58 protein-coding genes and 1 tRNA gene (2 of these 59 cut by a window edge) are annotated in these 56071 nt (G+C 64.3%); 21 read left to right on the top strand and 38 right to left on the bottom strand.

Features of this window, described 5'->3' with window-relative positions:
- The 5 genes from glmS to ABIC75_RS12545 all read right to left on the bottom strand — a co-directional run.
- On the bottom strand, positions 1-52 hold the 5' end (the start) of the coding sequence (gene glmS, locus ABIC75_RS12525) for a glutamine--fructose-6-phosphate transaminase (isomerizing) (RefSeq protein WP_354014185.1). It extends 1778 nt beyond the left edge of the window; the window shows 52 of its 1830 coding nt (coding positions 1-52); its start codon is at positions 50-52; its stop codon lies beyond the left edge, outside the window.
- A gap of 138 nt (positions 53-190) precedes the next feature.
- Entirely contained in the window at positions 191-1561 is a 1371-nt protein-coding gene (locus ABIC75_RS12530) for a pyridoxal-phosphate dependent enzyme (protein WP_354014186.1), read from the bottom strand.
- A 156-nt stretch (positions 1562-1717) separates the two neighbouring features.
- On the bottom strand, positions 1718-1945 hold the full coding sequence (locus ABIC75_RS12535; RefSeq protein ID WP_354014187.1) for a YdcH family protein: 228 nt from the start codon (positions 1943-1945) through the stop codon (positions 1718-1720).
- A 408-nt stretch (positions 1946-2353) separates the two neighbouring features.
- The gene (locus tag ABIC75_RS12540; protein WP_354014188.1) at positions 2354-2968 is read right to left on the bottom strand and encodes a hypothetical protein; all 615 of its coding nucleotides are present in this window, start codon (positions 2966-2968) and stop codon (positions 2354-2356) included.
- Positions 2965-3561: a DUF4398 domain-containing protein gene (locus ABIC75_RS12545; protein ID WP_354014189.1), complete on the bottom strand. Its 597-nt coding sequence runs from the start codon at positions 3559-3561 to the stop codon at positions 2965-2967. Before ABIC75_RS12545 ends, ABIC75_RS12540 begins: the two co-directional genes overlap by 4 nt.
- Positions 3562-3644: 83 nt before the next feature.
- Between ABIC75_RS12545 and ABIC75_RS12550 the strand changes: the two genes are divergently transcribed.
- Entirely contained in the window at positions 3645-4763 is a 1119-nt protein-coding gene (locus ABIC75_RS12550; protein ID WP_354014190.1) for a PilT/PilU family type 4a pilus ATPase, read from the top strand.
- 61 nt (positions 4764-4824) lie between these two features.
- On the opposite strand, the gene maiA is transcribed toward ABIC75_RS12550, so the two are convergent.
- Positions 4825-5490 carry a maleylacetoacetate isomerase gene (gene maiA / locus ABIC75_RS12555; RefSeq protein ID WP_354014191.1) on the bottom strand — a complete coding sequence of 222 codons (666 nt, stop codon included), beginning with the start codon at positions 5488-5490 and terminating at the stop codon, positions 4825-4827.
- Between the two features lie 139 nt (positions 5491-5629).
- Between maiA and ABIC75_RS12560 the strand changes: the two genes are divergently transcribed.
- Together ABIC75_RS12560 and ABIC75_RS12565 are read left to right on the top strand one after the other, a co-directional pair.
- Positions 5630-6808, top strand: a complete 1179-nt coding sequence (locus ABIC75_RS12560) for a phosphoglycerate kinase (protein ID WP_354014192.1) — start codon at positions 5630-5632, stop codon at positions 6806-6808.
- Positions 6808-7440, top strand: coding sequence for an HAD hydrolase-like protein (locus tag ABIC75_RS12565; protein ID WP_354014193.1), 633 nt, complete (start codon positions 6808-6810; stop codon positions 7438-7440). Before ABIC75_RS12560 ends, ABIC75_RS12565 begins: the two co-directional genes overlap by 1 nt.
- A 99-nt stretch (positions 7441-7539) precedes the next feature.
- On the opposite strand, the gene ABIC75_RS12570 is transcribed toward ABIC75_RS12565, so the two are convergent.
- A complete protein-coding gene (locus ABIC75_RS12570) occupies positions 7540-8178 on the bottom strand; it encodes a DinB family protein (RefSeq protein ID WP_354014194.1) in 639 nt (212 codons plus the stop codon).
- Positions 8179-8321: 143 nt separating this feature from the next.
- On the opposite strand from ABIC75_RS12570, the gene glpD reads away from it, so the two are divergent.
- The 3 genes from glpD to glpK all read left to right on the top strand — a co-directional run bounded on the left by glpD (position 8322) and on the right by glpK (position 12407).
- Entirely contained in the window at positions 8322-9851 is a 1530-nt protein-coding gene (glpD, locus tag ABIC75_RS12575) for a glycerol-3-phosphate dehydrogenase (RefSeq protein ID WP_354014195.1), read from the top strand.
- A gap of 164 nt (positions 9852-10015) precedes the next feature.
- Positions 10016-10819: an MIP/aquaporin family protein gene (locus ABIC75_RS12580; protein ID WP_354014196.1), complete on the top strand. Its 804-nt coding sequence runs from the start codon at positions 10016-10018 to the stop codon at positions 10817-10819.
- A gap of 91 nt (positions 10820-10910) precedes the next feature.
- Complete coding sequence (gene glpK, locus ABIC75_RS12585) at positions 10911-12407, top strand: glycerol kinase GlpK (RefSeq protein ID WP_354014197.1); 1497 nt, start codon at positions 10911-10913, stop codon at positions 12405-12407.
- A 124-nt stretch (positions 12408-12531) separates the two neighbouring features.
- Here the strand turns inward: glpK and tkt are convergent, their stop codons facing one another.
- A complete protein-coding gene (gene tkt, locus ABIC75_RS12590) occupies positions 12532-14535 on the bottom strand; it encodes a transketolase (protein ID WP_354014198.1) in 2004 nt (667 codons plus the stop codon).
- Positions 14536-14788: 253 nt separating this feature from the next.
- Here tkt and ABIC75_RS12595 point away from each other — a divergent pair, with 253 nt between their 5' ends.
- A complete protein-coding gene (locus ABIC75_RS12595) occupies positions 14789-15406 on the top strand; it encodes an outer membrane beta-barrel protein (RefSeq protein ID WP_354014199.1) in 618 nt (205 codons plus the stop codon).
- Positions 15407-15481: 75 nt separating this feature from the next.
- Here the strand turns inward: ABIC75_RS12595 and ABIC75_RS12600 are convergent, their stop codons facing one another.
- The 3 genes from ABIC75_RS12600 to pyk form a co-directional block, all read right to left on the bottom strand.
- Positions 15482-16489 (bottom strand): class I fructose-bisphosphate aldolase, encoded by a 1008-nt coding sequence (locus tag ABIC75_RS12600; RefSeq protein ID WP_354014200.1) that lies wholly within the window; start codon positions 16487-16489, stop codon positions 15482-15484.
- A gap of 147 nt (positions 16490-16636) precedes the next feature.
- Positions 16637-17086 carry an energy transducer TonB gene (locus tag ABIC75_RS12605; RefSeq protein WP_354014201.1) on the bottom strand — a complete coding sequence of 150 codons (450 nt, stop codon included), beginning with the start codon at positions 17084-17086 and terminating at the stop codon, positions 16637-16639.
- Between the two features lie 181 nt (positions 17087-17267).
- A complete protein-coding gene (gene pyk / locus ABIC75_RS12610) occupies positions 17268-18740 on the bottom strand; it encodes a pyruvate kinase (RefSeq protein ID WP_354014202.1) in 1473 nt (490 codons plus the stop codon).
- Between the two features lie 446 nt (positions 18741-19186).
- On the opposite strand from pyk, the gene ABIC75_RS12615 reads away from it, so the two are divergent.
- Positions 19187-21211, top strand: coding sequence for an alpha/beta hydrolase family protein (locus ABIC75_RS12615; RefSeq protein ID WP_354014203.1), 2025 nt, complete (start codon positions 19187-19189; stop codon positions 21209-21211).
- 48 nt (positions 21212-21259) lie between these two features.
- Here the strand turns inward: ABIC75_RS12615 and ABIC75_RS12620 are convergent, their stop codons facing one another.
- Positions 21260-22072, bottom strand: coding sequence for a S1/P1 nuclease (locus tag ABIC75_RS12620; RefSeq protein WP_354014204.1), 813 nt, complete (start codon positions 22070-22072; stop codon positions 21260-21262).
- A gap of 70 nt (positions 22073-22142) precedes the next feature.
- Complete coding sequence (locus ABIC75_RS12625; protein WP_354014205.1) at positions 22143-22613, bottom strand: OsmC family protein; 471 nt, start codon at positions 22611-22613, stop codon at positions 22143-22145.
- 188 nt (positions 22614-22801) lie between these two features.
- Here ABIC75_RS12625 and gap point away from each other — a divergent pair, with 188 nt between their 5' ends.
- Entirely contained in the window at positions 22802-23815 is a 1014-nt protein-coding gene (gene gap / locus ABIC75_RS12630) for a type I glyceraldehyde-3-phosphate dehydrogenase (RefSeq protein ID WP_354014206.1), read from the top strand.
- A gap of 129 nt (positions 23816-23944) precedes the next feature.
- Here the strand turns inward: gap and tpx are convergent, their stop codons facing one another.
- The 5 genes from tpx to hmgA all read right to left on the bottom strand — a co-directional run bounded on the left by tpx (position 23945) and on the right by hmgA (position 28927).
- Positions 23945-24445, bottom strand: coding sequence for a thiol peroxidase (tpx, locus tag ABIC75_RS12635; RefSeq protein ID WP_354014207.1), 501 nt, complete (start codon positions 24443-24445; stop codon positions 23945-23947).
- A gap of 81 nt (positions 24446-24526) precedes the next feature.
- Positions 24527-25921 carry an oxygen-independent coproporphyrinogen III oxidase gene (gene hemN, locus ABIC75_RS12640; RefSeq protein ID WP_354014208.1) on the bottom strand — a complete coding sequence of 465 codons (1395 nt, stop codon included), beginning with the start codon at positions 25919-25921 and terminating at the stop codon, positions 24527-24529.
- A gap of 103 nt (positions 25922-26024) precedes the next feature.
- Positions 26025-27011 (bottom strand): fumarylacetoacetate hydrolase family protein, encoded by a 987-nt coding sequence (locus ABIC75_RS12645; RefSeq protein WP_354014209.1) that lies wholly within the window; start codon positions 27009-27011, stop codon positions 26025-26027.
- Between the two features lie 22 nt (positions 27012-27033).
- Positions 27034-27621: a lectin gene (locus ABIC75_RS12650; RefSeq protein WP_354014210.1), complete on the bottom strand. Its 588-nt coding sequence runs from the start codon at positions 27619-27621 to the stop codon at positions 27034-27036.
- A gap of 4 nt (positions 27622-27625) precedes the next feature.
- On the bottom strand, positions 27626-28927 hold the full coding sequence (gene hmgA, locus ABIC75_RS12655) for a homogentisate 1,2-dioxygenase (RefSeq protein WP_354014211.1): 1302 nt from the start codon (positions 28925-28927) through the stop codon (positions 27626-27628).
- A gap of 139 nt (positions 28928-29066) precedes the next feature.
- Here hmgA and ABIC75_RS12660 point away from each other — a divergent pair, with 139 nt between their 5' ends.
- Entirely contained in the window at positions 29067-29462 is a 396-nt protein-coding gene (locus tag ABIC75_RS12660; RefSeq protein ID WP_354014212.1) for a DUF5362 domain-containing protein, read from the top strand.
- Positions 29463-29508: 46 nt separating this feature from the next.
- On the opposite strand, the gene hppD is transcribed toward ABIC75_RS12660, so the two are convergent.
- On the bottom strand, positions 29509-30582 hold the full coding sequence (hppD, locus tag ABIC75_RS12665) for a 4-hydroxyphenylpyruvate dioxygenase (protein WP_436407924.1): 1074 nt from the start codon (positions 30580-30582) through the stop codon (positions 29509-29511).
- 106 nt (positions 30583-30688) lie between these two features.
- Here hppD and ABIC75_RS12670 point away from each other — a divergent pair, with 106 nt between their 5' ends.
- Positions 30689-31177 (top strand): MarR family winged helix-turn-helix transcriptional regulator, encoded by a 489-nt coding sequence (locus tag ABIC75_RS12670; RefSeq protein WP_354014213.1) that lies wholly within the window; start codon positions 30689-30691, stop codon positions 31175-31177.
- A gap of 94 nt (positions 31178-31271) precedes the next feature.
- Here the strand turns inward: ABIC75_RS12670 and ABIC75_RS12675 are convergent, their stop codons facing one another.
- From ABIC75_RS12675 to ABIC75_RS12685, 3 genes are all read right to left on the bottom strand, one after another.
- Entirely contained in the window at positions 31272-32780 is a 1509-nt protein-coding gene (locus ABIC75_RS12675; RefSeq protein ID WP_354014214.1) for a peptide MFS transporter, read from the bottom strand.
- Between the two features lie 126 nt (positions 32781-32906).
- Positions 32907-34415 (bottom strand): peptide MFS transporter, encoded by a 1509-nt coding sequence (locus tag ABIC75_RS12680; RefSeq protein WP_354014215.1) that lies wholly within the window; start codon positions 34413-34415, stop codon positions 32907-32909.
- 187 nt (positions 34416-34602) lie between these two features.
- Complete coding sequence (locus ABIC75_RS12685; protein ID WP_354014216.1) at positions 34603-35451, bottom strand: tryptophan 2,3-dioxygenase; 849 nt, start codon at positions 35449-35451, stop codon at positions 34603-34605.
- Positions 35452-35687: 236 nt separating this feature from the next.
- On the opposite strand from ABIC75_RS12685, the gene pdhA reads away from it, so the two are divergent.
- From pdhA to ABIC75_RS12700, 3 genes are all read left to right on the top strand, one after another.
- Entirely contained in the window at positions 35688-36773 is a 1086-nt protein-coding gene (gene pdhA / locus ABIC75_RS12690; RefSeq protein WP_354014217.1) for a pyruvate dehydrogenase (acetyl-transferring) E1 component subunit alpha, read from the top strand.
- A 3-nt stretch (positions 36774-36776) separates the two neighbouring features.
- Positions 36777-37757 carry an alpha-ketoacid dehydrogenase subunit beta gene (locus ABIC75_RS12695; protein WP_354014218.1) on the top strand — a complete coding sequence of 327 codons (981 nt, stop codon included), beginning with the start codon at positions 36777-36779 and terminating at the stop codon, positions 37755-37757.
- 112 nt (positions 37758-37869) lie between these two features.
- A complete protein-coding gene (locus ABIC75_RS12700; protein ID WP_354014219.1) occupies positions 37870-39258 on the top strand; it encodes a dihydrolipoamide acetyltransferase family protein in 1389 nt (462 codons plus the stop codon).
- A gap of 62 nt (positions 39259-39320) precedes the next feature.
- Here the strand turns inward: ABIC75_RS12700 and ABIC75_RS12705 are convergent, their stop codons facing one another.
- Positions 39321-39725 carry a globin domain-containing protein gene (locus ABIC75_RS12705; RefSeq protein WP_354014220.1) on the bottom strand — a complete coding sequence of 135 codons (405 nt, stop codon included), beginning with the start codon at positions 39723-39725 and terminating at the stop codon, positions 39321-39323.
- Between the two features lie 179 nt (positions 39726-39904).
- On the opposite strand from ABIC75_RS12705, the gene ABIC75_RS12710 reads away from it, so the two are divergent.
- Entirely contained in the window at positions 39905-40288 is a 384-nt protein-coding gene (locus ABIC75_RS12710) for a VOC family protein (protein WP_354014221.1), read from the top strand.
- Positions 40289-40311: 23 nt separating this feature from the next.
- Here ABIC75_RS12710 and ABIC75_RS12715 read toward each other — a convergent pair whose 3' ends face one another.
- From ABIC75_RS12715 to ABIC75_RS12755, 9 genes are all read right to left on the bottom strand, one after another.
- Positions 40312-40953 (bottom strand): DUF6348 family protein, encoded by a 642-nt coding sequence (locus ABIC75_RS12715; protein ID WP_354014222.1) that lies wholly within the window; start codon positions 40951-40953, stop codon positions 40312-40314.
- A 15-nt stretch (positions 40954-40968) separates the two neighbouring features.
- Positions 40969-41295, bottom strand: coding sequence for a hypothetical protein (locus tag ABIC75_RS12720; protein ID WP_354014223.1), 327 nt, complete (start codon positions 41293-41295; stop codon positions 40969-40971).
- Positions 41296-41328: 33 nt separating this feature from the next.
- Complete coding sequence (locus tag ABIC75_RS12725) at positions 41329-42696, bottom strand: tryptophan--tRNA ligase (protein ID WP_354014224.1); 1368 nt, start codon at positions 42694-42696, stop codon at positions 41329-41331.
- A 49-nt stretch (positions 42697-42745) separates the two neighbouring features.
- The gene (gene rocF / locus ABIC75_RS12730; RefSeq protein WP_354014225.1) at positions 42746-43660 is read right to left on the bottom strand and encodes an arginase; all 915 of its coding nucleotides are present in this window, start codon (positions 43658-43660) and stop codon (positions 42746-42748) included.
- Between the two features lie 37 nt (positions 43661-43697).
- The gene (locus tag ABIC75_RS12735; protein WP_354014226.1) at positions 43698-44078 is read right to left on the bottom strand and encodes a rhodanese-like domain-containing protein; all 381 of its coding nucleotides are present in this window, start codon (positions 44076-44078) and stop codon (positions 43698-43700) included.
- Between the two features lie 17 nt (positions 44079-44095).
- Positions 44096-44171 (bottom strand) — tRNA-Thr (locus ABIC75_RS12740).
- Positions 44172-44218: 47 nt separating this feature from the next.
- On the bottom strand, positions 44219-44959 hold the full coding sequence (locus ABIC75_RS12745) for an SPOR domain-containing protein (protein ID WP_354014227.1): 741 nt from the start codon (positions 44957-44959) through the stop codon (positions 44219-44221).
- A gap of 41 nt (positions 44960-45000) precedes the next feature.
- Positions 45001-45759 (bottom strand): type III pantothenate kinase, encoded by a 759-nt coding sequence (locus ABIC75_RS12750; RefSeq protein ID WP_354014228.1) that lies wholly within the window; start codon positions 45757-45759, stop codon positions 45001-45003.
- Positions 45756-46724, bottom strand: a complete 969-nt coding sequence (locus ABIC75_RS12755) for a biotin--[acetyl-CoA-carboxylase] ligase (protein WP_354014229.1) — start codon at positions 46722-46724, stop codon at positions 45756-45758. The genes ABIC75_RS12750 and ABIC75_RS12755 overlap by 4 nt, the downstream gene beginning before the upstream one ends.
- Before the next feature lie 301 nt (positions 46725-47025).
- Between ABIC75_RS12755 and ABIC75_RS12760 the strand changes: the two genes are divergently transcribed.
- Both ABIC75_RS12760 and ABIC75_RS12765 read left to right on the top strand, forming a co-directional pair.
- On the top strand, positions 47026-47271 hold the full coding sequence (locus ABIC75_RS12760; protein WP_354014230.1) for a hypothetical protein: 246 nt from the start codon (positions 47026-47028) through the stop codon (positions 47269-47271).
- A gap of 12 nt (positions 47272-47283) precedes the next feature.
- Positions 47284-48051: a zinc-dependent peptidase gene (locus ABIC75_RS12765; protein ID WP_354014231.1), complete on the top strand. Its 768-nt coding sequence runs from the start codon at positions 47284-47286 to the stop codon at positions 48049-48051.
- 9 nt (positions 48052-48060) lie between these two features.
- On the opposite strand, the gene ABIC75_RS12770 is transcribed toward ABIC75_RS12765, so the two are convergent.
- From ABIC75_RS12770 to dusA, 4 genes are read right to left on the bottom strand one after another with little or no spacing between them, the layout of a single operon-like run.
- Positions 48061-49479 carry an ATP-binding protein gene (locus tag ABIC75_RS12770; protein ID WP_354014232.1) on the bottom strand — a complete coding sequence of 473 codons (1419 nt, stop codon included), beginning with the start codon at positions 49477-49479 and terminating at the stop codon, positions 48061-48063.
- Positions 49445-50137, bottom strand: a complete 693-nt coding sequence (locus ABIC75_RS12775) for a response regulator transcription factor (RefSeq protein WP_354014233.1) — start codon at positions 50135-50137, stop codon at positions 49445-49447. Before ABIC75_RS12775 ends, ABIC75_RS12770 begins: the two co-directional genes overlap by 35 nt.
- Positions 50137-50559 (bottom strand): hypothetical protein, encoded by a 423-nt coding sequence (locus ABIC75_RS12780; protein WP_354014234.1) that lies wholly within the window; start codon positions 50557-50559, stop codon positions 50137-50139. Before ABIC75_RS12780 ends, ABIC75_RS12775 begins: the two co-directional genes overlap by 1 nt.
- A complete protein-coding gene (dusA, locus tag ABIC75_RS12785; RefSeq protein WP_354014235.1) occupies positions 50556-51560 on the bottom strand; it encodes a tRNA dihydrouridine(20/20a) synthase DusA in 1005 nt (334 codons plus the stop codon). Before dusA ends, ABIC75_RS12780 begins: the two co-directional genes overlap by 4 nt.
- Positions 51561-51698: 138 nt before the next feature.
- Between dusA and ABIC75_RS12790 the strand changes: the two genes are divergently transcribed.
- Together ABIC75_RS12790 and ABIC75_RS12795 are read left to right on the top strand one after the other, a co-directional pair.
- A complete protein-coding gene (locus ABIC75_RS12790) occupies positions 51699-52118 on the top strand; it encodes a hypothetical protein (protein ID WP_354014236.1) in 420 nt (139 codons plus the stop codon).
- Positions 52119-52504: 386 nt separating this feature from the next.
- Positions 52505-53281, top strand: a complete 777-nt coding sequence (locus ABIC75_RS12795; protein WP_354014237.1) for a ferredoxin--NADP reductase — start codon at positions 52505-52507, stop codon at positions 53279-53281.
- Positions 53282-53339: 58 nt separating this feature from the next.
- On the opposite strand, the gene ABIC75_RS12800 is transcribed toward ABIC75_RS12795, so the two are convergent.
- Positions 53340-53942, bottom strand: coding sequence for a short chain dehydrogenase (locus ABIC75_RS12800; RefSeq protein WP_354014238.1), 603 nt, complete (start codon positions 53940-53942; stop codon positions 53340-53342).
- A 116-nt stretch (positions 53943-54058) separates the two neighbouring features.
- Between ABIC75_RS12800 and ABIC75_RS12805 the strand changes: the two genes are divergently transcribed.
- Positions 54059-54958: a LysR family transcriptional regulator gene (locus tag ABIC75_RS12805; RefSeq protein ID WP_354014239.1), complete on the top strand. Its 900-nt coding sequence runs from the start codon at positions 54059-54061 to the stop codon at positions 54956-54958.
- A 12-nt stretch (positions 54959-54970) separates the two neighbouring features.
- Here the strand turns inward: ABIC75_RS12805 and ABIC75_RS12810 are convergent, their stop codons facing one another.
- Complete coding sequence (locus ABIC75_RS12810; RefSeq protein ID WP_436407925.1) at positions 54971-55651, bottom strand: RIO1 family regulatory kinase/ATPase domain-containing protein; 681 nt, start codon at positions 55649-55651, stop codon at positions 54971-54973.
- A 79-nt stretch (positions 55652-55730) separates the two neighbouring features.
- On the opposite strand from ABIC75_RS12810, the gene ABIC75_RS12815 reads away from it, so the two are divergent.
- On the top strand, positions 55731-56071 hold the 5' portion of the coding sequence (locus ABIC75_RS12815) for a DUF456 domain-containing protein (protein WP_354014359.1). It continues 142 nt past the right edge of the window; 341 of the gene's 483 nt are visible here — the first part of the coding sequence; it begins with the start codon at positions 55731-55733; its stop codon lies beyond the right edge, outside the window.

Here is a 56071-nt window from a genome sequence, read left to right on the forward strand (position 1 = left end):
TGAGCAAGGGGGCCACATCACGCTGGGCGGCGGCGGCAACGATTCCACACATGAGCTGTTACTCCTTGAACACGGCGCGGCCAATGACAGCCGCGAAATCGCGACTCTGTACGCAACCGATTTCAGCAAACTTTCGTGGCGATGGGCGGGCGTTCCGATGGCCTATGCTGAACGCCTCGTTGCCCAGGCTTCAATGCACCTTGCGGCGTAGATAGTTCAGCAGATCGATACGGGTGATCAGGCCCAGGAACTGTTCGCCGTCCACCACGATGGCCACGTGTCCGCGATCGAACACGGGCAGCAGCGATTCGATCGGCGAGCGCACGTCCAGCATATGCAGGCTGGTGATCATGGCGGTGGATACCGGGTCGCGGAACCGGCTTTCGTCCGCGTGCACGTGCATCAGCACATCCGATTCATCGAGGATGCCGACCAGGCGGCTGCCGTCCATCACCGGCAATTGCGAGACGTCATACAGCTTCATGCGCGTGTAGGCCGTCATCAGCAACTCGTTCGGGCCGATGACAACGGTGTCGCGCTGAGCGAAGGGGCGCAGCAGCAGGTCGCGCAGGTCGCCGTGCTGCTCGCGTTCGATGAAGCCGTTATCGAGCATCCAGTAGTCGTTGTACATCTTCGACAGGTACTTGTTGCCCGTATCGCACACCAGGGTGACCACGCGCTTGGGCGCCGTCTGCTCGCGGCAGTAGCGCAGCGCGGCGGCAAGCAGGGTGCCGGTGGAGGAACCACCCAGAATGCCTTCCTTCGCCAGCAATTCGCGCGCGGCCAGGAAGCTTTCCTTGTCGGGAATGGCATAGGCCTTCTTCACGCGCGTGAAGTCACTGATGCTCGGCAGGAAATCCTCGCCGATGCCTTCGACCATCCAGCTGCCCGACTTGGTCGAGAGCACGCCGTCGTTGATGTATTGCGCCAGGATGGAGCCGACCGGATCGGCCAGCACAAAATCGGTGTTGGGCGAATGCTCGGCAAAGAACTTCGAGAGGCCGCTCAGCGTGCCGGACGAGCCGCAGCCGACCACGATGGCGTCGACCTTGCCGTCTAGTTGCTCCAGGATTTCAGGGCCCGTGGTGGCAATGTGCGCCGCCGGGTTGTCCGGGTTGCCGAACTGGTTGATGAAGTAGGCGCCTGGCGTTTCGCGCGCGATGCGCTCGGCCATGTCCTGGTAGTACTCCGGATGGCCCTTGGCCACGTCCGAACGGGTGAGTACCACCTCGGCGCCCATGGCCTTGAGGTTGAAGATCTTCTCGCGGCTCATCTTGTCCGGCACCACCAGGATCAGGCGGTAGCCCTTCTGCTGCGCCACCAGCGCCAGGCCCAGGCCGGTATTGCCGGCGGTGCCTTCCACCAGCGTGTCGCCGGGACGGATCTTGCCTGCCTTCTCGGCGCCTTCGATCATCGACATGCCGATGCGGTCCTTCACCGAGCCGCCCGGGTTGGCACTTTCCAGCTTGAGGAACAGCTCACACGGTCCAACGTCCAGGCGCTGCGCGCGTACCATCGGGGTACGTCCGATCAGTTCGAGGACACTCTGGTGGACCGACATAAAAACTCCTTGCTGTAGGCAGCGGCTGCTTCGTGATGGCCGCTCGAAAACCGGATGATAACCGAGCCCGGTTTGCCCTTACCCGAACGCCAGAAACGACACAGCCCCGGAAGCCGTGAGGCGCCGGGGCTGCGTTCATGCGAAAACGTCGCAGATTCAGTTGATGTGGTGCGCTCGGTTGTCCCACATGCGCTGGAGCCGCTCCTTCGCGTGGAGTTTCTCCTTCTTCATGCCCGACAACGTCATGTCATCGATGGGAAGCACGCCGATTTCGGCGTCGTGCACCTTGCTGTCGAGTTCTTGATGGTGCTGGTAAAGCCGACGGAATTCGGCGTCTGCCTTCATCAATGCTTCGACATCATCACGCTGCTGGTTTTCAAACATGATCGAACCTCCTCTGGAGAGAACGGCAGGCGGCTGAGAGGGACGCCTGCTGACGAGGAATCACGCACACGCACCCGCTATCCATGCCGGTCGACCGGTCCATGGAGAACGATGAAGGAGAAGGATGGGCGCATGACTCAGGTCGGTGACCCAGGGCGCGAAGGTGCCCCCTGGGAACTTGACCCTACTCCCCGTTCTGGGGTCATGCAAGCGTCATATCGGCAGATATAAATGCAGGAACTTTCTGAAAAAAGACTGCCAGAACAGCCTTTTGCGGAAGGCGAACGCGAGCGTTGCGGAATTTGAACGCCAGCCGCCACGGGCCGCGTCACCTCGGCTGTTCATCGGACAAAGAAAAGGCCGACGGGGACGCCGCCGGCCTTTTCCGAACATACGGCGGGGCGGGAGTTACTTGCCCTGATCCTTGTTCGTCGAGCTGTCGCCCTGCATCTGCTGGCGCATCGCTCGGGCCGCCTGGGCAGCCAGGTCAGCCTGCTTCTTGGCGGCATTGGCCACCTTGGCCTGCGCCGCGGCGAGCTTCTTGGCCTGGTCGGCCTGCGCCTGGGCCTGGGCGGCGGCTTCGGCGCCAGCGGCGAGCTGACGAGCCGATTCTTCCTGGGCTGCCTGGTACTGCAGGCGCTGGCGCTCAAGTTCGCGACGGGCCATTTCCGTCTCGCGGCGGCTGCCGTCGAGCTGGATCTGGTCGTGTTCACGGTCGAGCTTGGCAATCTGCTGCTGGGCGTCCTGCAGCTGAGCCGTGGCGCGGGCGAGATCCACGCGGCGCTCGGCGATGTAAAGCGCATGGGCGTGATCACGCGAGCGCGCCTGGGACAGCTGGTTCACGGCGTCGTGGGCACGCGCCTGCTCCGCCTGGGCATACATGCCCAGGGACGGATCGCTGGCGAGTTGGCTGAGGCTGTTGTTCAAGCGGGCCACGTCCATGTCGTCCTTGGAGGACGCATAGGCGACGCCCGTGGCAGCCACGGCCACCAGCAACATGGAAAGGCGGAAGGTCAGTTTCATGGATGGCCTCCTTGGTCAGTGCTCGACGCAGGAGCCGGCTGGTCAGTGGGCGGGTTTTGCGGGTAGGTCTGGAAGCCCTGCCCCTGCGGGACAGGCTCACCCAGCGCGGAACTGGGCGGGGCGGGCATGTCCGCCGGCTGCTGTTGTGGCGGCAGGCTGGTGGCCTGGCTCTGGTCCTGCTGTTGCTGCTCGGACAGGGCCTGGTCGATCTGCTCGCGCAGCTGCTGGTTCGCTGACGTCTTGCTCTGGATCTGCGCCCGGGCGGCCCCCAGGCGGGCCTTGGCGCGGGCCAGCTCGGCGCTGGCCCGGGCTTCGTCGGCCAGTTGGGCGGCGACGTCGTAGTCGCGCTTGGCCATGGCGTTCTGGGCTTGCTGGAACTTGTCCTGGGCGTTCCCCCAGTCAATCGGGTCGTAGGCTGCGGCATCGGCATCCCGTGCCGCCTGCAGCTGCATCTGAGCCTGGTTCATGATCCCGTCCGGCGGCGGCGCCGAAGCGCAACCGGCCAGCGCCAGCGTCATGGCCAGCGTCAGGGTCGAAACCGCCAATCGAGCATTATTCATTTGTCGTCTCGGCGGGAAAAAGATGTGCACCATCACTCAGTCCTCTCGGAGTGTCGCAGCGTATTGTGGGCGGGCATAATCCACTTTAGCAATGCGCACGGAACTAGGGGATTCGAGTGGACATTGGTTATTTCCTCAAGCTAATGGTTGACAAGGGCGCGTCGGATATGTTCCTGACGACGGGCGCCCCTGTGAACATTAAGGTCGAGGGCAAGCTCTACCCGCTGGGCAATACCGGTTTGCCCAGCGGCATGGTGAAGAAAATCGCTTACTCGTTGATGGACGAAGGCCAGGTACCGCAGTTCGAGCGCGACCTGGAGCTGAACATGGCGCTGGCGGTGAAGGAAGCCGGCCGTTTCCGTATCAACGTGTTCAAGCAGCGCGGCGAAGTGGGCATGGTCATCCGTGCCATCAAGAGTGAAATCCCGAGCATCGACCAGCTGCAGCTGCCCAGCATCTTCCGCGAGCTGATCATGGAGCCGCGCGGCCTGATCCTGGTGGTGGGTGCCACGGGCTCGGGCAAGTCGACCACGCTGGCGGCGATGATCGACCATCGCAACCAGAATTCCTCGGGCCACATCCTCACCATCGAGGATCCGATCGAATACCTGCACCGCCACAAGAAATCCATCGTCAACCAGCGCGAAGTCGGCCTGGATACGCACAGCTATCACGAGGCCTTGCGCAACGCCATGCGCGAGGCGCCGGACGTGATCATGATCGGCGAAATCCGCGACACCGACACGATGGAAGCGGCCATTTCGTTCTCCGAAACCGGTCACCTCTGTCTTGCCACACTGCACTCGAACAACGCCGACCAGACGCTGGAACGCATCCTCAACTTCTTCCCGGAATCGGCACACAAGAACGTGCTGATGAACCTCGCGCTCAACCTGCGCGCGGTGATCAGCCAGCGCCTGGTGATCGGCAAGGACGGCCGCCGTTTGCCGGCGACGGAAGTGCTGCTCAACACGCCGCTGATCCGCGACATGATTCGTCGCGGCCAGGTGCACGACGTGAAGGAAGCGATGGACCGCAGCCTGCAGGAAGGCATGCAGACCTTCGACCAGTCGCTGTACCGCCTCTACAAGGAAGGCCGCATCGAGCTGGAAGAAGCGCTCAACAAGGCCGACTCGCGCGACGGCCTGGCGCTCAAGATTCGCCTGTCCGACAGCGGTGGCAATGCGGAAAACACGGAACTGGTCGGCAACGATCCCTACGGCCTGGGCTTCTAAGGCCGATATCTCAAGCCGCGGGGTGCATGCCGCCCCGCGCACTTCGTCATTCTACGAACGCTCAGACCGGCGCCGGTGCGTCCGCCTGCGCTTCCGGCACGGCGCGCTGGAAGGCCACCAGCGACTGGCAGGCGTCGTGGATGCGCTGAATCGTTGGATAGCCGTCCATCGGCAGCTTCCAGCGCACGGCGTTGTAGACCTGCGGCACCAGGCACGCATCCGCCATGGTGGGGGTATCGCCATGACAGAACCGACCGGTCGCCACGTTGCCCGTCAGCATCGATTCCATGGCCTGCAGGCCCAGGCTGATCCAGTGGCGCGACCACACGCCCTTGGTCGCATCATCGACGCCGAGTTGCGACGTCAGGTACTGCAGTACGCGAAGATTGCCCAGCGGGTGCAGGTCGCAGGCGATGACCTGCGACAACGCGCGCACGCGTGCCCGACCTGCCGCGTCCGACGGCAGCAGTGGCGGCTCGGGGTGCGTCTCGTCCAGGTATTCCATGATGGCCATGGACTGAGTGAAGACCTGGCCATTGTCGATGAGGCAAGGCACCAGTTCCTGCGGGTTTAGAGCCTGGAAATCCGGCAGATGCTGCTCGCCGCCCTGGTTGACCAGGTGCACCGCCTCGGACTCGTAAGGCAGGCCTTTCAGGTTCAGCGCGATGCGCACCCGGTAGGCCGCGCTGGAGCGCCAATAGCCGTACAACACCAGTTCCTGCCCCATACCTTTGTCCTTTCGGCGACATGTCAGGCCCGTAGGATACCTGTCACGCGGTTTGCATCACCGCGAAACGGGCAGGACAATAGGCGGTTCGCGCCCCAGGGCGCCCGCATCCATGCATCCAAACCGAGGGAGTTCCGCCGTGTCCGTTACCCGCATGAGCGATCTTGATCTGCGCGGCAAGCGCGTGCTGATTCGCGAAGACCTGAACGTACCGATCGAGAACGGCCGGATCACTTCCACCCAACGTCTGGACGCTGCGCTGCCCACCCTCAAGGCCGCTCGCGATGCCGGCGCCCGCGTGATGGTGCTGTCGCATCTGGGTCGCCCGAAGGAAGGCCAGTTCGACGCCGAGTCCTCGCTGGCGCCGGTGGCCAAGTGGCTCAGTGACAAGCTGGGCCAGCCGGTGCGCCTGGTGGCCGACTACCTCGACGGCGTCGACGTTGCCGAAGGCGAAGTGGTGGTGCTCGAGAATTGCCGCATGAACGTGGGCGAAGGCAAGGACGACGATGCCCTTTCGAAGAAGTACGCCGCACTGTGCGACATCTTCGTGATGGACGCCTTCGGCACCGCGCATCGCGCGCAGGCTTCCACGCATGGCGTGATCAAGTTCGCTCCCATCGCCGCCGCCGGCCCGCTGCTGTCGGCCGAGCTGGACGCGCTGGGCAAGGCGCTGGAGCACCCTGCCCGCCCGCTGCTGGCCATCGTGGCCGGCTCCAAGGTCTCGACCAAGCTCACCCTGCTCGAAAACCTGATCGGCAAGGTCGATCAGCTGATTGTGGGCGGCGGCATCGCCAACACCTTCATCGCCGCCATGGGTTATTCGGTGGGCAATTCGCTGTACGAACCCGACCTCATCCCGGCCGCCAAGAAAGTGATCGCCGAAGCCAAGCGCCGGAACGCCGATGTTCCGCTGCCGGTAGACGTGATTGTCGCGCCGGAGTTTTCCGCGCACGCGCCCGCCACGGTGAAGCCGGTGGATGAAGTGAAGGACGGCGAGCTGATCCTTGACATCGGTCCGGAGACCGCACGCCGCTACGCCGAGATGATCGCCAAGGCCGGCACCGTGGTGTGGAACGGCCCGGTGGGCGTGTTCGAATTCGATGCGTTCGGCCATGGCACGGAAACGCTGGCGCGTGCCGTCGCCGCCTCGCCGGCTTTCTCCATTGCCGGCGGTGGCGACACGCTCGCCGCCGTGGACAAGTACGGCATCGAAAACGAGGTGTCCTACATCTCCACCGGCGGCGGCGCCTTCCTTGAATTCCTTGAAGGCAAGGAACTGCCGGCCGTGGCGGCGCTCCGGGCGCGCGCAGGCAAGTAATGCTCTGCCTGTTCGATCTCGATGGCACGCTGATCGATTCGGAGATCGGCATTCTGGGCTGCGTCCGCCATGCGCTGACGCAGCTGGGCGTGGCGCATCCCGCCGAAATGCGTCACTGGATCGGTCCACCGCTGCGGCACAGTTTTGCGCCGCTGCTGGACCACGATCACGACCGCATCGAGCAGGCGGTGGAGCACTACCACGAGCGCTTCCACACCATCGGCTGGCAGGAACACACGGTGTATCCAGGCATCGACGCCATGATCGAGCGCCTGCAGGCGGCCGGCCACACGCTGGCTGTCGTCACCAGCAAGCCGGAGCGGCACGCGCGACCGATCATCGAGCACCTGCCCTTCGGCTCCGCGTTCAGCCGTCTATATGGTCCCGACCCATCCAGCCCGCACAGCGAAAAAGCCACGATGATCGCGGCGGCCTTGAGCGATTTCGGTGCTGAGCCCACGCAAGCGGTGATGATTGGCGACCGCCATTTCGACATCGACGGTGCCGTGGCCAACCGCGTCCAGGGTATCGGCGTGCTGTGGGGTTTCGGCAGCCAGGCTGAACTGGAAAAGGCCGGTGCGCATGCATTGGCGCGCGATCCGGAACACCTGGCCCAACTGCTGGCCGCTTAAACGCCCTCTGCCGCAGCGCACCTTGTGCGCAATCACGACGCTGCATCCGCAGCGCGTCGTGGACTCATCGCTCACAACCCGCGCCCCGCAGGCGAACCATCACACGTCGGCAATCAATGTCGACAGATCTGTCGACCCCACGTCCACGCCTGTCTGCGTCAACAGCGTCGTCACTTGCCCGCGATGATGGGTCTGGTGATTGAAGAAATGCATGACAAGGAAGAAGTACGGCTTGCGGAACGAGTCGCCCCGCGTGTTCACGTACTCCAGCGCGTGGTCGAGGTCCGTCTCGGTCACCTCGGCCGCCCAGGCCTCGATCATGTGGTCGAGTGAATGTCGATGCGCAGCAAGGGCCGCAAGGTCGGCAAATGGCTGCGCGCCCAGATCGCGCTGGACCGGCAAGCCGCGTAGCGACTGCAGCGACGCGTAGTGCGCCGGATGCGTGGCAAAGCGTTGCAGCCAGATCGTATCGGCCACGGCAATGTGCCCCAGCGTCGCCTGGATCGAACCGAAAAACGCCTTGCGATCGGCCACCACGTCGGCCGCCGGCAAACTCGCAGCCGCGACGTAGAGCTTGTTATTCATCCAGGTGTTATAGGCACTCATCTGCCGAACGTGGGCGAGGCGTGAGAAAGGCTGAGCTGTCATGGAAACTTTTCTGTTGTGAGCTTCGGCTAGGCTAACCCAGGCAAGGAGACGCGGCACGGGCGCGAAGGCACGCGGCAAGAAGTTGCCCATCGCCTGCAGCCGGACATCGTCGACATCGCAACAAAAAGCCGTGACACCGCAATGGCCAACGAGCGAAGCTAGCCACGGCACTGAGTCAGCCACGCCCCAACACTGAGGACTGCTCTTGGACGGCCACTACAACGGGCAAGACGATGTCTGAGTCATACGACCTTCTCATTGTCGGTGGCGGCATAAACGGCGCGGGCATCGCCCGGGATGCCACGGGCCGCGGACTTTCCGTCTGCCTGTGCGAACGTGACGATCTGGCGGCACACACCTCCAGCGCCAGCACCAAGCTGATCCATGGCGGACTGCGCTACCTCGAGCAGTACCATTTCAACCTCGTGGGCAAGGCGCTCGCCGAACGCCAGGTGCTGCTGCGCGCTGCCCCGCATATCATTTGGCCATTGCGCTTCGTGTTGCCGCATCAGTCGCACCTGCGCCCGGGCTGGATGATCCGCCTTGGCCTGTTCCTGTATGACCATCTCGGCGGACGGCGACAGGTCTTTCCCCGGTCGCGGCGTGTCTCGTTGAAGGGCCATGCGTCCGGTGCTCCGCTGCGCGATGAATTTCGCACGGGGTTCGTGTATTCCGACGCGTGGGTGCAGGACGCGCGACTGGTCGTGCTCAATGCCATGGATGCCCAAGAACGCGGCGCAACCATTCTTACCCGCACACATTGCGTGGGTGCCCAGCGCGACGCCAATGGCTGGACCGTCCAAGTTGCATCAGCGGATCACGGAACATCACACATTCGTGCGAAAGCCTTGGTCAATGCCACCGGGCCCTGGGCGGTGCAGTTCCTGGACCAGGTCGCCAAGGTTCGCCACGATCACGCGCTGCGCCTGGTCAAGGGCAGTCATATCGTTGTTCCGCGGCTGTTCGAGCATCGCTATGCGTATATCTTCCAGCAGCCCGATCGGCGCGTGGTGTTCGCCATTCCCTACGAAACAGACTTCACGCTGATCGGCACCACCGACGTGGACTACCACGACGATCCTTCGGCGCCTCGCATCGCGCCGGACGAAGCGCAGTACCTCTGCGATGCCGTGAATCGCTACTTCAAGCGCCATGTCACGCCCGCCGATGTCGTGTGGAACTACAGCGGCGTGCGGCCGCTGCTCGACGACGAGCAGAGCAACGCCTCGCAGGTCACGCGCGACTACTTGCTTGAGATGGATCAACAGGGCGCACCGCTGCTCAACGTCTTCGGCGGCAAGCTGACCACCTACCGCAAGTTGGCGGAAGAAGCCGTGGATCTGATGGCGCCGTTATTTCAGCAAGCCACCGCGGCGTGGACTTCCGAGGGACCGCCGCTTCCCGGCGGTGATCGCCCCGATATCGATACGTGGCAAAGCGAGCTGCAGGCATTGCACCCATGGCTGCCTGAATCGCTGGCCAGGCGATGGGTACGCAGCTATGGCAGCCGGTGTCGTCGCGTTATCGGGCCCGCGCGCGCATTGGCGGATCTGGGCGAACACTTCGGTCACGATCTGTATCAGGCGGAAGTGGACTATCTATGTAAGGCCGAATGGGCCAGGACGACGGACGATGTGCTCTGGCGCCGCAGCAAGCTCGGCTTGCGCTTCAGTGCGCCCCAGGTGAATAAGCTGTCGACCTACCTTGCCTCGCGAGCGGCGGCGCCGGTGGGTTCTGCGTCCAACGAACACTCTTCCCTATAGGCATTGCCAGGCATGCATGCGACCCTCGCGCCGAGGTCGGCGCCCAGAACGCCAGCCGAGACGAACCATCGATATCGTTGCGAAGGAAAATGGGATATGCCGCTTCGTTCGGTTGTGTTTCACGCTGATTTTTCGGACGTGCCTCGGGGCGGGGAGAAGCGACCATGACTCGCCAGGGATTCGGAGAACTGATTTCCGAGGCGATGGCGACCTTCATCATCATCAGCCTCGGCAATTCGGTGGCCTGCATGTATACGCTCTATGACCCCAGCCCTTATGCGAATGCGTACTGGGGCGTCTGCATTGCCTGGGGTCTGTCCGTCACCATCGCCATCTACGTGACCGGCTCCGTCTCCGGCACGCACGCCAACCCGGCGGTGACCTTGGCCTTGGCGATTTTCCGCGGGTTTCCATGGAAAAAGGTGATTCCCTATAGCCTTGCGCAAGTCATGGGCGCCTTCGTGGGCGCGGCTGTGGTGTACGTCCTGTTCTCACCCGTCATCGATCACTACAACGAAGCGCATCAACTCACGCGTGAGGCCGGTGGTGCGGCCGGCGTGTTCTTCACGCATCCCGGGTTGGCCATCACGCCGATGCATGCCCTGGTCGACCAGATCATCCTGACCGCATTTCTGTTGCTCGGCATCTTCGCCATTACCGAGCAGTACAACGAGATGGCTCCCGGCGCCAACGGCGGCGCGCTGATGATCGGGTTGCTGGTGGCTACCATTGGTGCGGCGGCGGGTTATCTGGAGGCGTGGGCGATCAATCCCGCACGCGATTTCGGCCCTCGATTGTTTGCCTACGTCGCCGGCTGGGGTTCGTCCGCGTTCCCTGCGCCGGAGAGTTATTGGTGGGTTCCCATCGTCGGGCCATTGATTGGCGGCGTGGTTGGCGCAGCCGCCTATCAATGGCTGATCTATCCGTTTCTGCCGGCAAGGCAACGCGCCAGCAAAAGCGCAAGCTGATCGAGGAACGCGCGCCAATCACGGTCGCGCTGCAGGGATGGCTGTTCGACACCAAGCGCATTCGCGCCACTGATCCACCAGGAACCTTCCCATGGACAAGTCTTACGTATTGGCGATTGATCAGGGCACGACGAGCTCGCGCGCCATTCTGTTCGATCGCACGGGTGGCGTGGTCAAGATCGCACAGCGCGAATTCGCGCAAATTTTTCCGCAACCGGGCTGGGTCGAGCACGACCCGCGCGAGATCCTGACCAGCGTGCTCAGCACCATCACCGAAGTAATGAACAGCGCACAGGTGGATGCGCTCGCGGTCGCAGGCATCGGCATCACCAATCAACGCGAAACGACGGTGGTGTGGGACAAGCTCACCGGCCAGCCCATCCATAACGCCATCGTCTGGCAATCACGACAGACCCGCGACATTTGCGATCAGCTCATCGCCGAAGGCCACGATGCGATGGTGCGCGCCAAGACGGGCTTGCTGATCGATGCGTATTTTTCCGGCACCAAGGTGAAGTGGATACTTGACCGTGTCGCCGGCGCGCGGGAGCGTGCCAAGCGGGGCGAGCTGCTGTTCGGCACGATCGATTCGTGGCTGATCTGGAACCTCACGGGCGGCAAGGTCCACGTCACCGATTACACCAATGCCTCGCGTACCTTGATGTACAACATCCATACGCAATGCTGGGACGACGAACTGCTGCAACTCCTGGACGTGCCGCGCGCCATGCTGCCCGAGGTGCGTTCGTGCAGCGAGATCTACGGCATGACGTCGAGCCAGCACTTTTTCGGCTACGAAGTGCCCATCGCGGGCATCGCCGGCGACCAGCAGGCGGCGTTGTTCGGTCAGGCCTGCTTTGAACCGGGCATGGCGAAGAACACGTATGGCACCGGCTGCTTCATGCTGATGAACACCGGGGAGAAGGCGGTGGCGTCCCGCAGCGGCTTGCTCACCACCATCGCCTGGGGCATCGACGGCAAGGTGGAATACGCCCTCGAGGGAAGCGTCTTCGTCGCCGGCTCGGTCATCCAATGGTTGCGCGATGGTTTGCGCATGCTCGGAAAGGCCGGCGACTCGCAGGCCTATGCGGAGCGCGCGGGCTCCAGCGAAGGTGTCTACATCGTTCCTGCCTTCGTCGGGCTGGGTGCTCCCTACTGGCGCAGTGATGTGCGCGGCGCAGTGTTCGGCCTGTCGCGCGGCACATCCAAGGAGCATTTCGTTCGCGCGGCGGTCGAATCCATGGCTTATCAGACACGCGACGTGCTGGCCGCAATGGAGAACGACGCGGGCATGCGCCTGAAGGAACTGCGTGCCGACGGCGGCGCCATCGCCAACCAGTTCCTTGGCCAGTTTCAAAGCGACATCCTCAACGTGCCGGTGCTGCGACCGAAGGTGGCGGAAACCACGGCTTTGGGAGCGGCATTCCTGGCCGGTCTCGCCACGGGCTTCTGGGCCAGCCGCGAAGACATCAATCATTTCTGGGCGGTCGAACAACGCTACGAGCCGGCGATGCCGGAGGCGGAACGCGAGGCGCTGTATGCAGGATGGAAACAGGCGGTAAACGCCACGATGGCGTTCAAGGTCTAGGGCACCAGGGGCCCCGAAAGTGCTTCGGCACAAAATGGCCGGAGCGCAAAGCATGTGCGAAGCAATGGGACACAAAAAAGGCCGCGGCACACGCCGCGGCCTTTTCATCTGATCGAACGCCGGCTCAGCCGATGACGCGCTTCACCGTGTCGACCACGTGAGCCACGGTGAAACCGAAGTGCTCGAACAGCTGCGGCGCCGGCGCGGAGGCACCGAAGGTGGTCATGCCGACCACATCGCCGTCCAGGCCGACGTACTTGCGCCAGAAGTCGGACGTCGCCGCTTCCACCGCCACGCGCGCGCGGCACCAGCCCGGCAGGATCGCTTCGCGGTATTCCAGCGGCTGCGCGTCGAACACTTCCGTGCAGGGCATGGACACCACGCGCACCGGCACGTTCTGCTGCGCCAGCGTGCGTGCGGCTTCCATCGCCAGTTCCACTTCCGAACCGGTGGCGATCAGGATGGCCTTGAACTTGGTGTCCTGCGGATCGGACAGCACGTACGCACCGCGTGCGATATCGGCCACCTGCTGCGCGCTGCGCTGCTGGTGCTTGAGGGTCTGGCGCGAGAACACCAGGCACGCCGGGTTGCCCTTGCGCTCGATGGCGAGCTTCCACGACATCGCCGATTCCACGGCGTCGCACGGACGCCACAGCTGGTTGTTCGGGATGTAACGCAGCGAGGCGAGGTGCTCGACCGGCTGATGCGTCGGACCGTCTTCACCCAGGCCAATCGAATCGTGCGTGTACACGTGGATGGCGTGCGCCGGAATCAGCGCACTCATGCGCACGGCGTTGCGCGCGTAATCGGAGAACACCAGGAACGTCGCGTCGTACGGAATGAAACCGCCGTGCAGCGACAGACCGTTGGCGATGGCGGTCATGCCGAACTCGCGCACGCCGTAGTACACGTAGTTGCCCTTGGGGTCGTGGCCGTTGCCGGCGTCGACGCTGCCCTTCCACTTGGTGAGGTTGGAGCCAGCCAGGTCGGCTGAACCGCCGATCAGTTCCGGCAGCAGCGGAGCAAACGCATCGATGGTCATCTGCGACGCCTTGCGCGATGCCACGTCCGGGCCATCGGCCTGCAGCTTGTCGACGAAGGCCTGCGACTTGGCCGCCCAGTCGGATGGCAGCTCGCCGGAAATGCGGCGGGTGAATTCGGCAGCGAGTTCCGGGAAGGCGGCCGTGTACTTGGCCACGGCGTCGTGCCACACGCGCTCGCGCTCGGCACCGGCCTTCTTGTGGTCCCAACCGGCGTAGATCTCGGCGGGAATCTCGAACGGCGCGTAGCGCCAGTCCAGCTCGTCGCGCGCGGCGGCGACTTCGTCCTTGCCCAGCGCGGCGCCGTGGCTTTCTTCCTTGCCCTGCTTGTGCGGCGCGCCGAAGCCGATGATGGTCTTGGCGCAGATCAGCGTGGGCTTGTCGGACTGGCTGGTGGCCGCGGTGATCGCCTTCTTGATGGCGTCGGCGTCGTGGCCGTCCACACCGCGGATCACGTTCCAGCCATAGGCCTCGAAACGCTCCGGCGTGTTGTCGGTGAACCAGCCATGCACTTCGCCGTCGATGGAGATGCCGTTGTCGTCGTACACGGCCACCAGCTTGCCGAGCTTCCAGGTGCCGGCGAGCGAGGCGACTTCATGGGAGATGCCTTCCATCAGGCAGCCATCGCCGAGGAACACATAGGTGTGGTGGTTGACGATCTCGTGACCCGGACGATTGAAGTGTGCCGCCAGCACCTTCTCCGCCAACGCGAAGCCGACCGCGTTCGCCAGACCCTGGCCCAGCGGGCCGGTGGTGGTTTCCACGCCTGGGGTTTCGCTGGCTTCCGGATGGCCGGCCGTCTTCGAATGCAGCTGGCGGAAGCGCTTGAGCTGGTCCATCGGCAGGTCGTAGCCGGTCAGGTGCAGCAGCGCGTACTGCAGCATCGAGCCGTGGCCGTTGGAGAGCACGAAACGATCGCGGTTGAACCACTTCGGATTGGTCGGGTTGTGCTGGAGGAAGTCGTTCCACAGCACTTCGGCGATATCCGCCATGCCCATGGGCATGCCTGGATGGCCGGAATTGGCCTTTTCCACAGCATCCATGGCGAGGGCGCGCACGGCATTGGCGAGTTCGCGACGGGTTGTCATCTAGGGGTCTCCGGGGAAGGCGGCCATAAAAGTGCACATTGTCGCCGATCCCGCTTCACCCTGTCGCCACTCGTGCCCTCTCACCCAAATGTTAAGAAAATTAACTCAACCTTAATAGTGAACTAACCAGTATTGAAACTAATGGGCACACCTACCATCTAAGTAAAAGTACCGGGTCCACAAGGTACCCAGCCGCGCCACACCGAACCCCCGGCGCCGCGGACTGGCCCAATAAGATGATGAGGAGTCCCCCATGAAGAACACCATTCTTGCTCTCGCCCTGGCTACGGCCGGTCTTGCGGCCGCTCCGGCGGCTTTCGCCCAGGATGCCGCTCAAGGCAACGCCCAACAGGGCTGGTACGTCGGTGCCAACGCCGGCTACGCCCAGGTGCAGAAAGGTCCCTATGACAACGGCAATTTTGCCGGTGGCGTGAAGGGTGGTTACCGCTTCGCCCTCAACCCCGACACCTCGCTGGGTGCGGAAGTGGGTTACGTCTACCTGGGCCGTGCCGATGCCCGTGGCCAGTACACCCAGAACTACGCCAACTACAACGGTGACAACGGCAAGTCCAAGCTGCAGGGCGCGACCGCCGGCCTGAACCTGCGTTACAGCTTCAGCCCCAACTGGTATGGCGAAGTGCGTGGCGGCGCCTTCTTTGCGAAGGGCTCGGGCCTGACCAACGACAAGACCAACCCCGAAATGGTCAACTTCAACAGCACCCGTTACTACGCTGGCCTGGGTGCGGGCTACAACATCAACAAGAACATCAGCGTGGGCCTGAACTGGGACTACTACGACGGCAGCCAGAGCGACAAGAACATCCACCTGCCGACCAACCTGTACAGCGTCAGCGCGGAATACCGCTTCTGATCTTCCGGGTGTAGCGAAACAAAAACGGGCGCCGCGAGGCGCCCGTTTTCTTTTGCAGCGATGGAAGACGATCGCTTACTTGGCGTTCCACTGACCCAGTGCAGCCAGGCCGTTGTCCTTGGCGCGCGCCAGCACGGTCTTCTGCGCATCGGCGTAGTTCGCCTTCATGTCCTTGGACCACAGCTTCAACGCGGCCTGCTGCATGGCGCGACCGTAGGAGAAGCTCAGCGGCCACGGGTGCGGGCCCATGCGATTCATCGCATTGAGGTGCGCCGTGGACTGCTCGTCGGTCTGGCCGCCCGAGAGGAACACGATGCCCGGCAGCGTGGCCGGCACGGTGGTCTTGAGCACGCGCACGGTGGCTTCGGCCACTTCTTCCACTTCGGCCTGCTCGTCCGAGTCCTTGCCCGGAATGACCATGCTGACCTTCAGGATGGTGCCTTCCAGCATCACGTTCTGCTCGTACAGCGCATTGAACAGGCTGCGCAGCACGGCTTCGTGCACTTCGTAGCTCACTTCGATGCTGTGGTCGCCGTCCATGATCACTTCCGGCTCGACCATCGGCACGAGGCCCGCTTCCTGGCACAGCGCAGCGTAACGGGCCAGCGCGTGGCAGTTGGCTTCAATGGCGGTGGACGACGGGTTGTCTTCGCTGATGTTGATCACGGCGCGCCACTTGGCGAACTGCGCACCCAGCTTCACGTATTCGGCGAGGCGCTCGCGCAGGCCGTCGAGGCCTTCGGTGACCACGTCACCCGGGAAACCGGCGAGCGGCACCGGACCCTTGTCGACCTTGATGCCCGGGATGATGCCGTTCTTCTTCATCACCTGGGTGAACGGCACGCCGTCCTTGGTCGACTGGCGGATGGTTTCGTCGTACAGGATGGCGCCGGAGATATGCTCGTTGAGGCCCGGCGCGGTGAGCAGCAGCTCACGGTAGGCGCGGCGGTTCTCTTCCGTGTTGTCGATGCCAACGGCCTCGAAACGCTTCTTGATGGTGTTGGTCGACTCGTCGATGGCGATGATGCCCTTGCCGGGCGCAACCATTGCGAGGGCAACGCTTTCGAGATCTTCGATGCTCATGACAACTCCGGATACTTAGGCGGTGTGGGCCGCACAAGGTGATGCCGCCCGGAGGCGGCAAGGTCGTGAAAGGCCGCGATTATAGGTCATAAGCCCGCCCCAAGGCCCGGAAGCCCTCTGAACGGCGCCAGCGCTGGGCTCAGGCCCTCAGGCCTGCTCGAAACCCGGCAGCTTGCAGGCATCGATGATGGCCTGCTTCTGCGCGGCGTCGGCCGGCAGGTTGAACGGCACGATGTAGTAGGTGTTCACCGGTTCGTGCGTGCTGTTCTTGAGCGACGGACCGTAGCGCAGGTTGTTCACCACGCTCTTGGCCACGGCATCGAGGTCGCTCTGCGGCACCACCTTGCGCACGGTGACGTTCTGCGGAACGCCATCGGTGCCGATCATGAAGCTCACGGCCACGCAGCCGGGCTTGTCCATGTTGCGGCCACTGTTGGGAATGTCGGCATCGACCTTGGTGTTGAGCATCAGCCAATAGGACTGGATGTGCTCGGGCCCGACCATGCGCGCCTGGGATTGCGCGAGCAGCGGCGCCGCGCCCGTCATGGCCATTGCCAATACCAGCGCCCGGGTCATGCGACGTGACTTCGTGTTCATGGAAAACCTCCTGCTCAGGGTCGGGGACGATGCGGCGATTCTAGGGCCTGTTGGCACTATGCGCGGCGCCGGCGACGAGGATGTGAAGCAGAAGGTTCGCTGCGAAACGGTTGATGACGGAGAGCCATCGCCCGCCGACCGGCCCACACCAGGTCGACGGGCGAGGCATCTCAACGATCGATCAGAGGTCGCGCAGGCACTCCACCACGCCTTCTGCGCCTACAGAGAGGAGCTTGAGCGTGTTGGTGCCGCCGCCCTGGCCGATGTGATCGCCGTGGGTCAGCACCACGCGATCGCCCTCGGCGAGCTTGCCCTCGATGAAGAGCTGGCGCACCGCATCGCGCGCAGAGCCTGCCGGCGTCTGCGAGATGTGGGTGAACTTCACGGCCGTCACGTCGCGGAAGATGGACATGCGGCGGCGTGCATCGTCGAACGGCGACAACGCGTAGATCGGCACGGCGCTGCGATAGCGCGAAAGCCACTGCGCCGTGGCGCCCGACTCGGTCAACGCGACGATGGCGCGCACGCCGAGCTGGCTGGCCAGCACCATCGCGGCCAGGGCGATCGCCTGGTCGGTGCGATCCAGAAGATGACCCTGCGTGGCTGGATCTTCCTTCGGCTCGAACTGGCGTTCGGCACCCAGGCAGATGCGGCGCAGCGCGGCCACGGCCTTGTCCGGATGCGCGCCGGCGGCGGATTCTTCGGAGAGCATCACGGCGTCGGTGCCGTCGATGACGGCGTTGGCCACGTCCATCACTTCCGCGCGGGTCGGGATGGGCGAGCGCACCATCGACTGCAGCATCTGCGTGGCGGTGATGACGGCGCGATTGCGCTGCACCGACTCGCGGATGATCTTCTTCTGCAGGCCCGGCAATTCGGCGTCGCCGATTTCCACGCCCAGGTCGCCGCGCGCCACCATCACCACGTCGGAGGCGTCGATGATCTCGCCGAGCACCGGAATGGCATCGGCGCGCTCGATCTTCGCCACCAGCGAAGCCTTGCCACCGGCTTCTTCCAGCAGGCGACGCGCTTCGTGCATGTCGGCGGCGGAGCGCACGAAGGAAACAGCGAGGAAATCGCAACCGATCTCGGCGGCGAGCTTGATGTCAGACTTGTCCTTCTCCGAAAGCGCGGTCACGGAGAGACCACCGCCCTGGCGATTGAGTCCCTTGCGATCGGACAGCTTGCCGCCGATCAGCACGCGGCAGCGAATTTCCTGACCCACCACGGATTCCACGGTCAATGCGACCAGGCCGTCATCGAGCAGCAGCACGTCGCCGGCGACGACATCCTTGGGCAGGTCGTAGTAGCTGACGCCGACGCGGGTGGTGTCGCCGAGCGGCGCACCGGGCGAGCAATCCAGCACGAAGGCATCGCCCACCTTGAGTTCGATGGGACCGTTGGCGAAACGTTCCACACGAATCTTCGGGCCTTGCAGGTCGGCGAGCACGCCCACCTCGCGGCCAAGTTTGGTCGCCGCGTCGCGTACGGCCACCGCGCGGGCGCGGTGATCGTCCGGCTGGCCGTGGGAGAGGTTCAGGCGAACCACGTCCACGCCCTCGGCGATGATTTTTTCGAGCATGCCAGGCGCGTCGGTAGCGGGACCGAGGGTGGCGACAATTTTTGTGCGGCGCAGCGGATTTTCAGTAGTCATACATCGAGACTAGCAAAATCACGTGTATGTTCCAGAGGGTTGGCGCAGGCTTTTTTGCACTGCTTTCACTCGCCCAAGTGGACTGCTTGTGGCATGCGGACCACCAGCCTTCACTGGTATTGCGGATCGACGGTGAAAGTGGAGTCAACGCGAATAACTGGTCTGCTAGGTGGACGCACAGACGTCCAAACACTGGTGTCATGGCGCGCCGTCTTCAAATCCACTCCGGCGGTGTGGATCGATCTGTGAAGCCGACCCTTACAACGGCCTTCGCGAGCGCGGCGAGCACGTCGCCCTTTCGTTCCGCACCGCAGCAAATTCGGCTAAGAAGTGCTCGGCCAAGGACGACGCACGGCGGTGTCGCAAGGAGTTGCGAGGATCCATCCGTCCTGCGCTAGCATCGCCACGCGGAGGAGGAAGCCGCGAAGGGAATCAGGGGAACGCTCATGGCAGCTCTCATCCGCACGGCTTTGATGGCGGCCTTTCTCGTCGCCTGCGTTGCGCCGACACAGGCAACATGCGCCGAGTCCGCAGCCAGCACCCTGCCTACCGTCGCCGATTTCGTGCGGCCGCCCGAATTCACCGACGTGCAACTTGCACCCGACGGCAAGCACATCGCAGCACTGGTGCCGAAACCGGATACGCCTTACGAAAACATGCTGGCGATCATCGATACGGCGACCGCCAAGCCCGTCGCGAGCGTCCGTTCGGGCAGCCGCACCATGATCGGGCACTACCAATGGGCCAACGAGCATCGTTTGGTGATGGCGCTCGCCCTGCGCATCGACAGTCTGGAAAAGCCCTCCGACACCGGCGAATTGATCGCCTTCGATGCCGACGGCAGCCGCGGCACGTATCTGTTTGGCTGGAGGGGTGGCACGTATGGCGACAGCAACCACATGTTGCGAGGCGGGCGCGTGCGTGAAGCCTATGCGCGACAGATCGACGGCGCGCCCATCCAGGATGGCCGCTACGCCCTGGTGCAGACACAGCCTTTCACCGACGATCCCGCCGGCAGCGTGCCCTCCATCGAACGCCTGGACGTGGTCAATGGCGACAGCAAGCGCGTGATTGGCGGCCCGGCGCCGAATACCGACATCGTGCTGGATCATCTGGGCGAGCCGCGAGCCGCCTCCGGCGGCACGTACCATCAACCCAAGCTGTGGGTGCGTGAGGCCGGCAAGGACTGGACACTGTTCAACGACGCCACCAAGACCCACGTCTCGATCGAGCCCGTCAGCTTTGCGCGCGACAACCGCCGCCTCTACGTGCGGGTGACGCATGACGAGGGTCCGCGCTCACTCGAAATGCTCGATCTGCAGACCGGCCAACGCAGCCTGGTGTATCGGGGCGACTTCAGCGATCCGGGTGCGGTGCTCGCCACCGCCGACCATCAGGACATCTACGGCGTGGTCACCAACGATGGCGTGCGCCGCGTGCACTACATCGACCCTGACAGCCGCGAAGCGCAGATCAGCGAGGCGGTGGGCAAGAGCTTTCCCGGACAACTCGTTCGCCTCACCTCGTTTACCGACGATGGCAAGCTCGCCATCGTCGACGTGAGCAGCGATCGCGATCCCGGCGATTACTATCTGTTCGATCTGAACAAGCAGCAGGCGCGCTATCTCTTCAGCGAACGCCGCTGGCTGCCGCCCAAGCAGATGCATCTGATGACGCCGATCGAGCTGTCGGCCCGCGATGACGTGACCTTGCACGGCTACCTCACCGAACCGTCGGGCCACGGGCCCTTCCCCCTGGTCGTGCTGCCGCACGGCGGTCCGCACGGCATCGCTGATCGCTGGCACTTCGACGAAGAGACGCAGTTGCTGGCATCGCGTGGCTACGCCGTGCTGCAGGTGAATTACCGTGGCTCGGGCGGCTTCGGCTCGCAGTTCGAAGCGCGCGGCTATCGCGAGTGGGGCTTGACGATGCAGGACGACCTCACCGACGCCACGCGTTGGGCCATCCGCGAGGGCCACGCCGATGCCCGGCGCATCTGCATCTACGGCGCCAGCTACGGCGGCTATGCCGCGCTGGAGGGCGTGGTGCGCGAACCCGAGCTGTATCGCTGTGCCGTTGGCTACGCTGGCGTGTACGACTTGCGCATCCAGTTGGACAAGAGCGACACGCATCGCTCCGACGCCGGTGCGGATTACCTGAAGACGGTATTGGGCGACGATCGCGCCGACCTGTTGCGCCGATCGCCCGTGGCCGGCGCGGACCGCATCAAGGCCAATCTCCTACTGATCCACGGCGGGCTCGATGCGCGTGCCCCTTACGCGCACTTCCGGGCCTTTACATCGGCGCTGGACAAACAGGGCAAACACTACGAATCACTCACCGAGCCGCAGGAAGGACACGGCTTTTTCCTGCAGGAACATCGCCTCGCGCTGTACGACAAACTGCTGGATTTTCTCGACCGCAACATCGGCCCAGCCAGCAACGGCGCGGCAACGAGTGCCGCGCCGTGATGTTCTTTTCTGTGGAGCCGTTGGAAGCTCGCGCCCAACGGCGTGCACTCAGCCCTTGGCCAGGGTCAGGTTGAGCACCTCGGCCAAACGACGACCCGCTTCGCGCAAGCGCAGCTCGGCCACCGGCAGTTCCTTGTCCACGTAGGCCTGGTCGATCTTGTGGCCATCGGGATAAATGTCGCGCGAGATCGTGCACGACTCTTCGGCCCACTGGGCGTAGGCGTTGTCGAACGGCGGGATCGGCTCGGGCAGCGTCACCGTGCCTTCGGCTTCCAGCTTGTCGGCGTAGGCCTTGTATTCGAGGCCGCGCGTCTTGAGCAGGCCCGAATCCCACACGCTGTGCAGGTTGGTGCCCTTGTCCTGGAACTGCACCTGGTAGGCGTTGCCGCCCTTGTCGTCGCGCGAGCCGCCGTGCAGCGGCTGGTGCTCGTCGCCGATGAAGTGCACGACGAACTTCAGCGCTTCCAGTCGCGTGGCATCGGACTGGCTCTTGTCGCCCAGGATCTTCACGTAGTGGTCGATGCCCTCGACCACGCACTGGCCGTCCTTGCAGTCGCGCGGCGGCGTGTAGTTGCAGTCGCCGGAGGTGAAGTCCACGTAGTGCAAGGCGCGCGTCTGCTTCCACAGCGCGTCCTTGGTGGGATCGTTGCGGATCTCGTCCGGCCAGCTGGCGATGTCGGCCAGCGACTTGGTGTGTTCCGGCGCCAGCAGGCGCTCCACTTCCGCCTCGGCCGCCGGGCTCAGGTGACGCTGGGCAATATCGGCCACCACGCTGTGGCCAAGCTGGCCCCACGCATGCACGGCGGGAGCCAGGGCGAGACAGATGAAAGCGACAGCAGCGGTTCGACGCAGGAATGGCATGGTGGCTAAGGTTCGTGTCGGGGAAACCCCAAAGTCTGCCACAGCCTCATGACAGGTCCACGCCGGCTGCTCACGCCTGGCTCGGCAAGGTGAGCAGCGTTCCGTCGCCATCGCGCAGGCTCACGTCCACGGCAATGCCCTGGCGCACGCTCTGCGTGACGATACAGAAGTCCTCGAACTGCGCGAGCACGCGATCAAGGTGTTCGAGCACTTCTGCCTTGTCGGCCAATTGAAGGTCCACCCCGATGTGCTTGATGCGCAGCCGGCCATGTTCGTTGCGCGCCATGGTCAGCGTGGACTTGGCGCCGATCGCGCCAGGCGTGTTCTTGTACTTGCGCAGCGCGAACAACAGACTGGCCGCCAGGCAGTTGGCCACGCCAGCCGCGATCAGGCGCGAGGGGTTGGGCCCGGCATCGCGCCCGAGCGGCGAGGTTTCGTCGGTGATGAGGTCGGGAATGGCCGTGTCGTCGAAGCGAACCCGGAATTCATAGTCCGACACCTGCTCCAGGGTGATCCCGAAGGTCTGTTCTGCTTCACTCATGCCAATCTCCTGCGCCGGGCGTTGCCCGAAAGAAAAGCCGATTCAAGCGCTTCTGGCCTCCCCTGAACAGCCCCACCCGGCTGATGAGGGGCCCGGATGGGAGTGCACGGCCGGTTCAGGCTAAAATGACGGTTTTACGGCGGCCCCACAGCCGCCATTTTCGTCATCTCACCGGAGGACGCTGTCCCATGGCAATCAAGGTCGCCATCAACGGTTACGGTCGCATTGGCCGCAACATCCTGCGCGCGCTGTACGAAGCCGGTCGCACCAACGAGATCCAGATCGTTGCGATCAATGACCTCGGCAATGCCGAGACCAATGCGCACCTGACCCAGTACGACACCGCCCATGGCAAGTTCCCGGGCACCGTGTCGGTGGACGGCGGCGATCTGATCGTCAACGGCGACCGCATCAAGGTCTGCGCCGAGCGCGACCCCTCCAAGCTGCCCTGGGGCGCCCTGGGCGTCGACGTGGTGCTGGAGTGCACGGGCCTCTTCACCTCCAAGGCCAAGGCCAGCGCGCACATCGCCGCCGGCGCCAAGAAGGTGATCATCTCCGCTCCGGGCGACAAGGACGTGGACGGCACCTTCGTCATCGGCGTGAACGACGACAAGCTCACCTCCAAGCTGGAAGTGATCTCCAACGCCTCCTGCACCACCAACTGCCTCGCTCCGCTGGCCAAGGTGCTGCACGAAAAGATCGGCATCCAGCGCGGCCTGATGACGACCATCCACGCCTACACCAACGACCAGGTGCTGACGGACGTCTATCACTCCGACCTGCGCCGCGCCCGTTCGGCCACGCACTCGCAGATCCCGACCAAGACCGGCGCCGCCGCTGCCGTGGGCCTGGTGCTGCCGGAACTCAACGGCAAGCTGGACGGCTTCGCCATGCGCGTGCCGACCATCAATGTGTCGGTGGTGGACCTGGTGTTCGACGCCGCGCGTCCGACCACCAAGGAAGAAGTCGACGCCGTGATCAACGAAGCCGCCAACGGCGCGCTCAAGGGTATCCTGGCCGTCAACACGCAGCCGCTGGTGTCAATCGACTTCAACCACAACCCGGCTTCGTCCACCTACGACGCCACGCAGACGCGCGTCATGGAAGGCACGCTGGTGAAGGTGCTGTCGTGGTACGACAATGAGTGGGGCTTCTCCAACCGCATGCTCGACATGACCATCGCAATGATGGCGGCCAAGTAAGCCACTCGCTGTCGCCGTGAACACAAAAGCCGGGCCCTGCCCGGCTTTTGTTTTTGAGCTTGGGGCGACCTTGCAGGCAAAAGAAAAGGCCGGAAGATCTCCGGCCTTTTTTGCGTCTGGTAGCTCGATTTAGCCCAACGCTGCGAGCGCCGCGTCGTAGTTGGGTTCGTGGGCGATCTCGCCAACGAGTTCGCTGTACACGACCTTGTTCTGCGCATCGAGCACCACCACGGCGCGCGCGGCCAAGCCGGCGAGCGGGCCCGATGCAATGGACACACCGTAGTTCTTCAGGAAGTCGTGGCCGCGCAGCGTCGACAGCGTCACCACGTTGCTCAAATCTTCCGCGCCGCAGAAACGCGCCTGCGCAAACGGCAGGTCGGCGGAAATGCACAGCACCACGGCATTGTCGAGCTGGCTGGCGTCCTGGTTGAAGTGACGCACCGACATCGCGCAGGTCGGCGTATCGACGCTGGGGAAAATGTTCAGCACCTTGCGCTTGCCTTCGAAGCTGGCCAGCGTGACGTCGGCCAGGTCCTTGCCCACCAGCGAGAACGCCGGTGCCGCCTCACCCTTGGCAGGGAAATGACCATCGACCTGGACCGGATTGCCTTTCAGCGTGACTTGGGACATGGGACACCTCGTGAGATGGGGTCCACAAGTAGAACATGCCGCAGGCCACAGGACGATAGGCTGATGTTGTCCGGTCGCGAATCAGATCGTGCGCGAGTAGCGCGGCGTGCTGGCGCCCTTGCCCAGATAGGCGTCAAAGCACATCGCGATGTTTCGCAACATCGGCCTGCCGCGCGGCGTCACGCGTATGGTCTGGGCGCACAAGGAAACCAGGCCGTCATCGACCAGGGGCTGCAGGCCGCGCAGATCCTGGGCGAAATATTCGTCGAAGACAAAACCATGCCGGTCGCCAAACTGCTGCATGTTCACCTCGCCGTGACACATCAGTTCGCCGATCACCTCACGGCGCACCAGATCGTCGCGACTCAGTTCGATGCCTTTCGTCACCGGGAGTTGCCCGGCATCCAGCGCTGCGTAATAACTGATCAGGTCGCGGGCGTTCTGGCTGTACGTGTTGGCGATGCGCCCGATGGCGCTTACGCCCAGGCCCACGATGTCGCAATCGCCATGCGTGGAATAGCCCTGGAAATTCCGCTGCAAGCTTCCTTCGCGCTGGGCACGGGCGAGTTCGTCGTCGGCGCGCGCAAAGTGGTCCATGCCGATGTACACGTAACCGGCGGCAGTCAATGTCTCCCAGGCCTTGCCCAACAATGCGAGCCGCAAGCTGGCGTGCGGCAGCTCGCCTTCGTCGATCTGTTGCTGCGCCTTGAACAGGTGGGGCAGATGCGCGTAACCGTAGATCGCGATGCGATCCGGCGACAACGCCAGCACGTCGTCCAGCGTCCGCGCAAAACCTTCGAGCGTCTGCCTGGGCAAGCCATAGATCAAATCCACGCTGGCCGACGTGAAGCCGGACCGGCGCGCCGCCGCCAGGACGTTCGCCGTCTGCACGACGCTCTGCACGCGGTTGACGGCTTTCTGCACGGCGATATCGAAATCCTGGATGCCCACCGACACACGATTGAAACCGAGCCGGCCAAGTTCGTGCATGTACGACGCATCGACATCGCGCGGGTCGATCTCGATGCCCCACTCGCGCGTGGGCGACCGCTGCATGTCGAAGTATCGCGACAGCAGCTGGAACAGGCGCTGCATGTGTTCGATGTCGAAAAAGTTCGGCGTGCCACCACCCAGGTGTAGCTGCCGCACCGGCCGTCCGCGCTCGAACAACGGGCCGAGCAGCGCGAGCTCTTTTTCCAGATGGTCGAGATACTGCGTCGCCTTGCGCGCATCGCGGGTGATCACGCGATTGCAGCCGCAGTAGAAGCAGGGACTGAAACAGAACGGCACGTGCACGTAGATCGACAACGGACCGGCGTGTTCGTTGGATGCCTGCACGGCCCGGCGCAACGCAGCCTCGCCGAAGCCGTCGTGGAACTGCGGTGCGGTGGGATAGCTGGTGTAGCGCGGCCCCGCCACGTCGTAGCGGGCGATGAGCTGCGGATCGAATTCGGGCGCGGTCGTTGGCTGACGCATGGCGGCAGTATCGCCGCCGACATGCGCAAGGCGCCTGATGAGCATCATCGAGGCGCGACACTTTGACGCCCGCCGCCGCGTAGAGCGACGGCGGGCATCGGCGTCAGCGCTTGAGCGCCGCGATGGTCTGCTCGATGGCGCCGAAGATGGACGCGCCCGATGCATCGGTCACGTCGATGCGCAGGCTGTCGCCAAAGCTCAGGAAGGGCGTGCTCGGCTTGCCGTCGCGCAGCGTTTCCACCGTGCGCTGCTCGGCCAGGCACGACGCGCCCTTGCCCGTGTCTTCATTCGCGATGGTGCCCGAGCCGACGATGGTGCCGGCGGTAAGCGGTCGCGTCTTGGCCGCGTGCGCGACGAGCTGCGCGAAGTTGAACTGCATGTCGACGCCGCACTCGGCTTCGCCGAACCACTTGCCGTTGAGCCAGGTGCGCATCGGCAAGTGCAGTTTCTCGTCCTGCCAGGCATCGCCCAGTTCGTCCGGCGTCACGAACACCGGCGACAGCGCGGAGCGCGGCTTGGACTGCAGGAAGCCGAAACCCTTGGCGAGCTCGCCGGGAATCAGGCCGCGCAGTGACACGTCGTTGACCAGGCCAACCAGCTGGATATGCGCAGCAGCCTGCGCGGGCGTCACAGCCATTGGCACGTCATCGGTGATCACCACCACTTCGGCCTCCAGGTCGATGCCGTTGTCCTCGCTCGGCACCACCACCGGGTCGCGCGGACCGAGGAAACCGGCGCTGGTCGCCTGGTACATCAGCGGATCGGTGTAGAACGATTCGGGCACTTCCGCGCCACGCGCGCGACGTACACGCTCGACGTGCGGCAGGTAGGCGCTGCCGTCCACGAATTCGTAGGCGCGCGGCAGCGGCGATGCGAGCGCGTGCATGTCGAGCGCAAAGGCTTCCTTCGCAGTGCCGCTGTTCAATTCTTCGTACAGCGCATTCAAGCGCGGCGCCGTGCTCGACCAGTCATCCAGCGCAGCCTGCAGCGTCGGAGCAATGCCGGTGGCCTTGACCGCCTGCGTCAGCGCGCGGTTGACCACGATCAGCGTGCCGTCGCGACCGCCTTCCTTCAATGAACCCAATTTCATGCTATCGCTCCAAAGGCAGCACTCAGCTGCAACCTTCCACGTAATCGATTTGTGGCGTGACGCCCACGCGCCACGCCTTGACCTTGCCGTCGGCGCCGATGTCGAAGATCAACACGCCGCCGCCTGAACCTTCCACGCGCAACTGGCTGGCACCCGGCTCGTACTTGGCTGGCGACTCGGTGCCGCCCGTGCCATACAGCGCGAGCACCTGCGCTTTGTCCATGCCAACCTTGCCACCGCCCGGCGCCGTTTCCTTGCCGCCGCTTACGTCGTAACGAACGAAGCGGCCATGTTCGAGCATGAAGGCCAGCTCTGGCGGCATCCTGGCCCACGTCGGCGCCAACATCGCACAGTCGGAACCCGACGCGGCAGCGCCGTTCAGTTCGCCGCCCCACGCTTTGCGAAACGCGGCCTCGTCCATGCCGAACCGCATGTCGCCAAAGCCGCTGTAAGTGGCCTGGCTCAAGCTGCCGTCGCCACCAGTCGCGGATGCGCTCGCCGCAGTCACGGGTGCCGTGGTCGCTGTTGCGGGCGCCGATGTCTCGTCATGCGACTGACACGAGGCGAGCATCACGCACAGCGGCAACCACCCGAACCGGCGCAGCGTCATCACCTCAACCTCCGGCGAAATGCTTGTGGATGCCCTGCCAGCATTCGAAGTAGTTGCCCTGCAGTTCCGGCGATTCCAGCGCTTGCTTGGTGGGATGGATCACGCGACGCGTCTCGAACATGAAAGCCATCGTGCCGGTGATGACGTCGGGCTGCGAAAGATCGCGCGTCGATGCCTTCTCGTAGGTGGCCGCATCGGGACCGTGCCCGCTCATGGAGTTGTGCAGCGACGCGCCGCCCGGCGAGAAACCCTCGGCCTTGGCGTCGTACTCGCCGGTGATCAGCCCCATGAATTCGCTGGCGATGTTGCGATGGAACCACGGCGGACGGAACGTGTGCTGCGCCACCAGCCAGCGCGGCGGGAAGATCACGAAATCCATGTTGCTCACGCCTTCGCTGTCGCTGGGCGAGTGCAGCACCAGGAAGATGCTGGGATCGGGATGGTCGTAGCTGATCGAGCCAATGGTGTTGAAACGGCGCAAGTCATATTTGTACGGCGCGTAATTGCCATGCCAGGCCACCACGTCCAGCGGCGAGTGATCGATGGCCGCGCGCCACAGGTTACCCTGGAACTTCGCCACCAGTTCGAACTTGCCTTCCACGTCTTCGTACGCGGCCACCGGCGTGAGGAAATCGCGCGGGTTGGCCAGGCCGTTGCTGCCGATGGGGCCGAGATCGGGCAGGCGCAGCATCGTGCCGAAGTTCTCGGCGATGTAGCCGCGCGCTGTCTCGTCCAGCAACTCCACGCGAAACCGCACGCCGCGCGGAATCACCGCAATTTCCAGCGGTTCCAGCTCGATGATGCCCATCTCGGTCGCCAGTTTCAGGCGCCCTTGCTGAGGCACGATCAGCATTTCGCCGTCGGCGTTGTAGAAGAAGCGGCCCTTCATCGAACGGTTGGCGGCGTAGACGTGGATGCCCACGCCAGTCTGGTCCGCCGCGCCGCCGTTGCCGGCCACGGTGAAAAGGCCATCGATGAAGTCGGTCGGCTCGCTGGGCAGTGGGAACGGACTCCAGCGCAGCTGGTTCGGATTGGCCGGCACCTCGTTGAAGCGGTTGTGGAAACGGCCGGCCGGCATCGCTTCAAACGGATGATGCATGGCCGCCGGGCGGATGCGGTACAACCAGCTGCGGCGATTCGCATGACGCGGCGCGGTGAACGCGGTGCCGGAAATCTGCTCGGCATACAGGCCATGCGGCGCGCTCTGCGGCGAGTTCTGCCCTTCAGGCAGCGCGCCGGGCAAGGCCTCGGTGGCGAATTCGTTGGCGAAACCCGACTGGTACTGCTGATGCTTGCTGGCTGACATAGAAGCTCCGCGATCTGCCCAAGAGGCGGGGACATACACGACCCCCGCGATCCTATTACTCTTGCCGAACGACTGTTGGCCGCCTCACTCGATGGAAGAGGCGTTGTTCTCTACTGCAACGACATCACAAGGAAACCGCATGTCCGACTCGTTCTCCTCGCTGGGCCAAGCCACGGCGAATCACTCCATCCAGGATCTCAGCCAACCGCTTGCCTCGGGCAAGGGTTGGATGAAGTTCGTGGGCATCATGTTCATCATCCAGGGCGCCGTTACCGCCATCACCATCGTCGGCATCGTCGTCGCCTGGCTGCCCATCTGGACCGGTGTGCTCCTGATGCAAGCCTCCAACGCCATCGAACGAGCCCAGATGAGCGGCGATTCCACCGCGTTGAAGGAATCCCTCGCCCGCCTTCGCACCTACTTCATCATCCAGGGAGTGCTGTACCTGGTCGGCATCGCCTGTTTCGTGCTGTACATCGTCTTCTTTGGCGCGATGTTCGCCGCGATGATGAAGAACGGCACGTTCCCGCATTGATCCGTCATGCATGGTGGCCGTCCTGCGGCGGCCACCATGCGATGTCTCACAGGAAGCCGCGCTTCATCTGGTCGCGCTCGATCGATTCGAACAACGCCTGGAAGTTGCCTTCGCCGAACCCCTCGTTGCCCTTGCGCTGGATGATCTCGAAGAAGATCGGCCCGATGTTGTTCTGCGTGAAGATCTGCAGCAGCTTGCGCTGCTTGGTCTCCGGGTCGGCATCGATGAGGATCTTGTTCCTGGCCAGGCGCGGTACGTCTTCGCCATGGTTGGGAATGCGCATGTCGATCACGTCGAAATACGTGTCCGGCGTGTCGAGGAACTGCACGCCCTGCGCGCGCATCGCTTCCACCGTGTCGTAGATGTTGTCGGTGAACAGCGCGATGTGCTGGATGCCTTCGCCGTGGTACGCATCGAGGTACTCGTTGATCTGCGACTTCGGATCGCTCGACTCGTTGAGCGGAATGCGCACGATGCCGTCCGGTGCGGTCATGGCCTTGGACACTAGGCCCGTCTTCGCACCCTTGATGTCGAAGTAGCGGATCTCGCGGAAGTTGAACAGGCGCTCGTAGTAGTCGGACCACTTCTGCATGTTGCCGAAGTAGAGGTTGTGCGTGAGGTGGTCGATGAAGGTGAGACCGAAACCCTTCGGGTTCTGGTCGGCGCCGGCGATCGGCTCGTAGTCGCCGTCGTAGATGCTGCCGTTGTCGCCGTAGCGGTCGACCAGGTACAGCACGCAATCGCCAATGCCCTTCACGGCCGGCGCCTGCACGGCCTTGGTAGCCTGGGCCTTCTCGCTCACCGCTTCGCCGCCGTTGCCGAGCACCACGTCGAACACGTCCTTCGCCGGCTTCTGGAAGCGGATGGCGAAACCGGCCGCGCACGGGCCGTGGGCCTGGGCGAATTCCGCGGCATAGGATTCGGGGTCTTCGTTCACCAGCAGATTCACGCCGCCCTGGCGGTAGACCGTGATGGGACGCGACTTGTGCTTGAGCACGGCGCTGAAGCCCATGTGCTTGAACAGGGTGTGCAGCTCGTGGCCGCGGCCCGCGGGGGCGGCGAATTCGACGAACTCGAATCCGTTGATGCCCATGGGGTTTTCGAAGGTGGTGACCTGCATGCCAAGATTGGGCTGGGCGCTCACGGGATTCTCCTGGTGGAACGGTGCTCGATGGCCCATGCCTAAGCGTGCGACCATCCTCATAATCCTCGCGTTATAGTTACATATGAAACCATTTGCAAGGAGCGCCGCAGCAGTGCCCGACGAACACCACCCCGATCACGCACCGCTGGAGCTGGAAAATTTCCTGCCTTACCGGCTTTCCATCCTGTCCAATGCGGTCAGCCAGGCCATTGCCGACGATTATCAGCGTCGATTCGACCTGAGCATGACCGAGTGGCGCGTGATGGCCGTGCTGGCCCGTTTCGAGGGCCTGTCGGCGCGCGAAGTAGCCGAGCGCACCCTGATGGACAAGGTGGCCGTGAGCCGCGCCCTGGCCAAACTGGTGGAAACCGGCTGGGTCACCCGCGCCATCCACGATGGTGACAAGCGCCGCTCCGTGCTGGGCCTGAGCGAAGCCGGCTGGGCCATCCACGAAGTGGTGGCGCCCATGGCCCGCGAGCACGAGCGCAACCTGCTGTCCAAGCTGGACGACGAGGAACGCACCTGGCTGTTGCGCATCCTGGACAAGCTTCAGGCGATCGAGCCGAAGTGAAGCAGTAGTGAGGGAAGAGGAGTGAGAAGTGAGAGCGAGCTGGCCAGGCTGGCGCTTTTCTCTCACTTCTCACTCCTCGCCACTCACTCCCGCTCTATTTCACGCCGTGCATCAGCCGGTTGATCAGCGGCGCTATCAGGAACAACAGCGCGCCCGCCCCAGTCAGCAGCCAGAAGCTGAAAGTGAAACCGCTGAGCGCCGAGGCGACGGTCATGCCGGTCTTGCCGCTCACGTGGCCAGCGAAAATGCCTGACAGGTTGTTGCCAATGCCGGTGGAGAGGAACCAGCCGCCCATCGCGAAACCCACCAGGCGCACCGGCGCGAGCTTGGTCACCATCGACAGGCCGATCGGCGACAGGCACAGCTCGCCCAGTGTCTGCAGCACGTACACCAGCACCAGCGGCCAGAACGGGATGAGGTTACGGCTGTCCACGAGGCTGGAGAGCGCATACATCAGCACCACGAAAGCGACCGCATTGCCCAGCAGGCCCAGGCCGAACTTGCGCGGAATCGAAGGCTCCATGTTGTGCTTGTCCAGCCAGCCCCAGGCCAGCGACACGAACGGCGCAAGCAACACCAGCGACAGCGGCGCCACCGACTGGAACCAGCCCACCGGGAATTCCCAGCCGCCGAACATCTGGCGATCCACGATGTTCTGCGCGAGGAAGTTGAACGAGCTGCCGGCCTGTTCGTAGAACATCCAGAACAGCACGTTGAAGACGAAGATGATCAGCATCGCGATCACGCGATTGCGCTGCACCTTGCCCTCGCGAAAGCCTTCCACCAGCAGCAGCAACGAAAGGCCCACGAACAGCACGCTCAGCATCCACTGCAGCACGATGGCGCCGGCCTTGGCCATCACCAGGTAGACCAGTGGGATGGCCAGCACGCAGCCGATCAGCACATAGACCACGCGCATGCGGTTGGCCTGATCCGGCGCCGGGCGACCCACGCCCTTGAGCTGCCGGCGTCCGATCCAGAACCACACCAGGCTGATCAGCATGCCGATGCCCGATGCCAGGAATACGAGCTTGTAGTTCTGCTGCATCGGCGTGTCGGTGAAATAGCTGGCCATCCAGCCCGTCACCAGCGGCGACACCAACGCGCCCGCATTGATGCCCATGTAGAACAGCGTGAAGCCACGGTCGCGGCGTGCGTCGCTCACGCCGTAGAGCTGTCCCACCATCGAGGAAATGTTGGGCTTGAACAAGCCGTTGCCCACGATCACGGTGGAAAGCCCGAGCAGGAAGATCTGCTCGTTCGGCAACATGATCATGAACAGGCCTGCCGACATCACCACCGCGCCGACCAGGATGGAGCGCTGGTAGCCGATGATGCGGTCGGCCACGTAGCCGCCAAACACCGCCGCGGCGTAGACCAGCGCCAGGTAGGCGCCATAGGTGCGGCTGGCAAAGCCCTGTCCGGACGGATCGCCGTGGAAGAACTCCGCCACGATGTACAGCGTCAGCGCCCAGCGCATGCCGTAGAACGCGAAGCGCTCCCAGAATTCCGTCATGAAGAGCATCCACAACGGACGCGGATGCCCCATGGTCTGCGGGTAATCAGGCGCCGTCGATGCGGTGGCGGTGGTCGTCTCGCTCATGCAAACCCCGGGAAGGTCGGTGAGGCACTCGCGTGCCGGTCGAAAGTTTTTGCGAATCCGGACATGTAACCGGCCGCCACAAGGCTCGTCAAATGCACCGCACCATTCCCAGTTCCACAACGCAGCTCAACGTATGCCGTGCATCAGCCGGTTGATCAAGGGCGAAATCAGCAACAGCAACACGCCTGCGCCGGCCAGCAACCAGAAACTGAAAGTGAAACCCGCCAGCGCAGACGCCGCCGTCATGCCGCTTTCGCCGCTGATGCGACCGGCGAGCAGTCCAGACAGGTTGCCACCCACTGCCATCGACAGGAACCACCCGCCCATCGCCACACCCACCAGTCGCGGCGGCGCCAGCTTGGTCACCATCGACAGGCCGATCGGCGACAGGCACAGCTCGCCGATGGTCTGCAGCACATAGCAGGCCGTCAACGGCCAGAACGGGATCAAGCCATGGCTGTCGACCGAATACGTGAGCGCGTACATCAGCGCCGTGAAACCCAAACCGTTGAACACCAGGCCAAGGCCAAACTTGCGCGGAATCGACGGTTCCCTGTGGCGACGTGCCAGCAACGACCATACCTGCGTCACCAGCGGCGCCAGCACGATGATCGCCAGCGGACTCACCGACTGGAACCAGCCCACGGGAAATTCCCAGCCACCGAACATCTGGCGGTCGACCATGTTGGCCGCCAGGAAATTGAACGACGTACCGAGCTGGAAGTAGAACATCCAGAACAGGATGTTGAAGGCAAAGATGATGAGCATCGCGATCACGCGATGCAGCTGCACGCGGTCATGCCGCACTGCCTCGACGATGAGCATCGCAGCCACGCCCACGAACAGCAGGCTCAGCAACCACTGCAGGCCATTCGCGCCGATGAAGGCCAACAGCAGATACACCAGCGGTACCGCCACGGCCACGCCCAGCAACACCCAGATCACGCGCGTGCGACTGGCCGCTTCCGGCGCCGGACGACCCACGCTGTGCAGGCCGCGACGACCAAACCAGAACCACAGCAGGCTCAACACCATGCCCACGCCAGCAGCACCGAACACGATGCGGTAGTTCTCCTGCGTCGGCGTATCGGTGAAATAGCTGGCCAGCCAGCCCGTCAGCAGCGGCGCCAGCAGCGCACCGCCATTGATGCCCATGTAGAACAGCGTGAAACCGCGATCGCGGCGTTCGTCCTTCGGGCCATACAGCTGGCCGACCATCGACGAGATATTCGGCTTGAACAGGCCATTGCCCACCACGACCATGGCCAGGCCGAACAGGAACAACTCCTTGCTCGGCAACATCACCACAAACAAGCCAACCGCCATCACGAGCGCGCCGATCAGGATCGAGCGCTGATAACCGATGACCTTGTCCGCCACGTAGCCGCCGAAAATGCTCGTGGCGTAGATCAGCGCCGTATAAGCTCCGTAAATTTTGCTAGCCCACGCTTCGCCCGACGAATCGCCGTGATAGAAATGGGCCACGATGTACAACGCCAGAGCCCAGCTCACGCTGTAGAACGCGAAGCGCTCCCAGAACTCCGTCATGAACAACATCCACAGCGGGCGCGGATGCCCCAGCGTCTGCGGAAAATCAGGCACCGGCGCGCGCGCGGTTTCAGTGGTGTTGCTCATGCATGCCCCTTTGCAAACAAATGGCGCGAACGCCAGCGAAATTTTTTGAATACGTGTTGGTCGGCAACTTTCCAGACTCTCCTCACCGTCATTCCCGCGAAAGCGGGAATCCAGTGACTTTAGCTTTTCCACTCAGACTGAACATCGAAAGGCGCTGGATTCCCGCTTTCGCGGGAATGACGGTGCGTTACGTCCCCAACTCTGTCCTTACATCCAGCAATTCCGGGAAAAACTCCAGGTCGAGCGCTTTCTTGAGGAACGCCACGCCGGAGGAACCACCGGTGCCGCGGCGATGTCCGATGATCCGCTCCACGGTTTTCATATGGCGGAAACGCCAAAGCTGGAAACTCTCCTCCACATCCACGAGCTGCTCGCACATGTGGTACTCGGGCCAGAAGGTCGAACGGTTTTCGTAAATGCGCTTGAGCACGGGCAGCAAACCATCATGCCGTCGGTAAGGCTGGGACCAGTCGCGTTGCGTCAACTCGGCCGGCACATCGTGCCCGCGGCGCGCGAGATGGCAGAGGAATTCGTCGTAGAGGCTCGGCGCTTCCAGCACCTCGCGCAGCGTGGCCTGCGCCGCAGGATCGTACGCAAACACGGCCAGCATCTGCGCATTCTTGTTGCCGAGCAGGAATTCGATCTGCCGGTATTGCAGCGACTGGAAGCCCGACGAGGCACCCAGCACGCCACGGAATTCCAGGTATTCGGCCGGCGTCAGCGTTTCCAGCACCGCCCACTGCTCGAACAGCTGGCGCTGCACCTGCTTCACGCGCGCCAATATCTTCAGGCATGGATCGATCTCATCGCGGCGCAGATGCACCAATGCCGCTTTCAGCTCGTGAATGATCAGCTTCATCCACAGCTCCGCCACCTGATGCTGGGTGATGAAAAGCATTTCATCGTGATGCGGCGGGTCGCTCAGCGGCTGCTGGGCGGTAAGCAACTGGTCCAGGCGCAGGTAGCCGCCATAGGTCAGCCGGCCGTTCAGGTCGAGTTCGATGCCGGCCTCGAGGTCGCGCTGGTTCTCGGTCATGTCAGTCCGGGAAGCGGGGAAAACCCGCATGTTACCCGGTGTGAAGACCATCGCCGTACCAGTGCGCATGCTGCACCGTGCCTTGCAGCGCAACATGCCCGCCTGTAATCATTTCCGTCTTGCTCAGGGCGTAAGAGCCAGTTCGAACAGGCTCTTAGTCGCGCCGCCGGCCCCACTGGATGGGCCGCCGCTGCCCCGGCACCCCACTTTCTCATTACTCACTCCGGGAGCGAGTCGTGTCTATCGCCGCCAAGTTTGAAATCGAATACCTCCAGTATCTCGATGCTGAAGGTAAGCAGGTTCGTGACGACCTGCCTGAATTCGCCAAAGACCTCAACCACATGGTCGAGCTGTACAAGCTGATGCTGTCGACCCGCGTGTTCGACGCGAAGTCCGTCGCCCTGCAGCGCACCGGCAAGCTCGGCACCTATGCCAGCTGCCTGGGACACGAAGCGGCGCATGTGGGCATCGGCAGCGCCATGAAGCCCGAAGACGTGCTCGCGCCCAGCTATCGCGAATACGGCGCACAGCTGTACCGCGGCGTGCAGCCGCGCGAGGTGTACATGTACTGGGGCGGCGACGAGCGCGGCAACGATTACCAGAAAGAACCGGCACGCCACGATTTCGCGTGGTCGGTGCCGATCGCCACGCAGTGCCTGCATGCCGCCGGTTCCGCGCTGGCGTTCAAGATCCGCAACGAAAAGCGCGTGGCCGTGTGCACCATCGGTGACGGCGGTTCGTCCAAGGGCGACTTCTACGGCGCCATCAACATCACCGGCGCACAGAACCTGCCGATGGTGGCGGTGATCGTGAACAACCAGTGGGCCATTTCGGTGCCGCGCAAGATCCAGTCCGGCGCGCCGACGCTGGCGCAGAAGGGCATTGCGGCTGGCCTGTTCTCTATCCAGGTGGACGGCAACGACATCATCGCCGTGCGCAAGGCGATGGAAGACGCGCTGGACCGTGCACGCAACGGCCAGGGCGGCAGCGTGATCGAGGCGGTGACCTACCGCCTCTCCGACCACACCACCGCCGACGACGCACGCCGTTACCGCGGCGAGCAGGAAGTGAAGGACGCCTGGGCGAAGGAGCCGATGAAGCGCCTGCGCAACTGGCTGGTGGCCAAGGGCGTGTGGGACGACGCCAAGGAAGAGGCCTGGAAGGCGGAGTGCGACGACTGGATGGACAACGAGGTGAACGCTTACCTCGAGACCAAGACGCAGCCCGTCACGGCGATGTTCGACTACACCTTCGCCGAAGTGCCCGCCGATCTCGCCAAGCAGCGCGATCTCGCCATCCAGCTCGACAAGAAGGCCCATTAAGTCATGGCACAGATCACCCTTATCGAAGCCGTTACCCAGGCACTCGCCTATGAAATGGCGCACGACGACAGCGTCGTGGTGCTGGGCGAAGACGTCGGCGTCAACGGTGGCGTGTTCCGCGCCACCCAGGGCCTGCAGGAAAAGTTCGGCGAACTGCGCGTGCTCGACACGCCGCTGGATGAAACCACCATTGCTGGCGTCACCGTGGGCCTCGCCGCCCAGGGCATGAAGCCCGTCGCCGAAGCGCAGTTCGAAGGCTTCATCTATCCGATGATGGAGCAGATCGCCTGCCACGCCGCCCGCATGCGCAACCGTACGCGCGGCCGCATCACCGTGCCGGCCGTGTGGCGCGCACCGTGGGGCGGTGGCATTCGCGCACCGGAGCACCACTCCGAAGCGAACGAGCACCTGTTCACCAATATCCCGGGCCTGCGCGTGGTGATGCCGTCGTCGCCGGCGCGTGCCTACGGCTTGCTGCTCGCCGCCATCCGCGATCCGGATCCGGTGATGTTCTTCGAGCCCAAGCGCATCTACCGCCAGTACAAGGAAGAAGTGCCCGATGATGGCGAGGCGCTGCCGCTGGACGTGTGCTTCGTGCTGCGCGACGGCACCGACGTCACCCTGGTCTCGTGGGGCGCGCAGGTGAAGGAAGCGCTGGAAGCGGCCGACGCGCTCGCCGAGGAAGGCATCAGCGCCGAAGTCATCGACGTGGCCACGCTGACCCCGCTGGACTTCGACACCATCGCCGAATCGGTGCAGAAGACCGGCCGCTGTGTGATCGTGCACGAAGCCCCGAAAACCGCGGGTTTCGGCGCCGAAATCGCCGCGCGCCTCGCCGAGGAATGCATGTACGACCTGCTGGCGCCGGTCGAACGCGTCAGCGGCTACGACACGCACATCCCGCTGTTCCGCCTGGAAATGAAGTACATGCCGAGCGCCGAGCGTGTGGTGGAAGCCGCCAAGCGCGCGCTGGCAAACAGCTAAAATCTTTCCGCGCTCGTCGTTCCCGCGAAGGCGGGAACCCAGCGCCTCGAATCAAGACACTGGATCCCCGCCTTCGCGGGGATGACGACCAAACAAATTCGCGAGAATCAACATGGCCGACATCAAGACTTTCTACCTGCCCGACCTCGGCGAAGGCCTGCCCGACGCTACCATCGTCGAGTGGCACGTGAAGGAAGGCGACACCATCAAGCTCGACGCACCGCTGTGCTCGATGGAAACGGCCAAGGCCGTCGTCGACGTGCCTTCGCCGTACACCGGCAAGGTGACCAAGCTGCACGGCGCCGCGGGCGACATCATCGAGACCGGTTCGGCGCTCGCCGAATTCGAGCCCGACCCGAACGCCAAGCAGCGTGCCGAAGCCGAGGCCACCGGCCACCACCACGGCCCGAAGAAGGGCGCCGGCAGTGCTGCCGCCGAACCCAAGAAGGTCGTCGCCTCCGATGAAGGCGGCGAGATCGACAGCGGCAACGGCAAATCCGAGCGCGAAGACGAAGGCACCGTCGTCGGCGCCATGGTCTCCGGCAGCCACGTGCACGTGGAGCAGGCTTCCAGCGTCGGCGGCGTGAAGGCCGTGCCGGCCGTGCGCGCGCTGGCCAAGAAGCTCAAGGTCGACCTCACCCGCGTGCAGCCCTCGGGCGCCGACGGCGTGGTGACCATGCAGGACGTGAAGAACGCCGCCGCGAACGGCAGCGCTGCGCTCGGCGCCGCGCCGGCTCGCAGCAGCGTGCCCGCGTCCGCCGGTCGCCACCTCGCCCCGCCGCTGCCGGAGCCGGAAGCTCCGCGCACCGCCACTTCGCTCGCCGGCAAGCCGGTGCGCACCGCGCCGCCGAGCGTGCAGGCCAGCGGCCAGCCGGAACAGCTCAAGGGCGTGCGTCGCAACATGGCGCGCGTGATGGCCGACGCCCACGCCAACGTGGTGCCGACCACGCTGATGGACGACGCCGATCTGCACGCATGGATCGGCAAGCAGGACATCACCGCACGTCTCATCCGTTCGATCGTGGTGGCATGCAAGACCGTGCCGGCGCTCAACGCCTGGTTCGACGGCAAGAACCTCACCCGCACGCTGCATCCGCACGTGGACATCGGCATTGCCGTAGACACCGAGGAAGGTCTGTTCGTGCCCGCGCTGCGCAACGCCGACGTGCTTGACGGCGCCGGCATCCGCGCCGCCATCAAGCGCCTGCGTACGTCGGTGGAAGACCGCACGATTCCGGCCTCGGAACTCTCGGGCTACACCATCAGCCTGTCGAACTTCGGCATGTTCGCCGGTCGCTACGCTACGCCGGTCGTCGTGCCGCCGTGCGTCGCCATCGTCGGCGCGGGCAAGCTGAGCCACGACGTGGTGGCCGTGATGGGCGGCATCGAAGTGCATCGCCGCATGCCGATCTCCATCACCTTCGACCATCGCGCTGCCACCGGCGGCGAAGCCGCGCGCTTCCTCAAGGCGCTGCTGGACGATTTGTCGCTGCCGAACTGAATGCAGTAAGCGTTGAAGAAGAGCCCCGGCCATGCCGGGGCTTTTTTTGCTGCATGACGACGTCAATAGTGGCTGATGAAATGCGCCATCGTGTGATCGAGTGCCTTGCGCCAGCGCTGTTCCAACGCAACATCGAACTCGGGATCGTGCTCGCGTATTGCCACCAGCAGGCTCTGCGTCCAGTACGGATAAAGCGCTGGCGGCACGGGCGCGCGACCGCCGCGACTGTGCGCACACGCCATCTGTTCCATGGTGCGCTTGGTCAGCGTGCTGCCGCCCGCATGCGCGATGGCCGCGCTGATGCCACGTCGCAATGCGACGTGCTGCTTGCTGAAGTCGGTGTCCTTGAACAGCTCCGGGACATCCGGATGGCTGGCCATGAATATCTCGTAGAAGCGGGCGATGAATTTCCCGTGCTGCAGGCAGCGGCCATAACTGGTCTGCAGATCATCGAAGGTGTCGCTCATGCATGCCTCGACCATGGACGAGAGTCGTCCGAAGCGTTGGCACGCTAACACGCAGCAGCGGCCTCCCTGCCCTGCCATGTCGCCGCAAGGACACGACCTGCCGCAGGCCTCCTGCGTTGACGGCGCATCCACCTGGCCACGCACTACGATCGGGTGACACCTGCCAGTGGATGATTGCCATGCATCACAGCCGACTGTGCACCATCGTGATCGATTGCGAGACCGACGACCTTGCCGGCGCCGCCACCTTCTGGAGTCATGCGCTGGGCAAATCCATCGTGACGCTGGATGAGGACGGCGACGGCAAATACGCCAGGCTGGCCACGGCGGACGACGAGCCCATCATCCTCTTGCAGCGCGTGGCGCACGACAGCCGCGTGCACCTGGATATCGAATCGGACGACCTCGAAGCCGAAGTGCAGCGATTGGAAAAACTCGGCGCCACACGCGTGAGCCATATGCACGATCGCTGGTGGGTCATGCAGGCGCCCAGCGGCCACCGCTTCTGCGTGGTTCGTCCGCAGCGCGAACGCTTCGGCCCTCACCTTAATCGTTGGGAATGACGGGCGACGCTACGGCGACCGCTTCAATAGTCGCGAATATCGAGCGCAACGAATCCGCGCACGCTGTAGCCTGCCTCGGCGGCAGGCCAGGTCAACGACGCCAGCAGGCGATCACCCGCGGGCCAGGCGGCGTTGTCCAGCAGCGCCTCGGCCGTGACGGTGCCGTCGTCGGCACGTCGGTAGAACAGCCGCACCCAATGCAGTTCCGGATTCAACGACTCGTTCTGCAGGGCGGCCCGAAGCTGCGACATCAATTCGGCAGGCGGTTCGATGCCGTCCTTGCTCGAGAGCCACGGACCCACGAAGACATCCCAGGTACGAATGCCGAAGTCCCAGCTGTGCAGCTGCATGCGGCGATCGTCGGTGACGTACCAGCACGCTGCCAGCAGCACATGGAACACGCCGTGCTCGAACGCGCGCAAGGCATCGAGGCAACCGGCTTCACCGCCGCCGATGCCGGCAAAGCTTTCCTCGATGTGACGGTCTTCGCTCAGCACCACGTCGACGTCCAGGCGTCCGGGCTCACCCGCTGCGCCGTCGAACCAGCTGGCGCGCACGGCGGGAAAATCGCCGTCGGTCATCAGCCACTCTTCATCCGGCTCCAGCTCGACGTCATGGCGTTCGAACAGGCGCAGGAGGTAACGCTGGAGATCGGTGTCTTGCATCGTCGTTTCCTGTCTTCAGCGCGCGTGCGGGCGCCACACCAGCTGGCGCACGATCAGCGCCAGCACCAACACCACCACGCAGGCGCCATAGCCGTAAAGCGCCGGCAGCACCTGCTGCCAGATGGCGCCGCTGGACGGACCGTACTGGCCCACCGTGGGAACCGTCGCCGTATCGAAGGCCGTGCTCGCGCATTCCACGGCAGCGAAGGCGGCGAGCAGCAAGGCCGCCACGTCGAAGTAACGGCGCAGGCGAGTGCGCGGCAGGTTCTTGGGATAGGACCAGAACGCCCAACCCAGGATCAGCAGCCACGGCGCGAGCAACAGGATGGCCAGGTAACGCATGCGTCAATTCACTCCACGAGGGCCAAGCGCGCTTTATTCCTGCGCGGCCAGTTGATCGAGCGCGCCGCGCAAACGGGTGAGCGCTTCATCGCGTGCCTGCTCGCCGTCGTAGTCCGGCGTGGCACCCACTTGTTCACCATCGATCTCGAGCACCAGCGCCTGCGGCTGCACCTGGACCACGGCAGACAGGCTGCCCAGTTCCTTGATGCGCTTTTGCATGACACCGGCGGCCTTGGGATCGGCGAACGAACGCGACAGCAGCAACTCTTCCCCGTCAGCGGAAAACAGCCGGAAGCGAAAACTACCATCGGCATCGCGGAAACTGGCGAAGCGCGCTGATTTGCCGCCCTTTGACGCTGGCGCCTTCGCGCCGTTGGCCTGCGGCGCCACCGACACGCCCGAGCGCAGGCCGATCGCATCGCGCAGCTCGGCGATCTTCGGTGCGGCGATGGCGCGCGCCTTCTTGGCGCCTTCCTCCAGGATCTCCTCGATCACCGCGGGACGCGCGATCAGTGCGTCGTAGCTTTCGCGCATCGGCGCCACGTCCACTTCCAGGCGCTCGAACAACACCTGCTTGGCTTCACCCCAGCCGATGCCGTCGACCAGAGCCTGGCGGAACGCAGTGGATTCGGCTTCGCTGGCGAATGCGCGGAAAATGGTGAACAGCGAGGAGCTGTCCGGGTCCTTCGCTTCGCCCGGCAGGCGCGAGTCGGTGACGATGCGCATGATGGAATCGCGCAGATGCTTCTGGCCACCGGCGAACAGCGGGATGGTGTTGTCGTAACTCTTGGACATCTTGCGGCCATCGAGACCCGGCAGCGTGGCCACCTGCTCCTCGATCACCACTTCCGGCAGCGCGAAGAATTCGCGTCCGTAAATGTGGTTGAAGCGCTGCGCGATATCGCGCGCCATCTCGATATGCTGGATCTGGTCGCGCCCCACCGGCACCTTGTTCGCGTTGAACGCGAGGATGTCGGCAGCCATCAGCACCGGATACATGTAGAGGCCGGCGGTGATGCCGGCATCCGCGTCTTCGCCCGTTTCGGTGTTCTTGTCCACCGCCGCCTTGTACGCATGGGCGCGATTGAGCAGGCCCTTGGCGGTGACGCAGGTGAGGAACCAGGTGAGCTCCGGAATTTCCGGAATATCGGACTGGCGATAGAAGGTGACCTTCTGCGGATCGAGACCCGCGGCCAGCCACGTGGCGGCGATTTCCAGGCGCGAACGTTCGATGCGCGCCGGATCGTCGCTCTTGATCAGCGCGTGATAGTCGGCCATGAAATAGAACGCATCCACGTCGTCGCGCTTGCTCGCCGCAACGGCCGGGCGGATCGCGCCGACGTAGTTGCCAAGGTGCGGCGTGCCGGTGGTGGTGATGCCGGTGAGTACGCGGGTCTTCATGGTCTCGCTTCTTCGTATCGTTGTTGTTGCCGATTCAATCGGAGTCGCTTCAGCGGATCAGCGTGGATTTGCCGAACAGCGATTCGACAAGATCCACCGCAAGGCGCGCCGTCTGGTTCTTCTTGTCGAAGGCGGGATTGAGTTCCACGATGTCCAGCGAACCGACGCGGCCGGTGTCGGCAATCATCTCCATGCACAGCTGCGCCTCGCGGTAATTCGGGCCGCCGCGCACCGTGGTGCCTACACCGGGCGCAATGCTGGGGTCGAGGAAATCCACGTCGAAGCTGATGTGCAGGTGCGTGTTCTCATCCACGCCGGCCAGCGCTTCTTCCATCGTGCGCTTCATGCCCACTTCGTCGATGTGGCGCATGTCGAAGATGCTCACCTGCGATTCGCGCACGAGGCGCTTTTCGCCTTCGTCCACCGAACGGATGCCGATCTGGCGGAACGCCGCGGCCGACGCGGCCGGCACATGGCCGCCCATCTCGATCAGTTCCTTCGGACCGTTGCCGCATAGGCAGGCCACCGGCATGCCGTGGATGTTGCCCGAAGGCGTGGCATCGGCAGTGTTGAAGTCGGCATGCGCATCCAGCCACAGCACGCGAAGCGTCTTGCCGGTCTCGCGGCAATGGCGCGCGACGGCGCTGATCGAACCGATGGCCAGGCAATGGTCGCCGCCCAGCATGATCGGCAGCCGGCCATCGGCAAGTTCGGCATGGATGGCTTCGTGCACCGACTGGTTCCACGCCACCACTTCGGGCAGGTGGCGATAACCGTTCACCGGCGGCTGCCAGGGGTTGAGCGGACCCTGCAGGTTGCCGCGATCGACCACGTCCAGGCCACGCTTGGTGAGCCGTGCGGCGAGGTTGGCCACGCGCAGGGCTTCCGGACCCATCGAAGCGCCGCGATGCCCCGCACCGATATCGGTGGGAACGCCGATCAGGGAGAGTGCCTTGTTGACCATGAAAACCTGCAGTGTCAAAACCGGAATACGAGTCGTCTTAGTGTGCCAGAGGCAGATGACGTTGCCGCCATGTATCGAGGCTGCCGTCCAGCAGCCGCACATGGGTGTAGCCGAGCGATGAAAGCGTTTCCTGCGCCTTCGCGGCACGCTTCCCGGAGACGCAATACACCACGATCTCGCTGTCACGCGGGACACCGAGCACGCCGGCACGCGAGGCCAATTGATCCACGGGAATATTGAGCGCACCGGCAATGTGGCCATCGCGGTACTCGTCAGCGCCCCGCACGTCGAGCAGCACTGGTGCCTGCCCGGCCTGCTGGCGCTGCAGCAGTTGCCCGGCGTCCAGCGGCGCGTCCGCCGCCGTGGCGGAACACATGCCCGCCAGCATCAGCAGTGCGGCCAGGAGGCCCTTGAGCATGCGGGAAACCCTCGATTTGGTGCCGGCAGCAGGAGTCGAACCCGCGACCTACTGATTACAAATCAGTTGCTCTACCAACTGAGCTATGCCGGCGAAGAGGTGAAGTCTAACAGGCCCCTATGGGCCAACGCCAAAGGCCGTCAGAAGCAGCCGGTGCTGTGGGAACCGACGCCACGCACGCGGTTGCGCCAGTCGGCGTGGCCGTTGTCGGCAATCACCACGTCCAGCCAGTACTCGGCCACGCTTTCGGTGCGCTCGCTCATCTGCGCGGGGAAGCCGGCGGCCACCACCTGTTCGCGGCGGCGACGCGCATTGGCGGGGTCCTTGAACAGGCCCAGCGAGATGGTGTTGGACTGGTCGCCCGAGCTGACGATGAAGTATTCGCCCACGTTTGCTGCAGCGAGGCGGCGACCGAGTTCCAGAGCCTTGTCGCGAGTGCCGCCGCCCGGCAGATAGACCCACCAACCGGTGGTCTGCGTGGTCTGCTCCTGGCGCTGGCGCATGCGCGCTGCCTGGCTGCTGAGTGCGGCGCGTGCGTTGCGCATGTCAGTCTGCGTGGCGAAGGGGCCCAGCGCCATGCATGTATAGGTGTTCGGTCGCGATGGCGGCGACGGAAGCGCCGGTACTGGTACTGGCGCCTGGGCCACGGGCGCCGCGCTGGATGCCGGGCTCGTTGGCGTGGCGGCGGCCATGGATGTCGCTGGCGTTGCCGGTGCTGGCGCGCTGGACGGCGCCGGCGGACGTTCGCTCAACAGATGCAGTTCCGGCACGCCGGCATCGGTGGCGGCGCGACCGTGCACGTCGTCCTGGCCAAGCAGCAGCCATGCGCCTACCGCGATATTGAGTGCGATCAGCAGGACAAAGAGCAGGCGCAGGAACATCGGCGATCCGTCAGGCCATCGGCGGCGAAAGAGCAGGCATTTTAGAGAGCCTGCTCAACGGGTGAATGTGCGTCGGACCACACGGACAATCCACGCAGCACGCTGTCCTGGCTGAGCCGCGACGGATGGGCAATCAACGGCGCCAGCGATTCTGCGTCGCCGCCGCCAAGGATCAACTGCGGCGCACCACCCAACGGCCCGGACATATGCGACACGAAACGCTCGACCAGCGCAGCGGCCGCCTGCCAGCAGCCGGAGGCAACGGCGTCCGGCGTATTGTCTGCCGCTTCCAATACCTTGCCCGGGCGGTCGACCAGCACGCGCACCGTCGCGCCCAGCAGCGACTGCTGCATTAGCTGAGGGCCCGGCGCGATCAAGCCGCCCAGGTGATTTCCGTTGACGTCGAGCGCATCGAGCGTCAGTGCCGTACCGACACCCGCCAGCACGCAGGGCGCGAGGCCTTCGGCACGGGCGGCCACCATGCCGAGGAAACGGTCCACGCCCAGGCGGCCCGGTTCGGGATAGGCGTTGCGCACGCCACAGGCTTGCGCCGGCGTGCGCAACCATGTGGCCGGCCGGTCGAAGCAGGTCGATACCACGGCGGCGATCTGCGCTTCGCGCGCGCTGTCCACGACGGACGCACCGAATACGTCGCGTGGTATCGGCAGGTGTCGCCACGCTTCGTGCAGTACCAGCGCGACCTCGTCGTTCCACGCCACGGCGCCCTGCTCGCTCCAGTGCGCACCCTCGCGCAGCGCCCATTTCAGGCGCGTATTGCCGAGATCGAGCAAGAGCCTCATGCGCGACGCACCGTCACGTCGGCGCTGTCGATGCGATGCATGCCGTCGCCGGCCTGCAGCAGCAAGGCACCGCGCGCATCCACACCGGCGCCCGTGCCTTCCAGCGTGCCCAGCGCGCCCTGCACGTGCAGCGGCTTGCCGCACAACAGGTCGTAGCCTGCGTACTCATCGACGAAAGCCGCAAAACCCTCGCGCTCGAACTGGTCCAGGCCTTCCGCCAGGGCGGCGACCAGGGCGGCGGTCACGCGGTTGCGGTCCGGCGCCTTGCCGGCAAGCGTGGCCAGATCATTCACTGGCTGGCCGGCCTGCTCGCGCAGCGCCGCGGTGAGCCGCACGTTCAAACCCACACCGATGATGGCCGCGCAAGGTCCCTGATATTCACCGCCAAGCTCGACCAGGATGCCGGCGAGCTTGCCGCCGTCGCTCAGCACGTCGTTGGGCCATTTCAGCCCTGCGCCATTGATGCCCAGCGAGGCCAGCGTGCGCATCACGATCACACCCACCGCCAGCGAAAGCCCGGACAGCGCGGCAAAACCCCCATCGAAGCGCTTGAGGCAAGACAGATAGACGTTGAGCCCCGGTGGCGACAGCCATTGCCGGCCGCGCCGGCCGCGCCCTGCGGTCTGGGTTTCCGCCAGCACCATGCTCAGATCTGGGAGATCGGACTGCCGGCGTTGGATCTCACTTGAGGTCGAGTCGATCTCCCAGTGGAGCTCCAGCATGCCCAGGCGCTTGCGCACGTCGGCAGGCAACGAGGCGCGCACGGTGGCGACGTCCAGCAACTGGACGGGCCAGGGCAGGCAATAGCCCGCCGTTCCGCGCGACTCCACCGGCACGCCGCGTGCGCGCAGGGCCTCGATCTGCTTCCAGATGGCGGCGCGGGTGACGCCCGTACGCTCGGCCAACTGGGCACCCGACACCATGCCGCCATCCGCCAGCGCCACCAGCAGCTCCTGCGCCTGCATTACGCCTGGCTCCGGAGTGCTGGGCGCGCAAGGAGGAAAAGAGATGTGGCCAGGAGACGTGACATCCATCGATTCTAGCCTGCCGGCATGGCGCATCGCAGGCCACGCGGTCGGCGAAGTCCCATGACTTCTGGGACTCGCAACCCTTGCGAGAGGGTTTCGCAGGCACTGGTATCGCTGGGATTTTTCTGCCAGCATCCAGCTCTTGGATTGCGGATCAAGGGGTTGAGCCGCCATGGGCGTCGGGAAGTTCTTGATTGGCTGTGTTCTATGCGTCGGCAGCGTTGGTGCTGCATCGGCCATGGACGCGGACGCCCAGGATCTCGGTGCCATGCAGCGCTCGGTCGACAGTGGCTCCGGCAGCCACGACGGCGCGGGCGGCAGTGGGGGCGATGCCCTTGGCCTGTCGCGCGAAGCCAACAGCAACCCGAGTCCGGCTTCTTCCTCATCCAGTGACAACTGCCCGACCACGACTCCGGCCCGCGCGCCGCGGAGCCGCCAGAACCGCATCGGCTGGCAGTCGTTGTTGCCGGGCTCCATCCAGTAACGACGGCAACTCGTGTCGGCTGCCTGGTGGCGGCGCCTCCGCGCCTATGTAACCCCTCCCCCGCTTGCTGCAGAGCCCTGGCGCATCGCGCTGGATGGCTGTCCGCTTGCGCAGCGCCTTGATGCCTCCCGCCAGAACGAACTGCGCCGCCTGGTCGGCGTGTTCCTCGCGCGCAAGCGTTTTCTCGCCCTGGCCGGTGCCGAACTCTCGGATGCAACGTGCGCCCTGATCGCCATGCAGGCCTGCCTGCCCGTGCTGCGGCAGGGTCCACGCACCTTGCGCGGGTGGCGCGACATCCTGGTGTATCCGGGCGAATTCCGCGTCAAGCGCAGTCACCACGATGATCGCAGCGGCGTGGTCACCGAAGGCGACGACGTCCTGATCGGCGAGGCGTGGGAGTACGGCCCGCTCGTGCTCTCGCTTGCCGACGTGCAGCTCGACCTCGCGCAACCATGGGACGGCTACAACGTCGTGGTGCACGAGATCGCCCACAAGCTCGACATGCTCGACGGCCCGCCTGATGGCGTGCCTCCGCTACCGCCGAGCATTCCGCGCCGCCAGTGGATCGTGGCCTTTCAGCGCGCCTTCGACCTTCTGTCGAACGACGTGGCACGCGGGCGCGACACGCTCATCGATCCCTACGCCGCGGAAAGCCCCGACGAATTCTTCGCCGTCGTGAGCGAACTGCATTGGTCGCAACCGTCGGTATTGCGTCGTGCTGACGCGACGGTGGCCGGATTGCTCGAGGCCTACTACGGGCCATCGTCAGCACCAGCGTGATGGGTTCAATCAGCCCGGCGGAAACTTCACGCTGAAGCGCGCGCCATTGAATTCCGGCGAACGATCGACCACCAACTCGCCGCCATAGGCGCGAATGATGTCCTGCACGATGGAAAGCCCGATGCCGTGCCCTTGCACGCGCTCATCGCCACGCACGCCACGTTGCAGCACCGTCTCGATCTTGTCGTCATCGATGCCCGGGCCATCGTCTTCCACGCTCAACCACAGGCCCGGCCGCTGCCGCCCCGCGACAGGACGCATCTTCACCACCAGCAGCACGCGATGGCGCGCCCACTTGAAGGCGTTCTCCAGCAGGTTGCCCATCAGTTCGAGCAGGTCGCCCTGCTCGCCGTAGAACGCGGCGTTGTCGTCGATGTCGAATTCGCACAGCACGTTCTTCGCGGCGTAGACCTTTTCCAGGCTCTGCACCAGATCTTCGGCGTGGCCGGCGATGGGAATGGCCGTGGTGGCAAACGTCTGACGTCCCGATGTTGCCGCGCGCGCCAACTGGTAAGCCACCAGTTCGTCCATCTTGCGCACCTGTTCCAGCACGGGATCACGCAGCACCGATTCGGCAATCGCGCTTTCCAGGCTGGAACGGATCACCGCCAACGGCGTCTTCAAGCTGTGCGCAAGATCGGCCAGCGTGTTGCGCGTGCGCACGCGCTGCTCGCGCTCGCTGTCGATGAAGGCATTGATGCGTTCGGTAAGGCCGGTGAGTTCGAGCGGATATTGATCGCCCAGGTGCTCGCGCTCGCCGCGCTCCACGCGCGACATCTCGTTGGCGACCTTGCGCAATGGCGTGAGACTCCAGCGCAGCAACAGCATCTGTAGCAGGATGAGCATCACGCCCAGCGAGGCGAGCCAGAAGACCAGGCTGCGCCGGAACACCGCGTTGCGTCCTTCGAGCTGGTCTTCGGTCTGCGCCACCATGAAGGTGAGATGCACCGACTTCTTTTCGGACGTGTCGAGCGCCACGCCGTAGATGTAGTAGTACAACCGCCCCATGCGCGTATCGACGGGGCCAACGAACTCACCTTCGCCCGGCGCCAGCGGATGCAGGAAGCCGAAATCGCGACCGATGGCCGAGGGCGATTCCCATTTGAAGCCACCGTCACCAATGGCCACGGCATAGAGGCCCGAACCCGGACGCGAGAAGCTCGGGTCAGGCGGCGTATCGGGCAGCAGCACCTTGCCGGAGCGACCGACTTCGGTGCCGGCGAGGTAGGCCACGACGAAATTCTGCAGACGATCCTGCAGGCCCTTCAGCGAACTGTCGGCTGCGGTGCGCGTGAGCGTAAGACCGACCACGCCCAGGAACGCAGCCAGCACGAAGCCAGTCGCCAACGCCGCGCGCGCCGCCAGTGACAACGGGCGGCGCGGCGGCGGCGGATCATTCGTCTTCGGCTTCGCTGCGAGGGATGGCAAAGCGGTATCCGCGTCCACGTACCGTCTCGATGGGCTTGAGGTTGCCTTCCGGGTCGAGCTTCCTGCGCAGACGGCCGATGAAGACCTCCAGCACGTTGGAATCGCGATCGAAATCCTGCTGGTAGATGTGCTCGGTGAGGTCGGCCTTGGAGACCAGCTCACCGGCATGCAGCATCAGGTATTCGAGCACCTTGTATTCGTAGCTGGTCAGGTCCACCGCCTTGCCTTCCACCGTCACGGTCTGCGCGGTGGTGTCTAGCTTGATCGGGCCGCAGGCCAGCACGGGCTTGGACCAGCCGCTGGCGCGGCGCACCAGCGCGTTGATGCGCGCCAGCAGTTCTTCGACATGGAACGGCTTGACGAGGTAGTCGTCGGCACCGTGCTTGAGGCCTTCCACCTTGTCCTGCCAGCCGCCACGGGCGGTGAGGATCAGGATGGGATAGCGCTGGCCGGCTTCACGCAGCGACTTGATCAGGTCCATGCCCGACATCTTGGGCAAGCCAAGGTCGATGATGGCCAGATCGAAGGGCACTTCGCGTCCGAGGTACATGCCCTCTTCACCGTCCTGGGCCGCATCGACGGCAAAACCATCGCGCTTCAGGCGGGCGGCGAGGGTCTCGCGCAGCGGAGCCTCGTCCTCAACCAAAAGAATGCGCATCAGTGTTTCTCCTTGTTGCTTCCACCGTCACTGGACGGGTTCTTGGTCGGATCGCCGGAAGCCGGCCCTTTGCTGGCATCCGTAGTCACAGTCACCACGCGCACGTGCCCGGTAGGCGTGAGCACTTTCACGCGATGCTCGAAGGAACTGCGGCCCCGCCGCACGGTACTGGCGGACAACACTTTGCCGCCGGTTTCGTGCTGGACCTGGGTGACGGCCTGCTCCAGCGACATGGACGGCTCGCTGGACTGGGCCGCCCAGGCGCTCGCGCCTGTCGACAGTGCCAGCAGCCATGCCAGAGGGCGCAGGGTCGTCTTCATTTTGTTGAACAAGCCCGGGGGTATCGGCGGGGAGCGGTATCCATCGGCGTTCAGACTATGGAATCGCGGCTGAATATAGGCCGGACGAACCTGAACGGTCACGCGGCAATCCGGGGTTGCGCGACGGCCTGCTCAATAAGCGCCCAGTCGGCGCCCGGCAAATGGGCACCCTCGCTCAATCGGCGGCGGAAACCGCGCGCCCCGGGCTCGCCCTGGTACAGGCCCAGCAGATGGCGGCTGATGTGCTTAAGCGCGGTACCCCGGGCCAATTCGGCCTCGATGTACGGGCGCATGCGACGGAGTACGTCGTCACGCTCCGGCATCGGCTCACCGTAGAGCGCGGCCTCGACCCGGGCCAGGACGTAGGGGTCGTGATAGGCCGCGCGCCCCAGCATCACGCCATCGACCCGCTCCAGGTGCGCCTGCACCTGTTCCACGGTGGTGATGCCGCCATTGATCACCACCACGAGTTCAGGGAATTCGCGCTTGAGGCGATACACGCGCTCGTAGTCGAGCGGCGGAATCTCGCGGTTTTCCTTGGGGCTCAGCCCCTGCAGCCAGGCCTTGCGGGCATGCACCACCAACACCTCGACCCCGGCGGCGATCATGGTTTCGGTGAAATGCTGCAGATCGGCGTATTCGTCCTGGTCGTCCACGCCGATACGGCACTTCACTGTGACCGGCACATCCACCGCATCGCGCATGGCCTTCACGCAATCGCCCACCAGAGCGGGCTCGCGCATCAGGCAGGCGCCGAAGCGACCGGACTGCACGCGGTCGGAAGGACAGCCCACGTTGAGGTTAATCTCGTCGTAGCCCGCCTCAGCACCGTAGCGCGCGGCGATGGCCAGTTCCGCCGGCTCGCTGCCGCCCAGCTGCAAGGCCACCGGATGTTCCTGCTGGCTATGTTCGAGTAGGCGCAGCTGCTTGCCGCGCACGAGCGCGGCGCTGGTCACCATTTCGGTATACAGGCGCGCATGCGGCGAAAGCAGGCGATGGAAGTACCGGCAGTGCCGGTCCGTCCAGTCCATCATCGGGGCAACGGTGAGGCGCCAATCGTTCTTTTCGATGGGCGGCTTCGGCGAGGAAATCGAGGTCGACATGAAGGCATTGTACCGGCTCGCCGGGGCCGACAAGCCGCGAATCGAGGTGCTTACACCTCCTAAGCGCCATGACCTACAGAACCCCTGGCCACGAATGTCCAACATGCGGGGAACCATTTACCAGGACGAGTTCCCCCCATGGATTTGAAGAAAACCCTACTGCCGGCGCTGCTGATGATCTCGCTGGCCGCCTGCGACAAGACCGGCAGCAACAGCACCCCGAACACCGACCAGCCCGCCGCAACGCCGGCTCCGGCCTCGACCGCGGCAGCGCCGGCCGCCACCGAGCAGGCAGCTCCTGCCGCGACCGCCGATGCCGGCGACGGCAAGATCGGCATTGCCGAATGCGACGACTACATCAGCAAGGTCAAGGCTTGCCTGGCCAGCAAGGTGCCGGAAGCCCAGCGCGCCATGTTCGACCAGGCCATGAACACCTCGGCCCAGCAGTGGAAGGCCGCCATCGCACAGCCGGGCGGCAAGGAAGCCCTCGCCGCCCAGTGCAAGCAGGCCAGCGACATGGCCAAGCAGACCTACGCCTCGTTCGGCTGCGATCTGTGATGTAAGTCTCCGGACAACGCGTGCCCCACTTTGCCGTGGCCCGTCGAACTGACGGTCGGCGCGGTTGACCAAACCCTCCCAGGCAGCTCCTAGCTGCGGGGAGGGTTCTTTTTTGGGGCTGCATCAAGCATGCAGCCCTGCGCCTCCCGCGCCGCATGCCCCACGCACAACGCCCGGCCCGCAAGGGGCCGTGACGAATTGCCCGCCGCCGCGCGCCCCGCCTTCCATGAACGTGAGGCGAGGGCATGACATAATGCCGCCCTTCGCTGCACCTATGGCAGCACTCGTCAGGCGCAGCGGGTTCGCCTTCCCCACACGAGTCCGGTACCGGCATGGTCGGTGCCTTGCCCGCAGCTTCCCTGATATCCCTAGGACGGTAACCGGCAATGGTGGCATTGGCGACGGAGCACGTGATCGACGTGCACCACTGGAACGACAGTCTTTTCAGCTTCCGCACCACGCGCGATCCCGGCTTCCGCTTCGACAGCGGACAGTTCGTGATGATCGGCCTGGAAGTGGACGGCCGCCCGTTGATGCGGGCGTATTCCATCGCCAGTGCGAATTACGAGGAACACCTGGAGTTCTTCAGCATCAAGGTGCCCAACGGCCCGTTGACTTCGCGCCTGCAACACCTCAAGCCCGGTGACCCGCTGATCGTCAGCCGCAAGCCCACCGGCACGCTGGTGCTCAACGACCTCAAGCCCGGCAAGCATCTGTACCTGCTGGGCACGGGCACGGGCCTGGCGCCCTTCATGAGCCTGGTGCGTGACCCCGAAACCTATGATCGCTACGAGAAGATCGTCATTGCGCACGGCGTGCGCAACGTCAACGATCTTGCCTACAAGGACTATCTCGAAACTGAGCTGCCGCAGCACGAATACCTCGGCGAACTGGTGCGCGAGAAGTTGATCTACTACCCCACGGTCACGCGCGAAGCGTTCCGCAACCAGGGCCGCATCACCGACAACATCGTCGATGGCGCCATGAGCCAAGCCATTGGCCTGCCGCCGCTCGATCCGGCCACCGACCGCGTGATGCTGTGCGGCAGCCCGTCGATGCTGGACGACACCTGCGCGCTGCTCGATGCACGCGGCTTCCAGGTATCGCCACGCACGCGCGAGCCGGGCGACTACGTGATCGAGCGCGCGTTCGTCGAGAAGTAAGAAACTCCGCAAGACGCGAGCGCATGCACTGCGCTCGCTTTTTTATTTATGCGCTGGGCTATTCCCAGATCTTGTAGATGCGCCCCGTCCCGACGCCTTCCACGCTGCGTCGATACACCTGCCCCACGCGCGCGCCAGGTACCGCCGGAAAGCCCGGAAAATACGGGCCGTAAGCCTCGAATGCCTCGGTGAGCAAGGTGGCGCTCACCGCATTGATGCGCAGGCCGCGCGGCAGCTCGGTGGCCGCCGAACGCACGAAACCCTCGATGGCCGCGTTCACCGTGGTGGCATTGGTGCCCAGCTTGATGGGTTCGTCCGCGGTGATGCCGCTGGTCAGCGTGAACGAGCCGCCATCGCGCAGATGCGAAATGCCCGCCATCACCGCATGCACCTGGCCCATCAACTTGTCCTGAAGCCCGAACATGAACTGGGTCGGCGTGGTATCCACCAGCTCCCCGAAGTGCACGCTACCCGCGGCCGTGACCACCGCATCGAGCTGGCCCACTTCCGCATACATGCGCTCAACGCTGGCCATGTCGGTGAGATCCACCCGCAGATCGCCCGAGTGGCGCCCGGCGCGGATGAGTTCGTGATGGGGCGCCAACGCCCCGGCAACCGCCTGTCCGACGGTGCCGCTCGCACCGATAAGCAGAATTCGCATGAGAGACCTCAGAGGTGCGTCCCGGGATGGAACGCCATGTCCCGCAGTGTCCGTCCTGCGCGGGTCACAATAAACGTGCCATCATTCGACCCATTCCGAACCATAGGTTTCTAATCATGGATACCTTGGCGAACATGGCGATGTTCGTGCGCGTGGTGGACACCGGCAGTTTCGCGGCGGCCGCCGAAGCCAGTGGCGTGTCGCCCACCATGGCCGGCAAGCACATCCGCGCGATCGAACAGCGACTGGGCGCGCGCCTGCTCCATCGCACCACGCGTCGGCAACAACTCACCGAAGTCGGCAGGCTCTACTACGAGCGCTGCAAGCTCGTGCTGGCCGACGTGGAACTGGCCGAGCGCAGCGCCCACGAATTGCAGGCCACGCCGCGCGGCCGATTGCGCATCACCGCGCCCATGAGTTTCGGCAGCCGGCGATTGACGCCCGCACTCACCGATTACCTGCAGCGCTATCCCGACGTCAGCGTCGAACTGTCGCTCGACAATCGCGTGTATGACTTGGTCAGCGAAGGTTACGAGCTGGGCATCCGCATCGGCGCCGTCGACGATCCGCAACTGGTCGCGCGTCCACTGCAGCCGTACCGCATGCTGCTGGCCGCGTCACCGCCATACCTCGCCAGGCACGGCAACCCCACGCGCCCCGAAGAATTGACGAACCACACCTGCCTCGGCCTGACCAACTGGCGTCGCCGCGACCAGTGGCGCCTGCTCGGGCCCAATGGCGCGGAATGCGACGTGCCTGTGCAAGGTCGTCTCTCAGTCGATCATGGCGACGCGCTGCGCGTGGCGGCCCTGCATGGCGCCGGCATCGTGCTGCAACCGGAAGTGTTGCTGGCCGATGATCTTGCCGAAGGAAGGCTGATGGCGGTGCTGCCGGAATGGGCGCCGCCTTCCACACCCATGCATCTGCTCTATGCGCAGGACCGCCGGCCGACCGCGAAGCTACGCAGCATGATCGAGTTTCTACTGGAGCGCTTTGGCGCGAATGCTTCCTCGTAGAAAAGCCGCACTTCACTCGCGCGTGCGGCCCTGTCCTTCGTTGTCCCAATAACCGAACATGCGCCGCGCGACGAGTTTGTAGAGACGCTTGCCGGTGGCGCGCCACAGCAGCGCATGCGGCGCCGGCGTGGCGAGGATGGCGCGCTGGCGTGCCGTCAGTGCATCGGCGCAATACGTGCGCTTGTGCTTGAGCAGATGACGCAGGTCTTCACGCGCCAGCGCGCGGAACAAGGCGCCGCGTTTGCCGCTGGTCCATGCAATCTGGAAGTCGACCAGCGCTGGACGTCCATCCACGCAAACCAGCCAGTTCGGTTCCTTCGCCAGATCGTTGTGCACGATGCCGCGACGATGCAGCCGCGCCAGCAGTCGCAATGCATCGCGGTAATACGCTCGATCGCAGGGCTGCGCATGCTGCATCGGCGCACCGTCGATATAGCCGCGCAGCAGTTCGCGTCCGTTCCATCCCAGCAAGGCGGGCACGCCATCGATGCCGTCGAGCCTGGCCAGTGCGCGCGCCTCGCGCGCGGCGGCGTGGCGCGCCACGGCTCGCGCCCACCAGCGGGCGGCGGCGACGTCGCGACAGATCACGCGCACGCCGTTTCGCTCGGTCATTTCGATACGGCCGAGTTCGTCGCACTTCAAAAGCCTGTCGCGTGAGGTATCCACGCATGCCTCTTCGCCACCCGCAGCCATGCCATTGTCGCCCAACCGATCGCAGCACGCCGCGGCGCCGGCCCGATATGCTGAGCCGTCGCCGATGGAGACGTTCATGCTGGAGATCGCGCTTTACGTGCTGGCCGCGCTGCTGATGATCGGTGGGCTCGCCGGCAACATCCTGCCCGCGTTGCCGGGCATCCCGATGATCTTCGGCGGCATCTGGCTGGCAGCGGCGGTGGATCAGTACCGGCACCTGGGCACGTGGTGGCTGGTGATCATCGGCATCCTGGGCGCCATCGGCGTGGCGCTGGACTTCGTGGCGGCGTCACTGGGCGCCAAGCGAGTGGGCGCCAGTCGGCCGGCGATCTGGGGTGCGGGCATCGGCACGGTGGTGGGCATGTTCTTTGGCCTCGCCGGGCTGATCGCCGGCCCGTTCGTGGGCGCCCTGCTGGGCGA

The sequence above is a fragment of the Dyella japonica genome (assembly GCF_040545895.1).
In the GTDB taxonomy this organism is placed as follows: domain Bacteria; phylum Pseudomonadota; class Gammaproteobacteria; order Xanthomonadales; family Rhodanobacteraceae; genus Dyella; species Dyella japonica_D.

Coding starts and splice junctions, on each gene's coding strand:
- ABIC75_RS12530 (WP_354014186.1), bottom strand. CDS start 1,561: ATGTCGGTCCACCAGAGTGTCCTCGAACTGATCGGACGTACCCCGATG.
- ABIC75_RS12535 (WP_354014187.1), bottom strand. CDS start 1,945: ATGTTTGAAAACCAGCAGCGTGATGATGTCGAAGCATTGATGAAGGCA.
- ABIC75_RS12540 (WP_354014188.1), bottom strand. CDS start 2,968: ATGAAACTGACCTTCCGCCTTTCCATGTTGCTGGTGGCCGTGGCTGCC.
- ABIC75_RS12545 (WP_354014189.1), bottom strand. CDS start 3,561: ATGGTGCACATCTTTTTCCCGCCGAGACGACAAATGAATAATGCTCGA.
- maiA (WP_354014191.1), bottom strand. CDS start 5,490: ATGGGGCAGGAACTGGTGTTGTACGGCTATTGGCGCTCCAGCGCGGCC.
- ABIC75_RS12565 (WP_354014193.1), top strand. CDS start 6,808: ATGCTCTGCCTGTTCGATCTCGATGGCACGCTGATCGATTCGGAGATC.
- ABIC75_RS12570 (WP_354014194.1), bottom strand. CDS start 8,178: ATGGGCAACTTCTTGCCGCGTGCCTTCGCGCCCGTGCCGCGTCTCCTT.
- glpD (WP_354014195.1), top strand. CDS start 8,322: ATGTCTGAGTCATACGACCTTCTCATTGTCGGTGGCGGCATAAACGGC.
- ABIC75_RS12580 (WP_354014196.1), top strand. CDS start 10,016: ATGACTCGCCAGGGATTCGGAGAACTGATTTCCGAGGCGATGGCGACC.
- glpK (WP_354014197.1), top strand. CDS start 10,911: ATGGACAAGTCTTACGTATTGGCGATTGATCAGGGCACGACGAGCTCG.
- tkt (WP_354014198.1), bottom strand. CDS start 14,535: ATGACAACCCGTCGCGAACTCGCCAATGCCGTGCGCGCCCTCGCCATG.
- ABIC75_RS12595 (WP_354014199.1), top strand. CDS start 14,789: ATGAAGAACACCATTCTTGCTCTCGCCCTGGCTACGGCCGGTCTTGCG.
- ABIC75_RS12600 (WP_354014200.1), bottom strand. CDS start 16,489: ATGAGCATCGAAGATCTCGAAAGCGTTGCCCTCGCAATGGTTGCGCCC.
- ABIC75_RS12605 (WP_354014201.1), bottom strand. CDS start 17,086: ATGAACACGAAGTCACGTCGCATGACCCGGGCGCTGGTATTGGCAATG.
- pyk (WP_354014202.1), bottom strand. CDS start 18,740: ATGACTACTGAAAATCCGCTGCGCCGCACAAAAATTGTCGCCACCCTC.
- ABIC75_RS12615 (WP_354014203.1), top strand. CDS start 19,187: ATGGCAGCTCTCATCCGCACGGCTTTGATGGCGGCCTTTCTCGTCGCC.
- ABIC75_RS12620 (WP_354014204.1), bottom strand. CDS start 22,072: ATGCCATTCCTGCGTCGAACCGCTGCTGTCGCTTTCATCTGTCTCGCC.
- ABIC75_RS12625 (WP_354014205.1), bottom strand. CDS start 22,613: ATGAGTGAAGCAGAACAGACCTTCGGGATCACCCTGGAGCAGGTGTCG.
- gap (WP_354014206.1), top strand. CDS start 22,802: ATGGCAATCAAGGTCGCCATCAACGGTTACGGTCGCATTGGCCGCAAC.
- tpx (WP_354014207.1), bottom strand. CDS start 24,445: ATGTCCCAAGTCACGCTGAAAGGCAATCCGGTCCAGGTCGATGGTCAT.
- hemN (WP_354014208.1), bottom strand. CDS start 25,921: ATGCGTCAGCCAACGACCGCGCCCGAATTCGATCCGCAGCTCATCGCC.
- ABIC75_RS12645 (WP_354014209.1), bottom strand. CDS start 27,011: ATGAAATTGGGTTCATTGAAGGAAGGCGGTCGCGACGGCACGCTGATC.
- ABIC75_RS12650 (WP_354014210.1), bottom strand. CDS start 27,621: ATGACGCTGCGCCGGTTCGGGTGGTTGCCGCTGTGCGTGATGCTCGCC.
- hmgA (WP_354014211.1), bottom strand. CDS start 28,927: ATGTCAGCCAGCAAGCATCAGCAGTACCAGTCGGGTTTCGCCAACGAA.
- ABIC75_RS12660 (WP_354014212.1), top strand. CDS start 29,067: ATGTCCGACTCGTTCTCCTCGCTGGGCCAAGCCACGGCGAATCACTCC.
- hppD (WP_436407924.1), bottom strand. CDS start 30,582: ATGCAGGTCACCACCTTCGAAAACCCCATGGGCATCAACGGATTCGAG.
- ABIC75_RS12670 (WP_354014213.1), top strand. CDS start 30,689: ATGAAACCATTTGCAAGGAGCGCCGCAGCAGTGCCCGACGAACACCAC.
- ABIC75_RS12675 (WP_354014214.1), bottom strand. CDS start 32,780: ATGAGCGAGACGACCACCGCCACCGCATCGACGGCGCCTGATTACCCG.
- ABIC75_RS12680 (WP_354014215.1), bottom strand. CDS start 34,415: ATGAGCAACACCACTGAAACCGCGCGCGCGCCGGTGCCTGATTTTCCG.
- ABIC75_RS12685 (WP_354014216.1), bottom strand. CDS start 35,451: ATGACCGAGAACCAGCGCGACCTCGAGGCCGGCATCGAACTCGACCTG.
- ABIC75_RS12695 (WP_354014218.1), top strand. CDS start 36,777: ATGGCACAGATCACCCTTATCGAAGCCGTTACCCAGGCACTCGCCTAT.
- ABIC75_RS12700 (WP_354014219.1), top strand. CDS start 37,870: ATGGCCGACATCAAGACTTTCTACCTGCCCGACCTCGGCGAAGGCCTG.
- ABIC75_RS12705 (WP_354014220.1), bottom strand. CDS start 39,725: ATGAGCGACACCTTCGATGATCTGCAGACCAGTTATGGCCGCTGCCTG.
- ABIC75_RS12710 (WP_354014221.1), top strand. CDS start 39,905: ATGCATCACAGCCGACTGTGCACCATCGTGATCGATTGCGAGACCGAC.
- ABIC75_RS12715 (WP_354014222.1), bottom strand. CDS start 40,953: ATGCAAGACACCGATCTCCAGCGTTACCTCCTGCGCCTGTTCGAACGC.
- ABIC75_RS12720 (WP_354014223.1), bottom strand. CDS start 41,295: ATGCGTTACCTGGCCATCCTGTTGCTCGCGCCGTGGCTGCTGATCCTG.
- ABIC75_RS12725 (WP_354014224.1), bottom strand. CDS start 42,696: ATGAAGACCCGCGTACTCACCGGCATCACCACCACCGGCACGCCGCAC.
- rocF (WP_354014225.1), bottom strand. CDS start 43,660: ATGGTCAACAAGGCACTCTCCCTGATCGGCGTTCCCACCGATATCGGT.
- ABIC75_RS12735 (WP_354014226.1), bottom strand. CDS start 44,078: ATGCTCAAGGGCCTCCTGGCCGCACTGCTGATGCTGGCGGGCATGTGT.
- ABIC75_RS12745 (WP_354014227.1), bottom strand. CDS start 44,959: ATGTTCCTGCGCCTGCTCTTTGTCCTGCTGATCGCACTCAATATCGCG.
- ABIC75_RS12750 (WP_354014228.1), bottom strand. CDS start 45,759: ATGAGGCTCTTGCTCGATCTCGGCAATACGCGCCTGAAATGGGCGCTG.
- ABIC75_RS12755 (WP_354014229.1), bottom strand. CDS start 46,724: ATGCAGGCGCAGGAGCTGCTGGTGGCGCTGGCGGATGGCGGCATGGTG.
- ABIC75_RS12760 (WP_354014230.1), top strand. CDS start 47,026: ATGGACGCGGACGCCCAGGATCTCGGTGCCATGCAGCGCTCGGTCGAC.
- ABIC75_RS12775 (WP_354014233.1), bottom strand. CDS start 50,137: ATGCGCATTCTTTTGGTTGAGGACGAGGCTCCGCTGCGCGAGACCCTC.
- dusA (WP_354014235.1), bottom strand. CDS start 51,560: ATGTCGACCTCGATTTCCTCGCCGAAGCCGCCCATCGAAAAGAACGAT.
- ABIC75_RS12790 (WP_354014236.1), top strand. CDS start 51,699: ATGGATTTGAAGAAAACCCTACTGCCGGCGCTGCTGATGATCTCGCTG.
- ABIC75_RS12795 (WP_354014237.1), top strand. CDS start 52,505: ATGGTGGCATTGGCGACGGAGCACGTGATCGACGTGCACCACTGGAAC.
- ABIC75_RS12800 (WP_354014238.1), bottom strand. CDS start 53,942: ATGCGAATTCTGCTTATCGGTGCGAGCGGCACCGTCGGACAGGCGGTT.
- ABIC75_RS12805 (WP_354014239.1), top strand. CDS start 54,059: ATGGATACCTTGGCGAACATGGCGATGTTCGTGCGCGTGGTGGACACC.
- ABIC75_RS12810 (WP_436407925.1), bottom strand. CDS start 55,651: ATGGCTGCGGGTGGCGAAGAGGCATGCGTGGATACCTCACGCGACAGG.